We start from the raw sequence: 57,671 nt of genomic DNA on the forward strand, positions 1-57,671 counted from the left end.
CTGCCGAGCATGGCTCGGCACTACAGCTCCCTCCCTTTGCCGTAGGCAAGGGGAGGGCGGGGAGGGGTAAACGCCTGTGCTCAGAATCCAACGGTCACGTTGGGATTGCGCGTTGCTCATCCCACCCTACGGCTGCATCTCACGAAGAGATGCTTCGCCAGCGACGCTTCAACGCGCCGCCGGCTGCTCAGCCACATCCTCATCAACGTCGGCTTCCACTTCCGGATTGGCATCGGCCACTGGCGATGGCGGGGTCGAGGGCACTTCTGCCGGTGTGGCCAGTGCATCGACTTCGTGTTTCTCCAGCATCTTGGCCTTGCGCCAGTTACCCCAGCGGTAATAGGCCATCACCATCACCATCGAGCAGAACGCGCTGACCGGGAAACTCCACCAGATCGCGTCCACGCCCAGCACCGGTTGCAGCCATTTGGCGAACGGCACGCGGATGCCCCACATCGCGACCGCCAGGATCAGCAACGGCGGCACCACCGCGCCGGTCGAACGAACCACGCCGGACACCACAAAGGTCACGCCGAAGAACAGGAACGACCACACCGAAATGTGGTTGAGGTGGCGGCCGATTTCCAGCGCCGGGCTTTCGCCGGGCAGGAACAGCGCCAGCGTGCTTCGATCAAACAGAATGATCGGTGCGATCAACGCGCCGGTCAGCAGGAAGTTGAACAACACGCCGGTACGCGCGGTGGCATGCACGCGGTCCCAGCGGCCGGCACCGACGTTCTGTGCGGCCATCGACGAACACGCCGCGCCAATGGCCATTGCCGGCATCTGCACATAGGTCCACAACTGCAGCGCGGCGCCATAGGCCGATGAGGTCTCCACGCCGTATGCGTTGACCATGGAGATCATCATGATCATCGCCAGCGAGATCAGCACCATCTGCAGGCCCATCGGCACGCCCTTGATCACCAGTGCCTTGAGGATCACCGGGTCGATCTTCAGCAGCGCGGCATCCTTGCGGCCCAGCCACAGCATGTGACGCTTGTTGCGCAGGTACAGCAGCATCGCCGCCAGCGCCAAACCCTGTGCGAAGAACGTGGCCCACGCGGCACCGGCAATGCCCAGTTCCGGGAACGGGCCAAGGCCGAAGATCAGCAACGGGTTGATGCCGATATCCAACAGCACCGACAGCAGCAGGAAGCGAAACGGCGTGCGTGCATCGCCGGCGCCGCGCAACGCCGCAGTGAAAAACGCGAACGCGTAGATCAGCGGCATGCCGAGGAAGATCACCTTCAGGTACGCCTCGGCCATTGGCAGCGATTCGGCGGGGGTGCCCATCGCCAACAGCAAGCGATGTGACAGGAACCAACCGGCCACCGCGATCACCACCGACAGACCGATGAAGAAGGTCGCGCTGGTGCCCATCACCCGGCGCGCCTGCGGCAGGTCTTTGGCGCCGATGGACTGGCCGATCAGGATGGTGGCCGCCATGCCGATGCCGAACACCGAGCCGATCAGGAAAAACATGATGTTGTTGGCGTTGGCCGTGGCGGTGAGTGCTGCCTCGCCGAGGAACTTGCCCACCCAGATCGCATTGACCGACCCATTCAGCGACTGCGCCATGTTGCCGGCGAGAATAGGCAGCGAGAACAGCAGCAGACTGCGCCCGATCGGACCTTCGGTAAGGGAGCGGGCTTGGCTTGCTTTCGACATTGGACGCCGCTGTTTGAATCGAGGCAGGCACACTAGCATCTTGCCGGTGACGACGCCGACGACTGGTATGCATCCCCCTGCGCCTGCGCAACCGGCTCTTGAAACGGAGACAACAGGAACACGATGAACCCCGAAGTCGCACCGATCCCCAGCATCCGCCTCGATGTGTGGCTGTGGGCCGCACGTTTCTTCAAGACCCGCAGCCTGGCCAAACAGGCGGTGGACACCGGCAAGGTTGACGTGGAAGGGCAGCGTCCGAAATCCTCGCGCGCCCTGCGCATCGGCGATGCCTTGCGCGTACAGCGCGGCGAAGAAGTATTTGAGCTACACGTCCTCGGCTTGAGTGACACGCGCGGCGCAGCACCGGTCGCGCAGGCGTTGTATCTGGAAAGCGAAGCCTCGAAGAAAGCGCGAGAGGAAGTGAGATTGCGCCGTGCCGCCGAGCGCACAGGTTATCGCGCGCCGGAACACAAACCGGACAAGCGTGCCCGGCGATTGATCCGCGCACTGGGTGATCTGGACGCCCTCTGACACCCGTCGTGCCGAGCCATTCCCGGCAGAAGCATTACCGGGAAAGCCCGTCGCCGAGCATGGCTCGGCACTACGCAAATAAAAACGCCACCTTGCGGTGGCGTTTTCGATCAACCTGCGGCAACTCGGCTCAGCGCTTGCCGCTGCCCAGCAGGCCGCTGCCCAGTTTGATCAGGTCGCTGACGCCGAACTGACCGTCGCCGTCCTGGTCCATCACGCTGGCCAACAGGCCGCCGCCGATGCCGCCGGCCTGCGTTACCTGCTGCTTCTCCTGGCCGAGCAACTGGGCCAGTCCACCGGCATCGGCCTGACTACCGCCGCTGGTCATGCGCTGCGCCAGGAAGGCCATCACGATCGGGGCCAAAATCTTCAACAGCTGGCCGGAGCTGCTCGGGCTCAGGCCGGTCGCCTGGGCCAGGCCGGTTTCAGCGCGGGTTTCGTTGCCGCCAAAGATGTGGCCAAGAATGCCAGCGCCATTGGCCGCCGCGCCGCCACCGCCACCGCCCAGCACCGAGCCCAACACGCTGCCGATATCCAGCCCGCTGTGATTGGTCTGCAGCGCGCCGAGCAGCGCTTGCGCGCCCTGCGGCTGGGCCGCGTTGTTGCCCAGTGCACCCATCAGCAAGGGCAGGGCCGCGCTGATGGCGCCGGACGCCTGCTGCGGATCCAGGCCCAATTGCTGGGAAACCTGCTGCAGGGGCGCGCCTTGCAGCTGGGAGAGAAGGTCGTCGGTCAGGCTCATGTCGTAGATTCCTTGCAATGAGTAACAGAGCGGGATGTTAACCCCGGATAGGGTGCTTGCGTGGGGGGCTTACATCAACGCCCGGGATGCATCAGCTGCAGCCCGGGCGCGGTGGTAACCAGAACGCCCCGCCGTATGGGCGGGGCGGGTGAATCAAAGCTCGATATCCTCGGCGCCTGGGGTGGCGGTCGGGAAATCACTGCCCGGGTGCGGCGGCGGTGCGAACGGATCGGCCGGGGTGGCTGCGGCAGCCGTCAGCTTCTGCAGCGATGCGGCAATACCGGCGCCGTAAGCCGGGTCGGCCTTGTTGCAGTTGTCGATGTGGCGCTGCTTGATGAAGTCCGGCGCATCGCCAAGTGCACGCGCGGTGTTGTCGAACAACCGCTGCTTCTGCTCGGCGTTGTAACTGCGGAACAGCGCACCCGGCTGGCTGAAGTAATCGTTGTCGTCTTCGCGGAAATTCCAGAAGTCGGCATCGCCACGGATCTTCAACGCCGGTTCGCGGAATGCCGGCTGTTCCTGCCACTGGCCGTAACTGTTGGGCTCGTAATGCGGCAGGCCATCGTAGTTGCCATCCACCCGCATGGCGCCATCGCGGTGGTTGCTGTTGACCGGGCAGCGCGCCGCGTTGACCGGGATCTGGTGGTGATTGACGCCCAGGCGATAACGCTGCGCATCGCTGTAGGCGAACAAACGTGCCTGCAGCATCTTGTCCGGCGACGGACCAATGCCCGGCACCAGGTTGCTTGGCGCAAATGCCGACTGCTCGACATCCATGAACCAGTTGCCCGGGTTGCGGTTGAGCTGGAAATGGCCCACTTCGATCAGCGGATAGTCGCTCTTCGGCCACACCTTGGTCAGGTCGAACGGATGGACGCGATAGGTTTCCGCATCCAGCTCCGGCATCACCTGCACGAACAACTTCCACGACGGGAACTCGCCGCGTTCGATGGACTGGAACAGATCACGAGCGTGGCTTTCGCGGTCCTTGCCGACCAGCACTTCGGCCTGCGCATCGGTCAGTGCCTGTACGCCCTGCTGGGTGACGAAGTGGAACTTCACCCAGAAGCGTTCGCCGCCTTCATTGATGAAGCTGTAGGTATGCGAGCCAAAGCCGTTCATGTGGCGGAAGCTGCGCGGGATGCCGCGGTCGCTCATCACCACCGTCACCTGCATCAGCGCTTCAGGCAGCAGGGTCCAGAAATCCCAGTTGTTGCGCGCGCTGCGCAGGTTGGTGTGCGGGTCGCGCTTGACCGCCTTGTTGAGGTCGCCGAACTTGCGCGGGTCACGCAGGAAGAACACTGGCGTGTTGTTGCCGACCAGGTCCCAGTTGCCTTCTTCGGTATAGAACTTCAGCGCGAAGCCACGGATGTCGCGCTCGGCATCGGCCGCGCCGCGCTCGCCGGCCACGGTGGTGAAGCGGGCGAACATTTCAGTCTGCTTGCCCACGGCCGAAAACAACTTGGCGCGGGTGTACTTGCTGATGTCATGGGTGACGGTGAAGGTGCCGAACGCACCGGAACCCTTGGCATGCATGCGGCGCTCGGGAATGACCTCGCGATTGAAGTTGGCCAGCTTCTCCAGCAGCCACACGTCTTCCATCAGCAGCGGGCCACGCGGGCCGGCGGTCTTGCTGTTCTGGTTGTCCACCACCGGCGCACCAAAGGCGGTGGTCATCGGCGTCACCGGCGCATCGCCATGCTTCTGCGTGGGCGTGGTGCTGGTGTCGCGCTGTGCCTGCGCGGCCTGCTCGGGCGAGGGGGCGGCATGGTACGGACAGGTAGGTTTGGTGTCGCTACTGCTCATGGCTGGCTCCAGCTGGCTAAGGGTGAATCTTGAACCGACTGTAGGCATGAACAGGTGAAATGCCTAATCGAATGATCGATTCGCACCCATAGGATTTATCTATCGGAGTGGCTGGGATGAATATGCACCGTTTCTGGTCATGACAGGTCTGCTGTCATCAAGGCCAAATGGCAGCGGATGGAGCCGGCCCGCTATGCTGCGCGGTCTTCCCTTGCGGCAGTTGTCATGACCCAACGCGCCACCCGATTGCTGCACCTGCTCGATGAGCTGCGTCGGCGCCGCAAGCCGGTGCGTGGTGCTGAATTGGCGCAGCGGCTGGAAGTGAGCCTGCGGACGGTCTACCGGGATATCGACGCATTGCGCGGACAGGGGGCCGATATCGCTGGTGATCCCGGGGTCGGCTATCAGTTGCGGCCGGGTTTCATGCTGCCGCCGATGATGTTTTCGGCCGAAGAACTCGAAGCGGTTCTGCTCGGCGCGCGCTGGGTGGCGTCGCATGGCGATCCAGAACTGGCGGCAGCGGCCGACACCGCCCTGCAGCGGATCACCAGCGTGTTGCCGGAAACCCTGCGCCTGCAGGTGGAGACCAGCGGCCTGTTCGCACCGCACTGGCATGCGGTGCCGCCGGAACCGTGGTTGCCCGCGTTGCGACGTGCCATCCGCGACGGCAATGCCGTGCGTATCCAGTACCGCGATGTCGAAGGCAGGGTGAGTGAACGCATGATCTGGCCGTTCGCGATGGCCTTCATGGCCGATGTCCGCATGCTGGCGGCGTGGTGCGAGATGCGTGCTGATTTCCGGCACTTCCGTGCCGACCGCTTGTTGGCGCTGGAAGACACCGCGCAGCGCTATCCGGCGCAACGCCATCAACTCTTGAAGCGTTGGCGCGCGCAGTGCCTCACCGACAAGTGATGCATCACTGCTGACAGCGGCTGTCAGCAGCCCCTACGCACACTGTGGGCTCCTTACCACGCAGGTGCCTGACATGTCCGACACGCTCACGTTCCATACCCACCCACAATCGCGCGGCCGCATTACCCGTTGGATGCTGGAGGAAACCGGCCTGCGCTACGACGCGGTGATACTGGAGTACGGCGCCAGCATGAAGTCCGCGCAGTACCTGGCGATCAACCCCATGGGCAAGGTGCCGGCGCTGCTGCAGGGCAGTACGGTCATCACCGAGAACGCAGCGATCTGTCTGCACCTTGCGGATCTGGCGCCCTGGAAGGGATTGTTGCCGCCGGTGGGCAGCGCCGAACGCGGTGCGTGCTACCGCTGGGTGTTGTTCGCGGCCGGCCCGTTGGAGGCGTTCGTCACCGACCGTCGTCATGGCGCGCTGGCACCGCCGATGGAGGCCGGTTACGGCAGCGCCGCCGATCTGATGCACACATTGGAAACGGCGGTGGCCGGCAAGCGCTATCTGGTGGGCGATAGCTTCACCGTCGCCGATCTGTATATGGCGTCCTTCCTGAGCTACTACATGCGCATCGGTGAGCTTGAGGCCAAGCCAGCGTTCCAGCAGTACTGCGCGGTGCATCTGCAACGGCCAGCGTCCGTGCGTGCCGGTGAACTGGACGATGCGCTGGTGGCGGAGGGCGCAGCCGCTGCTTGAGCCGCCTTTGGGCAGGTCGTACTGAACAGCGCTGACGCAGGTGGCTCCCTTCTCCCCTTGCGGGACAGCAGCCGCCTTTTTGGGGGAAGGTGCCCGAAGGGCGGAAGAGGGGCGGCGTGCACCGCATGCCTGCGTGGTCACCCATTGGAGCCTTGAGTGAGTTGGCCGGCTACGAGGCGCCCTCTCCGCAACCCCTCTCCCATGAAGGGAGAGGGGCTTGAAGCAGTGGGCTCGCGCCTCGACTAGATCAACGACTTCACCCGGTACAGCGCTTCCAGCGCCTGCTTCGGCGTCAGTTCGTCCGGGTCAATCGCCTGCAGTGCGTCCAATGCAGCCGAGTTGGGCGCGGCGAACAATCCAAACTGCTGCGGTGCGTCCAATGCCTGCGGCGCCATTGATGCCGCCTGCGTTTCACCGCCGCGCTGCTCCAGTTCCGCCAGGCGGCGCCGTGCCTGCGCCACGGTGGAACGCGGCAGGCCGGCCAGTGCGGCCACCTGCAGGCCGAAGCTGCGATTGGCTGGGCCATCCTTCACCGCATGCATGAACACCAGGCGCTCACCGCCGTTCTTGTCGGTGTGTTCCACTGCATCCAGGTGCACGTTGGCGATGCCACTGGCGCCGCCTTCGTGGCTTTCATCGGCCAGTGCGGTGAGCTCGAAGTAATGCGTGGCAAACAGCGTGTAGCAACGGTTCTGATACGCCAGATGACGTGCCACTGCATCGGCCAATGCCAGGCCGTCATAGGTGGACGTGCCACGGCCGATTTCATCCATCAGCACCAGTGAGTGCGCGGTGGCGTGATGCAGGATGTAGCTGGTCTCGGCCATCTCCACCATGAAGGTGGATTGGCCCTTGGCCAGATCATCACCGGCGCCGATACGCGTCAGGATGCGGTCGATCGGGCCGATCACCGCGCGGCGGGCCGGGACGAAACTGCCGATATGCGCCAGCAGCACGATCAGCGCGTTCTGCCGCATGTAAGTGGACTTACCGCCCATGTTTGGGCCGGTGATGACCAGCATGCGGCGGTCCGGGTGCAGGTCGATGTCGTTCGGCTCGAACGGCGCATCGCGCACGGCTTCCACCACTGGATGACGGCCGCGTTCGATGCGCAGGCACGGTTCTTCCTGCAGTTCCGGTTGCGCCCAATCCAGCGCCTGCGCACGTTCGGCGAAGGCGGCCAGTACGTCCAGTTCGCTGAGGCCGGCAGCGCAGCGTTTGAGCGGCTCCAGATGCTCGGCAACGATGTCGAGCAGGCCTTCGTACAACAACTTCTCGCGGCTGAGCGAACGCTCGCGCGCGGACAACACTTTGTCCTCGAAGCTCTTCAGTTCCTCGGTGATGTAGCGCTCGGCATTGGTCAGCGTCTGCCGGCGGGTGTAATGCACCGGCGCCTTGTCGGCCTGACCCTTGCTGATTTCGATGTAGTAACCGTGCACGCGGTTGTAGCCGACTTTCAATGTGGCGATGCCGCTGGCTTCGCGTTCGCGTTGTTCCAGGTCGATCAGGAACTGGTCGGCATGCGTGGACAGTCGGCGCAGTTCGTCCAGCTCGGCGTCGTAGCCTTCCGCGATCACGCCACCGTCGGACAACTTCAGCGGCGGTTGTTCGGCAATCGCGCTGGCGAGCAGATGCGCGCTTTCGTCATGCGAACCCAGTTCGGCGCGCAGCTGCTGCAGGCGCGGCGAATCCAACCCGTCCAACAGTGCGTTGATGGCCGGTAGCATGCCCAGGCCATCACGTAGCGTGGAGAAATCACGCGGGCGTGCCGAGCGCAAGGCCATGCGGGTGAGGATGCGTTCGATATCGCCGAGCGCGCGGAAGCTTTCGCGCAGGTCGGCATCGGTGCCGCGATCAATCAGCGTGGCGACCGCATGATGACGCTGCTGCAGCACGTTGCGCAGGCGCAGCGGACGGTGCAGCCAGCGGCGCAGCAGGCGCCCGCCCATCGGCGAGACGGTGCTGTCGAGCACACCGAGCAGCGTGTTGCGGGTGTCGCCGTCCACGCGTGTGTCCAGTTCCAGATGACGACGCGTGGCGGCGTTCATCGCGATCGCTTCGCCGGCGTTTTCCATCGCGATGGATGTCAGATGCGGCAAGCGCTGCTTCTGGGTTTCCTCGACGTAGCCGAGCAGGGCGCCGGCAGCGGCGGTGGCGCGCGGTTTGTCGTCCAAACCGAAGCCGGTGAGGTCGTGCAGTTTGAAGAAGTTCAACAGTTGCCGACGGCCGCTGTCAGCGTCAAACAACCACGGCGCACGCCGACGCACGCCGTTGCGCTGGCGCAGGAACTCGGGCCAGTTTTCCTCATCGGGAACCAGCAGCTCGGCCGGCTCCAGACGGGCCAGCTCGGCTTCCAGTGCATCGTCGCTGTCGACTTCATTGACCAGGAAGCGGCCGCCGGCCAGATCGGCCCAGGCCAGGCCGTAGCCAACCTTGTTGCGTGACAACGCCATCAGCAATGTGTCGCGGCGCTCGTCCAGCAGCGCCTCGTCGGTGACGGTGCCGGGCGTGACGATGCGCACCACCTTGCGTTCGACCAGGCCCTTGGCCAGCGCCGGATCGCCGATCTGCTCGCAGATCGCCACCGATTCACCCAAGGCCACCAGACGCGCCAGATAGCCTTCATACGAATGCACCGGCACGCCAGCCATCGGAATCGGCGCACCACCGGAGCTGCCGCGCTGGGTCAGGGTGATGTCCAGCAAGCGCGCGGCCTTGCGCGCGTCGTCGTAGAACAATTCGTAGAAATCGCCCATCCGGAAGAGCAGCAGCAGGTCCGGATAATCGGCCTTGGCGGCGAAGAACTGCTTCATCAACGGGGTGTGTTCGGGCTTTTTCTCGGTCACGCGGAGTCCACTTCAATTGCCGGGCAGGGAGCTGCCATAAGGGCGCCATTGTAGGCGCTGGCCCCTGTAGGGCGAAGCGGCGGATGCGCAGTGTCCGGGGGACGGCTATCCGCCCTTGGCCACGTCCAGCATCCGCCGCCGGAAGAACGGGTACAGCGCCGCGCTGAACAGCATCGCCACGGTGGCGTAGGCCAGCAACTGGGCGTCGGCGCCGAGCAGGGCGTACAGGCAGTAAGCGACGGCGGCGGCTGCGGTGAGCAGGCAACCGGCGCGCAGCAGGCCGGTTTCGTTGCGTTCCAGCGTGGTGGCGGCCAGTGCGCCGGCTGAGAACAGGTAGGGAATGATGGTCAGCAGTACCGCGATGTTGGTCAGCTGGTCGAATTGCCGGGCCAGCGTGGGCGAGGAGGTCGCCAGCAGCAGGATGCTCATCAGCACCGCCACGATCATCAACCCGACGCCCGGCATGCCGTGGCGGTTGAGCCGGCAGAACACGCGCGGGAACAAGCCGTCCTCGGCCGCCGCCTTGGCCGATTGCCCGACCAGCAGCATCCAGCCGCCGAGCGCGCCCAGCGATTTGAAAATGGCGCACAGGGCGATCACCACCACGCCCCAGGGGCCAACCATCAACTGCGCGACATCGGCGAACGGCGCCGACGAATCACGCAGCTGCTCCATCGGCACAATGCCCATGATGACCAGCGAGCAGCTGATATAGATCACCGCCGCCAGCGCCAGACCCAGCAGGGTCGCCAGCGGAATGTTGCGCTTGGGGTTGTCGATGACATCGGCCGATACCGCCGCGCTCTCCACGCCCATGAAGGCCCACAGCGCGATGGATGCACTGCGCGAGATCGCCGCGCTGTCTTCCATGCCACTGACGTTCCAGCCAGCCTTGAACAAGGTCGCATCGAACCACCACCAACCGGCGATGGCGATGCTCAGGATCGGAATCAGCGCGAGCAGCAGGGTGCCGGTTTCCAGCGCGCCGATCCAGCGGGCGCCGCGTGCGTTGGCCAGGCTCAACAGCCAGATCACCGCCAGGGTGAAACCCAGTCGCGGATACAGCTCCTGCAGCAACGGCCACAGATGACTCAAGTAGCCGGTGACCACCAGCGCGATGGCGACGTTGCCGATCCAGTTGCCGAACCAATAGGCGTAGTTGCTGACAAAGCCGATGTAGTTGCCGAACGTGTCGCGTGCATAGGCGTAGGGGCCGCCGGGTTGCGGATTGAGTTGCGACAGGCGTGCGAACACCAGCCCCAGTGCGATGGCGCCGGCCGTGGCGATCAGCCAGCCAACCGACGAGATGCTGCCGACCGTGGCCAGATTGGCCGGCAGCAGGAACACGCCGGTGCCGATCATGTTGCCGGCGACCAGCATCGTCGCCATGGTCAGGCCCATCTTCTGCGGGGCAGGGCGGCTCATGTCCACGCCGGGTCGGAAGTGAAATCGATGGTGAGCCAGAACCGGCCCGAACGCGCGTCGAGACGGGTGGCGATGTCATCGCGCAGCCGGTCGACGTCGCCGATGCTGCCCAGTTGGGTTTCCGGCGTTGTGAGGATGTGGATCTCGATGAACTGCATGCGCCCGATCTTGGCGACATGGCTGGTGAAGCTTTCAAACTGATGCTCGCTGACGAACTGCTGCATCACCTGCTGCACATGCCGGTCCAGATCATCCGGCGCGACCTGCAGTACCTCGCGTGCCGCCTTCCACGCTGCGCGCAGCGGCACCGGCAGCGCGACCAGACTGATGCAGGCCAATACCAGCGGATCCATGTAGGGAATCCAATGCGCATACGCGCCACCGCGCAGCGCCAGTGCGATGACAAACGACAGCACCACGGCAAGGCTCATCAACCCGGTCAACAGCCACGCGCGCGCATCCAATGCCAGCAATCCGGATTGCAGGCGGCGCGCATGATGGCCGATCCACACCGCCATGGCCAGGTCTACCACGGCCAGCAGTGCAGCCCAGACCAGTCCCGGGCCCAGCCGTGTTTCGTGACCATCCCCGCTGAAGCCGATCACTGCATTGGCCAGCGCATAGACGCAGGCCAGACTGAGGATGGCGCCGCCCAGTGCTTCGACCATGGGTTCCAGATGCCAGAACCCGTACTGGAAACGCGGGCTCTGTTCGTTGGCCATCAAGCGCAGCACGGCCAACGCGACCAGCGTCAATGCCACATCCACCAGGCTGTAGATGCCATCGAACAGGATCGCCTGCGAGCGCGCCAACATGCCACCAACGAAGCCGATCGCAGCGACCAGTACGGTCCCTGCGATCGACAACTGCAATACCCGTTGTTCCTGGCGTGTGCTGGTCATTGGAGGGAGACGTGGCTCTCGGCTTGTAAGCCCCTCTCCCGTTCACGGGAGAGGGGTTGGGGTGAGGGCGCGTTTGATTGCGTTTTGCTGTTGCGAGAGCAAAGAGCGAAGTTCAAAGAGCAAGACGCCCCTCACCCGCCCTTCGGGCACCCTCTCCCGTGCACGGGAGAGGGGAGTGGCAGGCACTGCCGCAGCCACAGCCACCGCACACGCCTTAAAGCTTCAACACCTCCACCTTGTAACTGGGCTGCTCGCCGCTGTTGTCGATGATCAAGCCATGCACATCCGACTCAAAGCCGGGGAAGCGCGCGTTCTGCTCGCGGGCGATGCGCAGTGACTGGATGATCGGCTCATCCTGGGCGCCGAAGCGTTCGCCCGGCATGATCGTCGGGATGCCCGGCGGGTAGGGAACGAGCATGGTGCCGGCCACGCGACCGCTGATCTGGTCGATGTCCACGCGCTCGATCTCACCTCGAACCAGGTGGTTGTATGCCTCGGCCGGCGTCATGACCGGCTCGGGCAGGTCCACATACATCTCGCGCATCACCTCGGCCACACGGAATTCACGGTTGAAACCATGCAGTGCATCGCACAGGTCGCGCAGGCCCCAGCTGGCGTAAGCCTCTGGATAGTCCTGGGCCAGGATGGGCAGAGAGCGGCTGAGCGGTGTGTTGGCATCGTAAAGATCCTTGAACGCCATCAACTCGGTAACCAGCGTGCTCCACTTGCCCTTGGTGATGCCCATCGAGAACAGGAACAGCACCGAGTACAGATTGGTCTTCTCCACGGTGATGCCACGCGTCCACAGGAACTTGCTCAGCACGGCGGCGGGAATGCCCAGCGTGCCCATCTCGCCATCCATGGACAGACCGGGCGTGAGCAGGGTGACCTTCACCGGATCGATCAATACATAGTCGTCGGCGAGATTGTCGAAGCCATGCCAGCGGGCATCCGGGCGCAGATACCAGTCCGGGCGCGAAGTAACCATTGGTTTGGCGCTGTCACCCTTGGCGAGCGTGCGCTCCACGCCGTCGGGCTGCCACACCTTGAACCACCACTCATCGCGGCCAAGATCCTCACTGACGTGCAGCATCGCGCGACGGAAGGCAATGGCTTCATCGTGCATCTCCTGCACCAGCGATCTGCCGGCCTCACCTTCCATCATTTTCGAGGCCACATCACACGCAGCGATGATGCCGTAGTGCGGGCTGGTGGAGGTATGCATCATGAAGGATTCGTTGAAGCGCTCGGCATCCAACTCGCGCGTGGCAGCGTTGCGGACATGGATCATCGACGCCTGTGAGAACGCCGCCAGCAGTTTGTGCGTGGAGTGCGTGGTGAAGATGATGGCGTCCTGCTCGCGTGGCTTGCCCTTGGCCATGCCGTAATGGTTCTCGTAGAACGGATGGAAAGCGGCGTAGGCGTACCACGCCTCGTCGAAATGCAGGAAATCCACGGCCGAACCGAGGTTGTCGGCAATTTTCTCGGCGTTGTAGCAAAGCCCGTCATAGGTGGAGTTGGTCACCACGGCGATGCGTGGTTTGGCGCCGGGCTTGGCAGCCTTGCTGGCCAGCGGGTTGGCCTGGATCATCTTCTGCAGCGCCTCGCCGGAGAACTGGTCCAGGCTGATCGGGCCGATGATGCCGTGCGCATTGCGGCTGGGAGTGAAGTACACCGGGATGCCGCCGGTCATGATCAAGGAGTGCAGCAGCGACTTGTGACAGTTGCGGTCCACGAACACGATGTCGCCCCGCGCCACGGTGCCGTGCCAGACAATCTTGTTGGCCGTGGAGGTGCCGTTGGTGACAAAGAAGGTGTGGTCGGCGCCGAAGTTGCGGGCTGCCTCGGCTTCTGCGTCGCGGATCGGGCCAGTGTGATCCAGCAGCGAACCGAGCTCCGGCACCGAGATCGAGAGATCACTGCGCAGCGTGTTTTCGCCATAGAACTGATGCAGCGCACGACCCACCGGCGATTTGGTGAACGCCACGCCGCCGGCATGGCCCGGTGTATGCCAGGAGTAATTCGATTCGGCGGCGTGGTGGATCAGTGCCTTGAAGAACGGCGGCAGCAGCTGCGCCATGTAGTCGTCGGCCGCACGCATCACCTGGCGGGCGATGAAGCTCTTGGTGTCCTCGAACAGGAAGATGTAGCCGTGCACGTACTTGAGCAGCTTGCTCGGTATCTTCTCGATGGTGCGGCGCTCGCCGTACAGGAACACCGGCAGGTTGGCGCGACGCTGGCTCTGCTCACGCAGGAAGGCGAGCAGGCGCTGGAACTGGTCGCCGTCGTCCTCGGTGCCGTCGATGGAAATCAACACCGCTGACGCCGCCACATAGGTGCGCGCACCGGCGCGTGCGTCATCCAGGGTCAGGCCGCACAGCACGCGCTGGTCGTTCTTGCGCAGCTCATCGGCCAACGCGCGGATCAGGATGCCGTTGATGCGTGGCGACTCGTAATCGGCATCGATGATGACGATCGGGTAGTCCAGGGATTTGAAGTACATGGTGGTTTTCCTTTTGCTTCCGAGCGGGGGAATCAGTTCGTGGACGCACGCGTAGCACCGGCCGGCGTGAACCTGGCCAGGCGTTGCTTGCGGCGCTCATCGCTGAAGAACGGGTAGAAGACCGTGATGAACAGAACGAACAGGAAGGCGTACTGGACGATGCTGCCGGACGAGCCATAGATCGCCCACAGGCAGTACACGACCGTGATGCTGGTCAGCACCCAGAACGCGCCGGTGTGAACCAGCGTGTGCGAACGCTCCACCACGAAGTAGCAAGCCACGCAGGAGTAGATGTAAGGCAGCAGGGTCAACACCACCGCGGCGGAGGTGATGACATCGAACTGCGCCGATGCAGTCTCGGAAGTGGAGGTGATCAACACCGCCAGCGTCATCAGCACTGCGACAATCAGAACGCCTTTGACCGGCACTTCGTCTTTGTTGAGCTTGCTGAAGATGCTCGGGAACAGGCCGTCATCCGATGCGGCCTTGGCGCTCTGCGCGGTCAACAGAATCCAGCCACCCAGCGAGCCGGCTGCACCGACGAAGGCGCACAGGCTGACCAGCGCACCGCCCCAGCCGCCAACGGCATTGGCTGCTGCCAGTGCGAACGGTGCATCGGATACCTGCAGGTCCGCATTGGGCACCATGCCCATGATCACCGACGAGCTGGCGATGTAGGCGATGGCAGCCAGGAACACGCCGGCCAGCGTTGCGCGGGCGACGTTCTTTTCGGGGTTTTCGACCACGCCGGCCGTGACCGACGCCGATTCCACGCCGATGAAGGCCCACAGCGTCAGCGCCGCTGCGCTGGACACCGCGCCGAAGTTGGATTCGCCCGAGACGTTGTAGGCGCCCTTGAAGATGGTCGGGTCAAAGAAGAACCAGCCGAAGATCGCGATACCCAGGATGGGGACCAGCGCGAAGCTGGTGGTGACCGTCTGCACACGGCTGACGAACGACGGCCCGATCACATTGGCGAAGCTCAATGCCCAGACCAGCGCCAGGACCGCGATGCAACGCGGCAACGGTTCGGAAAGAATCGGGAAGAAGTAGCTGAAATAACCAACCGCCGCGATTGGAATGGCGACATTGCCGATCCAGTTGGCGAACCAGTAGATGGTGTTGGTCTGAAAGCCCATGTACGGGCCGAACCAGTCGCGTGCATACGCGTACGGGCCGCCCGCTTGCGGCGCGAGCTTGCCCAGTTTGGCGAACACGAAGGCCAGCAACAGTGCACCGGCGGTGGTGATCAGCCAGCCCCAGATCGAGGCGGTGCCAATCTTGGCCAAGCTTGAGGGCAGTAGAAACACCCCCGAGCCCATCATGTTGCCGGCAACCAGGAAGGTTGCTCCAACAACGCCTATTTTTTTCTGACCAGCCATGAGATGTCTCCTTTCGCCGGCACTGCCGGAGCGTTTTCAAGAGGGTGGACGGTGTGTGGATTACGGTGCTGGCTGCCGGTGCCGTAGCGGCCGGCTGGATGCTGGCATTGCTACTTGATGAAGCTGTATTGAAGGCTGCCTTGCACTCGCAAGGTGTCGGCGTTGCGGCCGTCCTGGAGCTGCTGTTGGCCGTAGAGCACTTCCATGCCCATCGTCCAGGACGGGGCAGGGCTCCACAGCAGGTTCAACGCGCCATAGCGGCTGCGGCGGAACGCGTCCAGCGCAAGCGCATTGCTGTCGTCCATGTGCAGTTGCCCGTAGATCAGGTTGGAGCGCCACATGTCCGACCAGTAATGCGTGTAGCCGAAGAAGCCGCCATACAGCGGCAATGCCTTGAGCTGGCCGTTGGCATCGATGGCCGCATCCAGGCCAGAGCCGGTGAGGTCGGCGGTGTAGCGCGCGATACCTTTGCCGCCGACCAACCCGAACAAGAGCAGGTCGCGCTCGGCGACCGCCAGTGAGCCGCTCAGTTGCAGGCCGCCACCGAAGGTGCGGTCGCGACGGCCATCACCGTCATAGCCGAGGCTGCGTGCCACTGCGCCCAGCTGCAGGTGACCCCAATCCCGTTCCATGCGGGCAACCAGGGTGACATCGGGCATCCGCTCGACCGAGGTGTCGGTCTCGTTGGTGTTGGCCAGCTGGGATTCGGGGTCCTCAGCCGCCAAGGTCAGGGTGTTGCCCTTGCCCAGCGAGAAGCTGTGGTGGATACCCGCCACCAGCAGATAGCCGGCGGCACCGGGGCCGGCGAAGTCCAGCGTGTCGGGCAGAGAGTCGGCATCCATGAAGGTGGAATAGCCGTAGCCGGCATAGGTATTGCCGAGCTGGCCGTAGGCATGCCGCAACCGGAACTGATAGCTGTCGCTGCTGCCGAAGAAGTCGTTTTCCAGGTAGAAACGCAGGTTGCCGCTGGTGGTTGGCCGCCGCGCCTCGAAGCTGAAACGCGTCTGCTTGGCATGCATGCCGAAATGGGAGACATCGCGGTGCGGGCCGCCCACCGGAATCGAAGCGGGGATGAATTGCTCGGTATCACCGGCAGCGCGGCTATCGGCAATCGCGTCAAGCTTGGCGTAGCCGCCCAGGCGGATCATGGTTTCGGTGCCGGGGATGGCGAAGAAACCTTTCAGTTCCGGGTCGGTTGGCGAGGGCGCGTTGTCCGGTCGCGAGGCGCCGGTGGATGGATCGGCCACCGAATCGCGTGGCGGAAGAATGGCGGCCGATGCGACGGCGGTGCGTTGCGGCGCGGCTGCTCTCTGCGTGGCTTGCGCGGCGTTGGCTGAAAGCGGGGTGTTTGGCTGTGCGGGTGGAGCAGTGGGCGGCGCGGAGGGCGGTGTTCTTCCATGTTCCCGCTCCAGCGCATCCAAGCGCTGGTTGAGCGACTGTAGATGCAGCTCAGCGCGGCTGATCTCTTCACGCAGGGCAGCGAAGGAGTCCTGTGCAACGGCCCATCCCGGGGCCAGTGCAAGGGGCAGCGCAATAGCCAGGGTTCGTGGTTTCATCGCCTATTCCAAGGAGAAAAAAGCACCACACGCAGCCCGCGTCAATGCCGGCCACGGCGTTTGCATTCATGTGACAAATCGCGCTCGATCGTTCCCGACAAGTGCGGCGAACCAACCTCTTCACGTTGTCCGAAAAGTGGTGATGGAGATGTGAATCAGGAGGGCTGAATCACAGAATCTGCGCGCTTTCTGATGATTCATGACAAGGGCGCGCGGAATGCGTTGCGATAAACGTTTCCGAGTGTGATTTTCGGAGATGTACAGGCGCCCTCGGGCCTGCGGCTGTCGCCTCGGTGTCGCAAATTGCAACGCTCGTGCAGGCCGCTCATTCAGTACGTATGGCAGGCACAGAGGTGCCTGCTCATGCCGCTGCGTCGTTCGTACGATGCGCTTCCCTACAAATGCGTCTTGGCGTTTTCCATCAGTGCGATCAGGCAGGTCAGGAACGAAACCGGCAGGTGCTTGGACAGCTCGACCATCTGCAGCTCCAGCGTCGAGCGGACCCCGGTCGTGATGATGGCGGTGGTTTCCGCCTGTGCGGAGGTCAGCCAGTCGACACCGATCTGCAAGGCCACGCTGATGGCGCGCAGGTGATCGACATTGGGATTGAAGCCGTCGTCGCGTTCCCAATGCGCGATGGTGGCGCGATTGACCCCGAGCAGCTTGGCAAGATCGGTCTGCGACAGCCCGCGATTGACGCGTGCGGTACGGATTCTGTCTGCGATCAATCGGTGCGGGTGACCGATCACGTCGCCGTGATGTGCATAGCTCATTGAATACTCGCTGCGTGCTGTCGGAAAACGTGTTGTCTATCGCCGGCAACGCAATGGCGTCAATTCAACTTGAACGTGACGAGTAGCGATGTGTGGAGAAAACCGCCTGCGCTGGCAGGTTTTCAATGAACTGCGATTTTCGCTGGATGCTCTGATTCTGGACACAGAAAAACGCGGCTCTCGGCGGCGATTCCTGGCCCGTGAGTGTGCGCTGACGGGTGGGCCGTCCCGCAGGCCGCACACCACGAACGCGTCGTGCAGCAGTCCACAGAACACCGGAGCGATACCAGCACAGCTCAATCGTCAGTCCCGATCACACCTTCAGCCAACGGCACGCGCGTGCCGTCCAGCAATCCCCGGCTGACCTTGCCGTTCTCGATGAACAGCAGTTCGCCGTTCTCGCCATTCTTGATGCTGCTGTCGATGGCGATGACGCGGCCGCCGTGAAAACTGCTGACGTGCGGCATCGAGGTGTGTCCGACGACGATGCGCTGCAGGCCCAGTTGATCCAGTACGGACTGCACGCCTGCCGTATCCAGGCGTCCATCGAAATAGCCGCGATACCAGATCGGGCTGGTCTTGCCGTCGTACAGTGGTGCGGTGCTCGGGTCGGCTTTTACTTCAGCTTTGGCGCGCCCCAGCGAGGCCTGATACGCCGCATTGGTTTGCTCCGGCTGCAGTGCCAGCTGCACGGCTTCTGGCGATATGCCGCCGTGCAGGAACAGTGTGTCGCCGATGCGCAGCAGCACCGGACGGGTGCGCAGCCACTGGCCGATCACCGAGTCGGCGCCGTACAACTGCGCGTAGCTGCGACCGAGCAATTGTGCGCTGCGCAGGTATTTCGGATTGACGTAGCGCAGGTCGTCGTACAGCACCATCGTCTCGTGATTGCCGAGCACGAAATGCACCGCACCGCCTGCGTCGGCCGCTTGTTGCTGCAGGCTGTACAGCAGCCAGAACGCCTCGGTCACCTGCGGGCCACGGTCGAAAACATCACCGGCAATCACCAGCGTGTCAGTGCCCAGGGCCCACTGGTCATTCGCGTCAATCACGTGGTTGGCGCGCAGCAGGTTCACCAGCAGCGCGTACTGCCCATGAATGTCGGACACCGCAACGATGCGCGGCACGGCAGGCAGCGTCGAAACCGATACCGGCGCAGACGGCTGCAGCGTGATCGGATGCGGATAGCCACACAGGGAAGTGAGCGTGGTGGGCGTATCAATCAACGTGCGCGCATACACCTGGTCATTGCAGATCCAGCGCGCCAGCAGCGCATCGCCGTTGCGGAATACATACGGGCCATCCGTATCGACGTGGTCGGCAGGTGCCGGCACTTCCTTGGCGGAAGCGGCCAGCGGCAACAAGGCGAGCAGGAGCAGGGTGCGGTGGAGGATGTGCATCAGGCGGGGCTTTCGGTAACCGATGCGGTGTGCATCGCCCCGCAGCCTACGCCGCCCTCAGCGGGGCGGCATGTGCTATCGGTTTGCTTTGACAGGCGATTGATCGCTTCAGTTGCGTTGCAGCGCCGCTCGGTCAGGCGGCGGTGGCAGGGCTTCATTGCCCAGTACAACGCGGTTGCGGCCTTGCTTCTTGGCTTGATACATGGCCGCATCGGCGCGCGCCATCACCCGCTCGTAGTCGGGATGTCCGTCGTACAGCGCCACGCCAATGCTGGTGGTGATATTCAAACGCAGGTCATCGCTGAGCGGCACCGGGGAATCGGAAATGCGCTTGCACAGGCCATCGGCGATCACCAGCGCCTGTTGCTCCTGGATCGCCACCAACACCACGACAAACTCTTCGCCACCGTAGCGGAACACGTAATCGCTGCCCCGGGTGAACTGGCTGAGGATGCTGGCGACGTGCTGCAGTGCGCGGTCTCCTGCTTCATGGCCGTGCGCATCGTTGATCGCCTTGAAGTGATCAAGGTCCAGCAGCAGCACTGCGAAACTGCCCTTGGATTTTTCGGCCAGTTCAATCTCGCGGCGCAGCACCGTCGGCAGGAAGCGACGGTTGAGTAGATTGGTCAGTGCATCGGAACCGGCATCCAGCTCGCCGATGCGCTCGAACAGCATGCCGAGCAGGGTGCGCATCTGGCCCACTTTCGCCCGCACATCCAGCAACTGCGCCGCGCGCTCCTGCGGTGTGCTGTCGCGTTGCAGCGTGTGCTGCAGCAACGCATCGATAGCAGCGATCAGGTCGTTGATCTGCTGCGTCTCACTGCTCTCGCCGAAACTCGGTATGCCCTTGTGGGTGAACCACAAACCAAACTCTGATTGCGCCAAGGATTGCGCGCCATCCACTTCGCCCTGGCTGGCCAACGCGTAGAGCAGCGTGTTCTCCCAATCCAGCAGCAACGCCCGTTGACGCTCACGCTCGGTGCTGACGTTCTGCACCAGCGAGAACAGGCGGTACGCAGCGTCGGTGCGCGAGGAGCGGTCGCGTGCGTTGGAATAGGCCAGCGTCATGCCTTCCAATGCGATATCGAATGACGCAGTGAGGCTGGCGATGGCCATGTGTGCAGCTTCGCCGTGCCCGGCGTGTTCGGCGATCAGCGCGAACATCCGTTGCTTCAATATGCGTGTGCCGCGGGTGACCAGATCCACCGGGATGCCGATGCGCGCATGCACGTCGCCTACCACACGCTGGGCAGCGATCAAGCTTTCCACGTTGTCAGGGTTTGCCTGCAAAAGGTTCGTTATCCAGCGCTGCATGGCCGGCTGCAGACGCTCCCGCACCTGGTCATGCGACAACGAACGCGACGCGCGCTTATCGTTCATCATCACCTTGTAGAAGTGCGCAGCCAGCTCCGCAGCGTCGCGGTCGCCCAGCTCGGCCAGTACCAGGCTGGCCTCCGGGCCCGTCGCGGCGAGGCTCTTCTTCCAGTCGCTGATCAGCGCTGCGCTTTCTGCGTCGGCGTTGTGGGAGGTTACGTTGTTCATGCGTAGGATTGTGCGGCTGCCAACGGGCAGAGGTGGGTTATCGGCAAGTATCGCTGTTGGTTGAGGAGAAACTGTGCAGAACTTGGTGTTGTCTGACCCTGCGGTTGCCTGCAGGGCCATTTGGGCGGGGGGCGGACGATGATCAGCGCCGGCCCGTTTCCGTTGATGGCATTGGTGGCGTTGCTCGCGCTGGGATTGGGCTGGGGCTTTGCCCGCGCACTTTCCCCGGCCGCTGACGGCCTGCGCAGCCGCGCCGGTGCGGTGGTGCTGGATGCCTTCCTGCTCGGCTTGCTCGGCGCCCGCCTGGCCCATGTGGCGCTGCATGCGCGGGATTATCTGGCGCAGCCGTTGTCGATCATCCGCCTGGGCGACGGCGGTTATTCGATCTGGGCGGGCCTGCTGGTCGCTGCCGGATACGCATTCTGGAAGACCCGCAAACAGGCGCCGCGCAAGCCGGTGCTGCTCGGCCTGGCCGCCGCAGCGGCGTTGTGGGCGATTGGCGGCATGACCTTGTTTGCGGTGCAGCGCTCGGCGATTCCATTACCTGATGCGGTGCTGGTGGACATGCAGGGCCAGCCGGCGCCGCTGACCGGTTTCCTGGGAAAACCGGTGGTGATCAACCTGTGGGCGACCTGGTGCGGCCCGTGTCGGCGCGAAATGCCGGTGCTTGCAGCGGCTCAGAAATCCCACCCGCATGTGCAGTTCGTGTTTGCCAATCAAGGCGAAACACGCGAAGAAGTCGTTGCCTATCTGGCATCCGAGCAGATGCTGCTGGATAACGTGTTGCTGGATGACACCTCCGCGGTGATGCACCAGACCGGCGCGCGAGCGCTGCCGACCACGTTGTTCTTCGGCGCCGATGGCCGTCTGCGCAACGTGCACATGGGCGAACTTTCACGCGCGACGCTGGAAACGCGTTTGCGCGAGCTGCAGTGATTCCCTTTTTTTGAAGAGGTAAACAATGATTCGATCGCATTCAATGCTGCTCCTGCTGGCCACCGTCGCACTGGCCCCCGTTGCCTGTGCCCGTGACGCTGAACCGGCCAAGCCCGCACCGGCTGCTGCGATGGCAACGGCAGCAGCCACTGCCAAGCCCGCCGACGCCAACGAGCCGGCCGTGGTGAAGACCCTGCGTTCGCAGGGCGTGGAATTCATGGGCACCTTTGAAACGCCGATCGGCCTGACCGGTTATGCCGGTGTGGCCGGGCAGCGTCCGCTGGCGGTGTATGTCTCCAAGGACGGCCAGTACGCCGTGGTCGGCACGCTGGTCAACGCCAAGGGCGAAGACGCCAGCGCCGACAAGCTCAAGGAACTGGTGTCCGGCCCGATGGGCGCGCAGGCGTGGACCAAGGTGGAAGCCAGTCATTGGGTGGCCGACGGCAAGGCCGATGCGCCGCGCATCATCTACGCCTTCAGCGATCCCAACTGCCCGTACTGCAACCATTTCTGGCAAGCAGCACAGCCGTGGGTGGAATCGGGCAAGGTGCAGATCCGCGAAATCCTGGTGGGCGTGATCCGCGAGGACAGCGCCAACAAGGCAGCCGCGATTCTGGGCGCGAAGTCGCCGGAAGCGGCGCTGCTGGAGAACGAGCGCAACTTCGCCAAGGGCGGCATCAAGCCGCTGGCGACGGTGCCGGTTGAAGTGCAGGCCCAATTGCGCGCCAACGAAGCGCTGATGCTGGAGCTGGGCTTCCAGGGCACGCCGGGCATCCTCTTCAAGGACGCCGATGGCACCGTGCAGATGCGCTCGGGCATGCCGCAGGGCAACGACCTGCAAACCGTGCTGGGGCCGCGCTGATTCCAGCGTGGGCGCGTGCGGCGATGTAATAGTCTCCGCCGCACGCGCCTGACTAAGCTGGCCCCGTTTTCCGGAGCCAGCCAGCCATGAGCCACGACCACAACCACCTGCCCAACGAAATCCGCCACGAGAAGCCCCTGTGGTGGGCCTTGGGGTTGACCACTTCCTACCTGGTGGTGGAAGTGATCGGCGCCTTCTGGACCAACAGCCTGGCGCTGTTGTCCGATGCCGCGCACATGGCCACCGACGCGCTCGGCCTGATGATCGCGCTGACCGCCGTGCGCTTGAGCCGGCGCCCACCCGATGCACGTCGCACCTACGGTTACGCGCGCCTGGAAGCCTTGGGCGCAGTGACCAACGGCCTGCTGTTGTTTGGTGTCGGCATCTACATTTTGTGGGAAGCGGCCGAGCGCTTCCGCGAGCCGCAGGCCATCGCCTCCACCGGCATGATGTGGGTGGCGGCCTTCGGCCTGGTGGTCAACCTGATCGCCATGCGCCTGCTCAGTGCCGGTAGCGGCGAGAGCCTGAACGTCAAAGGCGCCTACCTGGAAGTGTGGAGCGACATGCTCGGCTCGGTAGCGGTCATTGCCGGCGGCCTGATCATCCACTTCACCGGCTGGACGCTGGTCGATCCCATCCTCGCGGTACTGATCGGTTTGTGGGTACTGCCGCGCACCTGGGTACTGCTGCGCGAGGCGATCAATGTGCTGCTGGAAGGTGTGCCCAAGGGCGTGGTGCTGGGCGATATCGAACAGGCCCTGCGCGGCCATGCCGGTGTTTCAGGCATCCATGACCTGCATGTGTGGGCCTTGGCTTCCAGCACGCCCGCACTGACCGTGCATGTGGTGATGAACGATGGATACGCGCCGGACGCATTGCGTCGCGAACTGGCTGATCTGCTGCACGAGCGTTTTGAGATCGACCATGTGACGGTGCAGGTGGAAACCGACCACTGCGGTGATGACTGCGCGGAAGTGAAGCAGCATGCTGATCACGATCACGATCACGATCACGAAGGGCATTCGCATGGTTCGGATCGACAGGGGCATCACGGGCATGTGCATCGTTGAGTGACGCGCCCCCTCTCCCCAACCCCTCTCCCGCGAGGGGAGAGGGGCTTTAAAGCTGTAGTTGCCAGCATTGCTTCAACTCGCGGGAAACCAAAGCCCCTCTCCCCTCGCGGGAGAGGGGTTGGGGAGAGGGGGAAAGCGCGCAGCGCTCCCTCCAACTCCCAGCAAAAAAGCCAAACCCCCCAACGAAAAACGGAGCCAAAGGCTCCGTTTCTCATTCACTCACTCAATCATCCAAACCCACTCAAGCCACCGGCTCACGCAACTCCGGCATCTCCCAGCCCTGACGCGGTGCAAACCGATCACCATGACGCGCCTGCAAAACCTTCAGCTTCTCCACCAGCGAATCAGCGCCGGTAGCGCGAATATGCTGGATCGGGCCGCCACGGAACGGCGCAAACCCGGTGCCGAAGATCACGCCGGCATCCAATAGATCGGCGTCAGTCACCACGCCATCGTGCAGGCAGGCCACCGCCTCGTTGAGCAGCGGCAAAATCAAGCGATCCTCCAGGTCCGATGGCGCCTGGTACTCCTTGGCAACCTCCGGCTTCACCGCGCGGCCGTTCTCCCATTTGTAGATGCCCTGGCCGTCCTTCTTGCCGCGTTTGCCCTGCTCAACGCTGGCCAGCGCCGCCGGAATCTGCAGACCCAGGAACGGCGCCAGCTCCTTGCCCACGCCAGCGGCCACGTCCAAGCCGACGGTGTCGAGCAGTTCGATCGGGCCCATCGGCATGCCGAATTTCACCGCAGCCTTGTCGATCACCGGACCGGGGATGCCTTCGGCATACGCGGTGGCCGCTTCCAGCATGTACGGGAACAGCACGCGGTTGACGAGGAAACCCGGCGTGCCGGCCACCGGCACCGGGAACTTGCCCAGCGCCTTGCAGAACGCGGCCAGCCGCTTCTCGGTTTCCGGCGCCATGCCGTCGTGGTGGATGATTTCCACCAGCGGCATCTGCGCCACCGGGTTGAAGTAATGCAGGCCAGCGAACTGCGCCGGGTGCTGGATATGGTCACGCAGCTCGACCAGCGGGATCGACGAGGTGTTGGTGGTCAGCAGCGCATCGGCCTTCATCTTCGGCTCCAGCGTCTGGTACAGCTCACGCTTGGCTTCCGGGTTCTCGATGATGGCTTCGATCACCAGATCGGCCTGCGCCACGCCGTCACCGGCCAGATCGGCTTTCAGGCGCGCGGCCACGTCCGGGCGCTTGGCCGGGTCTTTGACCTTCTTCTCGAACAAGGCCTGCGCGCGGGTCATGGCCGGGTCGATGAAGCGCTGCTCGCGGTCCTGCAAGGTCACGTTGAAGCCCTTGTAGGCCGCCCACGCTGCGATATCACCGCCCATCACGCCGGCACCGACCACATGCACATGCTGGATGCCAGAATCCTTGCCGCCCAGGCCCTTGAGCCGTTCGGTCAGGAAGAAAATGCGGATCAGATTGCGCGCGGTCGGGCTGCTGGCCAGCTTGACCACAGCGCGGCGCTCGGCATCCAGGCGCTTCTGGATCGGGCTGCCGCCGGTGCGCTCCCAGGTGCTGATCAGCGCATACGGCGCCGGGTACTGATCCTTCTTGGCCTTGCGTGCGACCTGCTTGGCCATCTGCGGCGCCAGAATCTTGCGCGCCGGCCAGGTGTTGGTGGCCCATGCAGTAGCGCGCTGCTTGAACGGCCGGGTCACGCCCGACTGCAGTACCGACACCGCGGCATCCACCAGCACCGCCGGTGCCGCCACCTTGTCGACCAGTCCGATGCCGCGCGCGGCCGAGGCCGACAGGGTGCGGCCGGTCAACATCATGTCCATCGCCGCCGGGGCGCCGACCAGCTGCGGCAAGCGCGCGCTGCCGCCCCAGCCCGGGAAGATGCCCAATTGGGTCTCCGGCAGGCCGATCCGGGTCGAAGCGTCGTTGGACGCCACGCGATAACGGCAGGCCAGCGCCAACTCGGTGCCGCCGCCCAGGCAGTGGCCGTGAATGGCGGCAACGGTCGGGCAGGGCAGTTCAGCCAGCTTCTGGTAAACGTTCTGACCACGGCGGATGGCGTCATTGACGGTGCCGCGCCGGTCGAACTCCTGGAATTCCTTCAGGTCCGCGCCGGCAATGAAGCCAGCCGCCTTGGTCGAGCGCACCACCACACCCTTGGGCGGGTCGATGGCCAGGCGCTCGACGATGTCACCCAGTTCCAGCAGCACGTCCTGCGACATCGCATTGACGGGGCTGTCCTTGCGGTCGAGGCTGAGCACGGCGATGCCGTCCTCGCGCAGTTCGGTGTGCCAATGATTGAAGCGGAGCCCGTCGAAGCCTGAAAGCATGGGACGTTCCATCCGGTTGTGTATGGAGAAGATCGCTATGATCCAGAGGTTGTTTCCCCGGCGTCAAATCCCAATGCTTTGGAAGGTGATGCGTTCGCGCCGGCAGCAGCTTCCCGACAGCCTAGCCGAACGGGAGTTAAAAGCCGGTGCGCCCCCCTCCGGCGAGGGGACTGAACTTTTTCCGCGAGCAGCGGTCTCATTGCCCGACGTCGGTTGGGCTGACAGGAGTGCGGCCCGTTATGGCCGAGGTTGAAACACCACAGGAGTTGGACCTGGAACTGGTCCGGCGCGTGCAGCACGGCGAAAGCGCAGCGTTCGATGTCCTGGTTCGCAAGTACCAGCACCGTGTCGTTGCGCTGATCGGGCGCTACATCGCCGACTGGAGTGAATGTCAGGACGTGGCCCAGGACACTTTCATCCGCGCTTACCGCGCGATTGGAAATTTCCGTGGCGACGCCCAGTTCTATACCTGGTTGCATCGGATCGCAGTGAACACCGCAAAGAACTACCTGGCTGCACACAACCGGCGCCCGCCGACGGACGATGTCGACATCGGTGACGCCGAGCAGTTCGACAGCGGCATTCGTCTGCGCGACACCGACACGCCCGAGCGTGAATTGATGCGCCAGGAATTGGAACAAACCGTGATGAAGGCGGTCGAAGCGTTGCCTGAAGAGTTGCGTTCGGCTATCACGTTGCGAGAGGTGGAAGGCATGAGTTACGAGGAAATCGCACAAAAAATGGGTTGTCCGATTGGCACGGTACGTTCGCGGATATTCCGCGCACGCGAAGCCATCGACGTTCAACTGCGGCCCTTGTTGGATACCGCCAGTGCAACCCGTGAACGGAGCCGTACATGAACAGCACACGCCAGACCCCGGAGATCATGAACACCAACGCCGACAAGTTTGAGCTTCACTACCAGCAGCAGCTGTCTGCATTGGTGGACGGCGAGCTGGCTGCCGATGAGGCGCGTTTCATGCTGCGCCGCCTCGAGCACGACGCGGATCTGTCCGCGTGTCAGGAGCGTTGGCAGATGCTGGGCGATACGCTGCGTGGGCAGGCCTGCGCGCCGGCGCCGATGGATTTCAGCGCGAAAGTGCGTGCGGCCATTGCGGCCGACATCAAACAACATGGCCCGGTGCAGATGACGCCTCAGCGCCCGGCGCGTAGCGGTTGGATGCGCTGGAGCGGTGGTGCGGCATTGGCGGCTTCGGTCGCCGCGGTGGCTCTGTTCATGGCCCGCGAACAATTGCCGGGCGAGGCCTTGCCTGATCCGGTGATCGCCACAACCGCGCAGGTTTCGAGCATGCCGGTGCAACCAGCGCCGGACGCCGGTCAGGTCGTCGGCGATGCCGCTGCCCTGGTCGCTGCCGCACCGGCTGTTGCGGTGGCAGTGGCACGCCGTCAGGACGCTACGCAGCGCCGGGGCAGTGCCACCCGCACCCAGCAAGCCGCACGCGCCTCGTCGATTGCCCGCGTCACCGAGCCGCAGCGCGCGCTGGCAGCCGCACCGGCCTTGCCGGTGCCAGCGGTTGCGTCAGGCTTGCAGCGTGATCCGTTTGCCGCTGCTGGCAATCTGCAGGCCCGGCCGTGGCCGCGTTCGGCGCTTTCTCAAAGTGGTGCATTGAATGCCAGCTTCCCGGTGCGGGAGCAGGGCGGGGCGACGTTCTACCCGTTCGAGCCGCGCTTGCCGGCCCATGAAGCCGACGCCGCCGAGCTGCCTCGGCTGACGCCGCGTCACTGAGTTTGCGGTGCCGGTCGGCGTCTGCTCACCGGCACTTCCCCCTGATCCTGCCAACATGCCGTTGCCCGGCGTGGTCGCGCAGGTCTTTCTTTCCGTATCCCGATGAACCGGAGGCTCGCTGCCGATGACGCACCGTATCCATTCCAAGATTTTTGGCCTGCTGGCGATGACTTTGCCGCTGGCGGCCTGTGCCCAGACCACTGCGCCCGCCGCGCCGGCTGAGCAGGCCGCCGCCGCGCGCCCGGTGGCGCCCGCGCCGCAGTTGGTCAGTGGCTTGCCGGATTTCACCCAGCTCGTCGATCAGGTCGGCCCGGGCGTGGTGAATGTGGAAACCATCATCGGCGCTCGCCGTGATCCGCGCATGGCCAGCAACCCGGACATGGACCAGATGCCGGAATTCTTCCGCCGCTTCTTCGGCCCGGATTTTCCCGGCCCGGGGCAGCAGGGTCCGGGCCCGCGTGGGCAGGACAATGGGCCGCGCGGTCGCGGCATGGGTTCGGGTTTCATCATTTCCAATGACGGTTATGTGCTGACCAACCATCACGTTGTCGATGGCGCAGAGTCGGTCAAGGTCAAGCTCAGTGATCGCCGTGAGTTCACCGCCAAGGTGATCGGCAGCGATGCCCAGTACGACGTGGCGCTGCTGAAGATCGACGCCAAGAACCTGCCGACCGTGCGGGTGGGCGATTCCAATACGCTCAAGCCGGGTCAGTGGGTATTGGCCATCGGTTCGCCGTTCGGTCTGGACCATTCGGTCACCGCCGGCATCGTCAGCGCTACGGGCCGCAGCAATCCGTATGCCGACCAGCGCTATGTGCCGTTCATCCAGACCGACGTGGCGATCAACCAGGGCAACTCCGGTGGCCCGCTGTTGAACACGCGCGGTGAAGTGGTCGGCATCAATTCGCAGATCTTCTCCGCCTCGGGCGGCTACATGGGCATCAGCTTTGCCATTCCGATCGATCTGGCGATGAATGCCGTCGATCAGATCAAGAAGACCGGCAAGGTCAGCCGTGGTCAGCTGGGCGTGATGGTCGGTGCGATCACCGCCGATGCCGCCGAAGGGCTGAAACTGCCGGACGGCCGTGGTGCGCTGGTCAACCAGATGGTGCCGGACAGTTCGGCCGCCAAAGCCGGCATCGAAGTGGGTGACGTGATCCGCTCGGTCAATGGCACCGAGATCAACTCCTCCAGCGAGCTGCCGCCGTTGATTGGCGCCATGCCGCCGGGCAGCAAGGTGCGTTTGGGCATCGTGCGTGACGGCAGGCCGCGTGACATCACGGTGACCCTGACCGAACTGGCCGAGGACGCGCAGCGTGGCGGTGGTTCCGCTGAAGGTGCCGACGAGGGCAAGCCGCAGACCGGCGCCAATGCCTTGTTGGGTCTGGAATTGGCCGACCTGACCGCCGCCGAGCGTCGTCAGCTGGGGCTGGGTGCGGGCGAGGGTGTGCGCATCATCGGTGTGAACAGCCAGGCTGCCCGTGAAGCGCGGTTGTCCCCGGGCGTGGTGGTGATGCAGGTCGGCCGCACCCCGGTCGGCAGCGTTGCCGCGCTGAACCGCGAGCTGGCCGGCGTCAAGAAGGGCGATGTGGTGATGTTGCTGGTCCGCAGTGGCGCCAACAGTGCCTTCGTGGCGCTGCGGGCGGGCGACTGATTCGCTCCAAACCCTGCTGTAGCAACGGGAGCCGCCTTCGGGCGGCTCCTTTCGTTCAGCTCCGCGCAGCGCGTGTGCGGGGCCGTGTCCGGGCGTGCGATAATGCCCCGTTATCCTGCCGACGCCGCGCCGACGCCGCTACCTATGCCCCACGATTCAATGCGGATGATCCGCAACTTCTCCATCATCGCCCACGTTGACCACGGCAAGTCCACACTTGCTGACCGCATCATCCAGTTATGCGGCGGTTTGAGTGCGCGCGAAATGGAAGCGCAGGTGCTCGACAACAATCCCATCGAGCGCGAGCGTGGCATCACGATCAAGTCGCAGTCGGTGTCGGTGCCGTATACGGCCCGCAACGGCGAGACCTATTTCCTGAACTTCATCGACACCCCCGGGCATGTCGACTTCTCCTATGAAGTCAGCCGCTCGCTGGCCGCCTGCGAAGGCGCGCTGCTGGTGGTCGATGCCGCGCAGGGCGTGGAAGCGCAGTCGGTCGCCAACTGCTACACGGCCATTGAACAGGGCCTGGAAGTGGTGCCGGTGCTGAACAAGATCGACCTGCCGACCGCTGATATCGACCGTGCCAAGGCCGAGATTGAAGCGGTGATCGGCATCGATGCCACCGACGCAGTCGCAGTCAGTGCCAAGACCGGCCTGAACATGGAAGAGGTGCTGGAAGCCATCGTGCACCGCATCCCGGCGCCGGTTGACCGCGGCAGCGACAAGCTGCAGGCGCTGATCATCGACTCGTGGTTCGACAACTATCTGGGCGTGGTCTCGCTGGTGCGCGTGATGCAGGGCCAGATCAAGCCCGGTGACAAGATCCAGGTCATGTCCACCGGCCGTTGGCATCTGGTCGACAAGGTTGGCGTGTTCACCCCCAAGCGCAAGGAAATGCCTGCGCTGCGTGCCGGTGAAGTGGGCTGGATCAACGCCAGCATCAAGGACGTGCACGGTGCACCGGTCGGCGACACCCTGACCCTGCAGTCGGACCCGGCGTCCGAGCCGCTGCCCGGTTTCCAGGAAATGCAGCCGCGCGTGTTCGCCGGCCTGTTCCCGGTGGATGCCGAGGACTACCCGGACCTGCGCGAAGCGCTGGACAAGCTGCGCCTGAACGATGCCGCGCTGCGCTTCGAGCCGGAAAGCTCCGAGGCGATGGGCTTCGGCTTCCGCTGCGGCTTCCTCGGCATGCTGCACATGGAAATCGTGCAGGAGCGTCTGGAGCGCGAGTACAACCTCGATCTGATCAGCACCGCACCGACGGTGATCTACGAGGTGCTCAAGAGCGACGGCACCATCGTGATGATGGACAACCCGGCCAAGCTGCCGGCGATCAACACCATCGAAGAAATCCGCGAACCGATCATCCGCGCCAACATCCTCACGCCCGAGGAGTACATCGGCAGCATCATCAAGCTGTGCGAAGAGAAGCGCGGCAGCCAGATCGGCATCAATTACATGGGCAGCCAGGTGCAGATCAGCTATGAGCTGCCGATGGCTGAAGTGGTGTTGGATTTCTTCGACAAGCTCAAGTCGGTCAGCCGTGGCTATGCCTCGCTGGAATACCACTTCGTGCGTTTCGACGCCGGCCCGTTTGCGCGTCTGGACGTGCTGATCAACGGCGACAAGGTCGATGCGCTGTCCTTGATCGTCCACCGCAGCCATGCCGACCGGCGCGGTCGCGAGCTGTGCGAAAAGATGAAGGATCTGATCCCACGGCAGATGTTCGACGTGGCCATCCAGGCCGCTGTGGGTGCGCAGATCATTGCCCGTACCACGGTCAAAGCCATGCGCAAGAACGTGTTGGCCAAGTGCTATGGTGGCGACATTTCGCGCAAGAAGAAGCTGTTGGAAAAGCAGAAAGAAGGCAAGAAGCGCATGAAGCAGGTTGGCCGCGTGGAAATCCCGCAGGAAGCCTTCCTCGCTGTGCTGCAGATGGACAAGTAACAGTGAATCGGGATGCGGAATGGGGAGTGTGATGTGCCTGTTTGGGCACTCGTTTTCCCCGTCCGTTTCCCCATTCCCATTCCAAAGGAACACGAATGAAATGGTTTGAAATCGCCCTGGTAGTACTGACGCTGGGTTCGGGTCTGGTGCTGCTGTTGGACAAGCTGTTCCTGGCCAAGCGCCGCGCCGCCAAAGCCAGCCTGTTGGACAGCGAAGAACCGGTGGTCGTGGATTACTCGCGCGCCTTCTTCCCGGTGCTGCTGGTGGTGTTGGTGCTGCGCAGCTTCATCGCCGAGCCGTACAAGATTCCGTCCAGCTCGATGATGCCCAACCTGCTGATCGGCGATTTCATCCTGGTCAACAAGTTCTCTTACGGCTTCCGTCTGCCGATCACCAACACCAAGGTGATTCCGGTGTCCGAGCCGGCGCGTGGTGACGTGGTGGTGTTCCAGTTCCCGGGCCATCCGGGACAGCCGGACGATCCGCAGATTGGTGAGAACTTCATCAAGCGCGTGATCGGCCTGCCGGGTGACCACATCAGCTTCCATGGCGACTCGGTGTCGATCAATGGCCAGCCGGTGTCCTATGACGTGAAGGGCGAATATCTCTTCAACGGCAAGCCGACCAGTCAGACCTTGCTGACCGAACATCTGCCGGGCCGCTCGCACACCGTGCTGGAGCAGCTGGGCGTTGCTGATCCGCGCAGCCAGGGCGAGTGGAACGTGCCGCAGGGCCACTATCTGGTCATGGGCGACAACCGCGACAACAGTGATGACGGCCGTTTCTGGGGCGTGCTTCCCGAGCAGAACCTGCGCGGCAAGGCATTCCTGATCTGGCTCAATTGCAGCGGCTGGTTCTGCAAGAACAGCTTTGAGCCGTCCCGGATCGGGACGCGCATTCAGTAATCGGCATGCAGCCTGTCCAGCGCCGGCGTGCCAGCGGAGGGATGCGACGTAGTCGTGCTCACGTCGTCCCCTGCGTGCCCGGGCAGGTTCGAGCCAGGCGCGTAATTGGTCTGTCGGCTGGCCGGATGGGTTTTCGCGGCGCTGCCCTGACCTTCTGCGACGCGCCCGTGCAACGTGGCCATTACCGCTTGGCGGCCCACTATCCGGGCGCCGACCAGTTGACCGAATGGCTGTCGGGGCGTACCCATACGCTGGCGGAAATGTCCGGTTTGCCCAACTCCGATAGTCAGCCGGATTGGGCGGCAACGCTGGGCCAGTCCTGTGTGATGGGGGACAATCGCGCCAAGGCTGGCGGCCCGCATTTGTGGTCGGCGGACAGTTCGCCGTGCCGTGAACGCCCGAAGAGCCGGGTCTTCGGGGTCGGAGAGCGGTTCCAAGCAGTGTTGCACCACCCATTCCGAGCCGACCCTGTTGGGGGAACGCATTCAATGATCAACAACGTGTATCTGGGGAGATCGCAATGAAGTACAAGCAAAATGGCATGACCTTGACCTCGTTCCTGGCCGTGCTGGCCGTGGTGGGGTTTGCGCTCTATATCGGCATGAAGCTGTTCCCGATGTACCAGGAGTTCTATGCGGTCAAGTCGTCGATGAAGGCGCTGGCCAAGGAGAGCGGCAGTGCTGACATGGCCCCGGCCAAGGCGCAGGAGCTGTTCTTCAAGCGCATGGACATGAATTATTCCGAAAGCGTCAAGCGCGACAACATCAAGTTCGAGCGCATTGATGGTGGTTGGCGCATGAACGTCAATTACGAAGTGCGCCGTCCGTTGGTTGGCAATCTCGATATCGTCGGCCGTTTTGAAAACTCCCAGGATCTGACTTCGCGCAGTGTTGAATAAGACGTTCCAACGGGGTGACCTGATCGGTCATCCATTCAAGAATCAGGATCTGCTCAAGCAGGCCCTGACTCATCGCAGTGCCGGCGCTCCGCACAACGAGCGTCTGGAGTTTCTGGGCGACAGCATCGTCAACATGCTGATCGCCGAGGCGCTGTTCAGCCGCTGGCCGAAGGCCGACGAGGGCGCGTTGACCCGCGCCCGCGCCATGCTGGTCTGCGAAGGAGCGCTGGCGGTCATCGCGCGTACCTTGCAGCTGGGCGAGCGCCTGACGCTGGGCCCGGGTGAGATGAAATCCGGCGGCCATCGGCGGGATTCGATCCTTGCCGACACCGTGGAAGCGGTGGTTGCCGCCATCTACCTGGACGTTGGCTTTGATGCCTGCCGCGTGGTGGTGCTGCCCTGGTTCGAGGAATCACTGGCCGCGGTGCCGGTGGGCAAGCCTGAAAAAGACCCCAAAACACGCCTGCAGGAATGGTTGCAGGCCCGGCAGAAGGGGCTGCCGGTGTACGAGCTGGTTTCGGAAACCGGTGACGACCACGCCAAACACTTTCAAGTGTGTTGTCGCGTGGCAGACCCTGCCGTGGCTACCGAGGGCGAAGGCACTTCGCGCCGGTTGGCTGAACAACAAGCGGCTGCTGCCGCAATAGCGCAATTGGAATCCAAGTGAACGACACCTCCCCCCATCGCTGTGGCAGCGTCGCTGTCATCGGCCGTCCCAATGTCGGCAAATCGACCCTGACCAATGCATTGGTTGGCGCCAAGGTCAGCATTGTCTCCAACCGTCCGCAGACCACGCGCCACCGTCTGCTGGGCATTGCTACTTACCCGGAAGGCCAGCTGGTGCTGGTCGACACGCCCGGGCTGCATCGCCAGCAGAAACGGGCAATGAACCGGGTGATGAACCGCGCCGCGCGCGGCTCGCTGGAAGGTGTCGACGCCGGCCTGCTGGTGATCGAAGCCGGCCGCTGGGATGAAGAAGATACGCTGGCCTTCAACGTGCTCAGTGATGCCGGTGTCCCGGTCGTGTTGGTCGTCAACAAGGTTGACCGGCTCAAGGACAAGGGCGCGCTGCTGCCGTTCCTGCAGGAAATCACCGTCGGCCGCGAATTCGCCGCCGTGCATCCGATCTCCGCACTCAAGCGCAACGGTCTGGACGCGCTGGTGCGTGACCTGATCGGGCTGGTGCCGGAAGCACCGCCGATGTTTGGCGAAGACGAAATCACCGACCGCAGCCAGCGCTTCCTCGCCGGCGAACTGGTGCGCGAGCAGTTGATGCGCCAGCTCGGCGAAGAGCTGCCGTATGCCACCACGGTGGAGATTGAACGCTTCGCTGAAGACGGCGAGCTGCTGCGCATCGGCGCGGTGATCTGGGTCGAGCGCGAAGGCCAGAAGGCCATCGTCATCGGCAAGGGCGGCGTCCGCCTGAAGGACATCGGCGCCAAGGCGCGCATGCAGATGGAGCGTTTGTTCGGGGCCAAGGTGTTCCTGGAAACCTGGGTTCGCGTACGCGAAGGCTGGTCGGACGACGAAGCCGCACTGAAGGCCTTCGGTTACGGCGAGTAAGGGTTGAAGGCAGCGAGCGGGAAAGAGGGAACAAGGAAGCCGGGATTTGCCGGCGAAGCGTTTCCCTCCCGCTCGGGCCTGAGTGTTTTTCCTTGGCATCGGCGACCCGCAACACGTTCCGCGCCGTTTAGCCGCATTCCCAGTTCCCCGCCCCTCGTTCCCCGCCCTCGATGCGCATCACAGACCAGCCCGCCTACGTCCTGCACGCGCGCCCCTGGCGTGAGACCAGTTTGCTGGTGGAAGTGCTGACGCTGGAGCACGGCCGTGTGGGTTTGTTGGCGCGCGGTGTGCAGGGGCCGAAAAAGCAGGCATTACGCGCGGCTCTGCAGCCGCTGCAGTCCATCAGCTTCGATGCGGTGATGGGTGGCGAATTGGCGCAGCTGCGGCGCGCCGAGAGTCAGGATGTCGCGCCGCGCCTGCACGGCAATGCGATGCTGGCCGGCTTCTATGTGAGCGAGCTGGCGATGCGGCTGGCGCCGCGCAACGATCCGTCCCCCGAGCTGTACGTCGCCTACGGCGTGTTGCGTAGCCGACTGGAGGCGATGGAAAACTTGGCGTGGTCGCTGCGTTGCTTCGAGCGCGATCTGCTTGAAGCCTTGGGCGTCGGTTTCGATTGGACCTGCGCGGCCGATGGTGAAGCCATCGATCCCGCCGCGCGTTATCAGCTGGATCCGACACAAGGACCGCTGCGGCAACTCAGCGAGCGCAGCAGTGCGGAGCGTCGCGGTCTGGCGACCGGCAGTGCCTTGTTGGCGCTGGCCGAAGACAAACTTCCCGCCGCGCCCGACTTGGCCAGCCTGCGCCTGCAGATGCGCGCCGTGTTGCTGCACCACCTGGGCGGTCGCGGGTTGAAATCCTGGGAGATGCTGGGCGACCTGAGTCGCCCGGCGGAGTGAAGCGCCGCTCAGCCGAGCAGCGCGCTTACCGCACTGTCGAACTGCTGCCGGGCGGCAGGTGCGCCGGGCGTGTTGTGCAGCTGGCGTACCGCCCGTGCCAGTTTCAGTGCACCGACAAAACCGCAGCTGGCCTGCAAACGGTGCAGTTGGTTACGCAGTTCAGCGTCATCGTGCCGATCAAACGCGCGACCCACCGCGTCGCGGGCGCTGGGTAATTCGGCCAAAAACAACTCGCGTAGTGCACGCAGATGCGCCTGTTGTCCGTTCAGTGCGGCAAGCGCAACGGCTTCGTCCCAATGCGGGATTTCCGTCGCTTCGCAGCTGTCGCTGCCTGCGGTCGACTTGGCCAACGTGCGGCGGATTGCTTTGAGCAGGGTGTCGCGGGTCATCGGCTTGATCAGCGTTTCGCTGAAGCCGGCCTGTTGCAGCGCTTGTTGGACCTCGGTGCTGGCATCGGCGGTGTGCGCCAGTGCCGACACGCGTGGATGCTTGGCGCGCAGCCGTTGCAGCAGGCTGGGACCGTCTCCGTCGGGCAGGTTGACGTCGATCAGCCAGAGATCGTAATGCGCGGATTCGGCGCGCTGCAGCGCGCTTGCGAACGAGTCGGCGATATCCACCGTCGCGGGCAGTGATTCCAGTGCGAACTGGAAAAATCCCTGACTGGTCATGTCGTCCTCGACCAGTAGCAGGTGCGGAACGGATCCCTGTGTCTGCGTATTCATCTGCTGCCTCCATGCCAGCGCGTTTTGTGCATATTAGCGAGGGGGCCAGTATCTGCAAGCGGCGGGAGAGGTTCGGCCACGCTTCTGCGACAATACGCCCCCTTTTGCCCGCAGCCTGTTGCCACGTGGCCCGATCCAGAACCCCCCGCATAGACAAGACCCCGTTCCAGACCGACATCCTCGACCTGAGCCACGATGGCCGTGGCGTTGCACGCCGTGAAGGCGAGGGCGGGAAGGTCACCTTCATCAGCGGCGCATTGCCGCAGGAAACGGTGATGGTCGAGCAGACCGGCAAAAGCCGTCACTTTGATGAAGGCCGCACCCTGGAGGTGCTGAAGGCATCGCCGCATCGCGTGGAAGCGCGTTGCCCGCATTTCGGCGTGTGCGCCGGCTGTGTGCTGCAGCACCTGGACGAGTCGCAGCAGATCATCGCCAAGCAGCGCGTGTTGATGGACAACCTGGAGCGTATCGGCCATGTGAAGCCGGGCGCCGTGTTGCCGCCGCTGGCTGGCGACAGCTGGGGCTACCGCCGCAAGGGGCGTTTCTCGGTGCGTCGCGTCGAGAAGAAGGACAAGACGCTGGTCGGTTTCCGCGAGTTGGATCCGCGTTTTGTTGCGGATCTGTCGCAGTGCCTGACGGTGATCCCGGAAATCGGCAGCAAGGTGTCGGCGCTGTCGGAGTTCATCGAATCGCTGGATGGCAAACGCGATATTCCGCAGATTGAATTCATTGCCGGTGACGCCGCCATCGCGCTGACCGTGCGTCACATGCAGCCGCTTTCCGCTGCCGACACGGAAGCGTGGAAGGCATTCGGCGAGGAACATGGTTTCGCCATCTATCTGCAGTCTGGTGGCCTGGAAACCGTGCAGCCGTTGTGGCCGGCCGAAGGCGTGCCATTGTCGTTCGCATTGCCACAGTGGGACGTGGAACTGGCGTTCCGACCGCTGGATTTCATCCAGGTCAACGCAAAGCTCAACCAACAGATGATCGCGCACGCGCTGACCTTGCTGGACGCACAGCCGGATGAGCGCGTGCTTGATCTGTTCTGTGGCCTGGGCAACTTCACCTTGCCGTTGGCGCGCACGGTGCGCGAAGTGGTGGGCGTGGAAGGTGAAGCGGGTCTGGTCACGCGTGCCAAGGAAAACGCCGCGCGCAATGGTTTGGACAACGCGCAGTTCTTTGCCGCTGATCTCACCCAGGACCAGCGCAACACGCCGTGGATGAAGCAGGGCTTCGACAAGCTGCTGCTGGATCCGCCGCGCTCTGGCGCGATCGACGTGCTGCAGCAGCTGCCGTTGAAGCAGTTCAAGCGCATCGTCTACGTCAGCTGCCATCCGGGTTCGCTGGCACGTGATGCCGGTTACTTGGTCAACGAGCAGGGCTTCACGCTTGTGTCGGCCGGTGCGATGGACATGTTCCCGCACACCGCGCACGTCGAAAGCATTGCCGTGTTCGAGAAGAAGTAAGTCATGGGCATCGAGATCGAACGTAAATTCCTGGTCACCAGCGATGCCTGGCGCGCTGCCGCGCATGCCGTCATCCCGATGGCGCAGGGCTACATCAACGACATGGCGGCGATGGACAACGGCACGCAGAAGGCCTCGGTGCGCGTGCGCATCCAGGGCCAGGACGCGTACTTGAACATCAAGTCGCGCGAGCTGGGCCACACCCGCCAGGAGTTCGACTACCCGGTGCCGGTGAGCCAGGCGCGCGAGTTGCTGGCGCTGTGCGTGGGCGGCCTGATCGACAAACGTCGGCACATGGTCAGCTTCGGCGGCCTGCTGTGGGAAGTGGACGAATTCCTCGGCGACAACGCGGGTCTGGTGGTGGCCGAAGTCGAACTGGAAAGTGCCGATCAGCGCTTCGACAGACCCGATTGGGCCGGTGCCGAAGTCACCGACGAACTGCGTTACTACAACCTGGCCTTGGCCTCGCGCCCGTACAGCGCGTGGAGCGACGAAGAGCGCAGTCAGGGCAACGCTTGAGTTGAATGCTGCCTAGGCTGGGATGTGAATCCCAGCACCTGGACGCCGAGGTCTTCGCTGGGATCCGCATCCCAGCCTACGGCGCTGGGATGTCGCTTTTGCCTCCCTTGCGCCGCAGGCGGAGGGGAGGGTTGGGAAGGGGTTGAGCTTCCGCCTGTCTGCGGCAACACAGACAAACACGCCGTCGTGCAACGGAAGGTTCCATGTATCGGCACGGGCTCTCCGTTACGCTGCGACTCCCTGCACGACAACGGAATCGCCCCATCATGCGCATTGATATCTGGTCCGACGTGGTCTGCCCTTGGTGCTGGATCGGCAAGCACCGTTTCCAGCGTGCGCTGGCGCTGATGGGCGACAAGGCACCGGACTTGGACGTGCATTGGCATCCGTTCCTGCTGGCGCCCGACGCCGATGCCAACCCGGTGCCGCTGCGTGAGGCCTACGCGGCCAAATTTGGCGGTATCGAGCGTACCAACCAGATGCTGGCGCAGACCCAATCCACCGCTCAGGCCGAAGGCCTGCCGATGGATTTCGACCGGGGCCAGGTCAAGGTCACCACGCTGCCGGCACATCGGCTGATGTGGCTGGCCGGCACGCTGGATGTGCAGGAGCCGGTGGGCGAAGCCTTGTTCCGCGCGCACTTCGAGCACGGCCGCAATCTGGCTGATCCGTTGGTGCTGATCGAAGCGGCTGCGGCCGGCGGTATCCCGGCTGAGCGCGTCACCGCGATGCTGGGCTCCGACGAGGGGTTGGCGGAGGTCCGCGCCGGCTTGGGTCAGGCGCAGGCGTTGGGTATCCAGTCGGTGCCGACTTTCGTCATCAACGGCAAGTACGCGGTGCAGGGTGCGCAGCCGCCGGAAGTGATCGCCGAGGTGCTGGCGAAAGTGGCCGCCGAGTTGGCCCCCGCCGCACCCGCAAACGATGAACAGGGCTGCGGCCCGGATGGCTGCAGCGTCTGACGGCAAAGGCGCCATCTGCGACAATGCCGGGCTACACCGCAGCCTGCGGTGACCTGGAGTCCTTGCATGCTTTTGATCGGCGTTGCCGGCACCGAATTGACGGCCCAGGAGCGAGACTGGCTGCAGCACGATGCGGTGGCCGGCGTGGTGCTGTTCAAACGTAACTTTGCCTCCCGCGAGCAGGTGGTCGAGTTGACCTCGGCCATCCGCGCGGCCACCGCGCGGCCGCTGCTGCTGGCCGTGGATCAGGAAGGCGGGCGCGTGCAGCGCTTCCGGGAGGGTTACACCGAACTGCCGCCGCTGGATGGCCTCGGCAAGCTGTACGGCACCGATCCGGATGCCGCATTGGCGCTGGCCGAACAGCACGCCTGGTTGATGGCCAGTGAAATCCGCGCCAGTGGCTTGGACCTGAGCTTCGCCCCGGTGGTGGATGTTGGCCACGGCAACCTGGCCATCGGCAACCGCGCTTTCGGTGAAGACCCGCAAGCCGTGGCCGCACTCACCGCCGCCTATGTGCGCGGCATGCATTCGGTGGGCATGGCTGCCACGCTGAAGCATTTCCCCGGGCACGGCACGGTGCGTGAAGACACACATGTGGACATCGCGATTGACCCGCGCTCCCTGCAGGAAATGGAAACCCTTGATCTGGTACCGTTTCGCGCAGGCATCGCCGCTGGCGCCGATGCGGTGATGATGGCCCACGTCATCTACCCGCAGGTTGCGCCGGAACCGGCCGGTTACTCGTCGCGCTGGATCAACCAGATCCTGCGTCAGGACATGGGGTTCCGCGGCGTGGTGTTCTCCGACGACATCGGCATGGCGGCGTCATTCGCTGCCGGTGGCGTCAAAGCCCGGGTCGATGCCCACCTGGATGCCGGCTGCGATGTGGTGTTGGTCTGCCACCCGGAGCTGGTCGAAGAATCGCTGCAGGCCGTTGCTGGCCGCAGCCTCAATACCGCTGCGCTGCTGGGCTTGATCACCCGTGGCGCGATGGCCTGGGGCGGCCTGTTGGCCGACGGCCGTCATGGCGATACCCGTAACCGTTTGCTTGAAAACCTTGGAAGAACCGTCTGATGCCCAACCTCACTATCGAACAGGCCCTGGCCCAGGCCGACCTGCTGGTCGACCGTCCCACCATCGACAAGGCCATTGCCGGCATCGCCGACGCGATTGCGCGCGATTACAAGGGTGAAGTCCCGGTCTATCTGTCGATCATGCACGGCGCGCTGCCGTTCGCCGGCCAGCTTGCGCTGGAACTGGGCGCGCGCGGGCAAGACCTGCAGTTCGACTACCTGCATGCCACCCGCTACCACGGCGAAACCGGCGGCGATCTGGTGTGGAAGCACCGTCCAGCCACCGCGCTGTTCGGGCGCCGCGTACTGCTGGTCGACGACATCCTGGACGAAGGCTTCACCCTGCAGGGCGTGCGCCAGTGGTGCATGGAGCAGGGCGCCACCGACGTGCGCATCGCCGCGATGACGGTGAAGAAGCACGACCGCGCGCTGCCGGACGTCAAGGCCGATTACGTCGGCGTCGAGCTGCCGGACCGCTTCGTGTTCGGCTTCGGCATGGACGTCAACGAATCGCTGCGCACCCTGCCAGCCATCTACGCGATGAAGGAATAAGCCGCGCCGCACCGGGGCGCCTTGTGCACTCCGGGCTGCCGCTGGCAACGATACGGCCCGGGTGCGCCGACGCGCCGCCCGGGCCGCTGGGCAACACCGCATCAGGAATCAGACATGGAACCTATCGCCCTGGCCGTGATCGGCGGCACCGGCGTCTACAAGCTGGCCGCGCTGGACGATGTCCAGACCCATGAGGTCGAAACCGTTTATGGCGCGCCATCCGGCCCGGTCCGTATTGGCCTGTTGAACGGCCAGCGCGTGGCCTTTCTGGCCCGCCACGGCGAGGGTCATTCGATCCCGCCGCACAAGATCAACTACCGCGCCAATCTGGCTGCGCTCAAGCAATTAGGCGCCACCCGCGTGCTGGCGCTGAATACCGTTGGCGGCATCGGCGACAACTTCGGCCCGCGCGTGCTGGCCTGCCCGGATCAATTGATCGATTACACCTGGGGCCGGATATCCACGCTCAGCGAGGAAGCCGGCAGCGAGGTGCTGCACGTCGATTTTGGCCATCCCTACACGCCGTCTTTCCGCGACAAGGTGCTGGCTGCGGCCAAGGCCAAGGGCGTGGCGATGCAGGACGGCGGCTGCTATGGCGCCACCCAGGGTCCACGGCTGGAAACCAATGCCGAAATCGCGCGCATGCGTCGTGACGGCTGCGACCTGGTCGGCATGACCGGTATGCCTGAAGCGGGTTTGGCCCGTGAGCTGGGCTTGGAGTACGCCTGCTTGGCCATCGTCGCCAACTGGGCGGCCGGCTGTGGCGAAGCGGGGGAAATCACGATGGCAGAGGTGCTGGCAAATGTGGAAGCCGCCTCGGCGGGTTTGCCGACTTTGGTGGGTGAACTGGCGAGGGGGTGATTGTCATCCCGGCTTAAGGTTTGCATACTCCGCCAGTACGCTTCATTCAGCGTGCATCAATCCATTCATCGAACAAGGTCTCGCATCACCATGCCGAACGGTACCGTCAAGTGGTTCAACGACGCCAAGGGATTTGGCTTCATCTCACCGGAGGACGGCAGCGCCGATGTCTTCGCGCACTTCTCTGCGATCAACTCCAAGGGCTTCCGCAGCCTGCAGGAAGGCCAGCGCGTCAGCTATGACGTGACCGATGGCCCGAAGGGTGCCCAGGCTTCAAATATCACGCCGGCCGAGTGATTCACCCGGTTGTGCCGAAAAACCCCGCTTCGGCGGGGTTTTTTTTTGGTTGAGTGGTGTCAGCTAAGAGCTTCCCCTCACCCCACCCCCCGCTCCGCGCCCCTGACCTTGCGCTGGCGCAAGGGCGTTCGAGGAGCAGCGAACCAGTGGTTCGCAGCCTGCTCCTCTCACCCCGCTTGCGGGAGAGGGGCTCAGTGCTGCTCGCGCTGGCGGCTTAAAGCCTCTGCTGCTTGCGGCTTAAAGCCCCTCTCCCGCATGCGTGAGAGGGGTTGGGGTGAGGGGGCAGTTGAAGCTGGAAGTACGAAGGAACGCAATGAACAAACCATTGGATATCGCCATCGTTGGTTACGGCACCGCCGGGCAGGCCTTGGCGGTGCTGCTGTCGCGCGACGGCCATCGGGTGCAGGTGTTTGAGCAGGCGGCCACGCCGGGGCCGGTGGGTGCGGGCTTCCTGCTGCAGCCCAGCGGCCTGCAGGCGCTGTGGCAGATGCAGTTGCTGCCGCAGGTGCTGGAACACGGCGCGGTGGTGCGCCGGCTGTACGGGGAAACCCCGTGCGGGCGCGCGGTGATGGACATGCACTACGCCGGGCTGGATGCGCGCTTGTTCGGCGTGGGCATGCAACGCGGCGCCTTGTTCTCGTTGCTGGACGCGGCCTGGCAGGGCGCGGGCACGCTGCATGTGGACAGCCGCATCACCGCCATCGACGACAGCCTGCAGCGCGTGCAGGACAGCCACGGCCACTGGCATGGGCCGTTCGACCTGGTGATTGCCACCGACGGCTCGGCCTCAGGCCTGCGCGCGCAGGTGCAGGGCACGCGGCTGGATCGCATCTATCCGTGGGGCGCGCTGTGGTGCCTGCTGCCGCGCGGCGATTGGGCGTTCGGCGACGAGCTGCGTCAGCGCTATGTGGCCGCGCGCAAGATGATCGGCCTGCTGCCGGTGGGCACCCGGCCCGGCGACGACGAACCCCGCCTGAGCTTTTTCTGGAGCCTGCCGCGCGATGGCTTTGAGCGTTGGGAACAGAATGGTTTGGCACCCTGGCTGGATGAGATCGAAACCTTGTGGCCAGACGCGCGGCAGCGGCTGCAGGGTGTCACCGTGCAGACGCAGTTGGCACGCGCCAGTTACCGCGACGCGGTGATGGACCGCTGGTATCGCGGCCGGTTGGTGTTGGCGGGGGACTCAGCGCATTCCATGAGCCCGCAGCTGGGGCAGGGCGTGAACATGGCGCTGATGGATGCGCTGGCGTTGCGCGATGCCTTGCGTGCCGAAGCGGGAATCGACGCGGCGCTGGCGCGTTATCAGACGCAGCGCAAGGCACATGTCGGCATGTACCAGTTCTGGAGCCGCTGGCTGACGCCGGTGTTCCAGTCCGACCGCGATTGGGTGGCCAACGCCCGCGACCTGCTGTTCAAGCCGATGGGACGCATGCCTGGCGGCCGCGGGCACATGCTGCGCGTGCTCAGCGGCACCCAGCACGGGTTGTTCGGCAAGCTGGCGCTGGAAGACGCATTCATCGCCGCGCTGCAGGAGCTACCAGCCGGGCGATGACACGCGCACAACGGGGGCATGCGGCAGAATCAGCGGTGCCATCGAGGAGCCGCTGCCATGACGCTGCAACTGCCCGCGTTTGAAACACACGTCGTCGACAACCAGCCGCCGCCGTTTGGCGGTCGCAACCTGTGGCGCGATGACCGCGCGCTGCAGGAGGCGATGACGCGCGAGGGCGGCAAGGCGTTCGTGATGGCGCTGTCGCATTACGGTGAACTGGCCGGTGGCGATCTGTACCGCGCTGGCTTCGAGGCCAACCGCCAGCGGCCGCTGCTGCGCACGCACGATGCGCAGGGCCATCGCATCGATACGGTGGATTTCCATCCGGCGTATCACCAGCTGATGTCCACGGCCAAGACGCACGGGGTGGCTGGGCTGTCCTGGCATGCCCCGCAAGCCGGTGCGCATGTGGCGCGTGCGGCGCTGAGCTATCTGCATCACCAAGCCGAAGCCGGCACCAGCTGCCCGTTGACCATGACGCACGCCGCGGTGCCGGTGTTGCGGCAGGAGCCGGCGCTGGCCGAATGGGCCAGCAAGGCCGCCATGCCGTTCTACGATCCGCGCGATCTACCCATCGGTGACAAGGCCGGCATCACCCTCGGCATGGGCATGACCGAGAAGCAGGGTGGTTCGGATGTCCGCGCCAACACCACCACCGCAACGCCGTTGGTCACGCCCGGCGAATACAGCTTGGTAGGCCACAAATGGTTTTTCTCCGCGCCCATGTCCGATGGCTGGCTGGTGCTGGCGCAGGCGCCCGGCGGGCTGACGTGTTTGTTGATGCCGCGTCGTTTGCCCTGCGGGCGGCGCAATGCGTTTCATCTGATGCGGCTGAAAGACAAGCTGGGCGACTGGGCCAATGCCTCCAGCGAAGTCGAGTTCTGCGGCGCGTGGGCACGGCGCATTGGTGAGGAAGGTCGCGGTGTCGCCACCATCATCGAAATGGTGATGCTGACGCGGCTGGACTGCATGCTGGGCGCGGCAGCGGAAATGCGCATGGCGTTGGCGCAGGCGCTGCATCATGCTCGGCACCGGCGGAGCTTCGGCAAGCGCTTGGTCGAACACGCGTTGATGGCGAACGTGCTGGCGGATCTGTCGCTGGAATCAGAAGCGGCCACGGCGTTGTCGATGCGGGTGGCGCGCGCGGTGGACGTCGCGCCGCAAGATCCACGCGAGGCCGCGTTCGCTCGCATTGCCACGGCCATCGGCAAGTTCTGGGTCTGCAAGCGGGCACCGGCCTTCGTCAACGAAGCGCAGGAATGCCTGGGCGGTGCGGGCTATGTCGAGGAGTCGATGTTGCCGCGCCTGTATCGGCAAGCGCCGCTCAATTCGATCTGGGAAGGCAGCGGCAATGTGCAGTGTCTGGATGTGCTGCGCGCCTTGGCGCGTGAGCCACAGGCGCGTGCGGCGTTGCTGGACGAGCTGCAGCAGGCGAGTGGTCAGGCAGATGCATACGATCGCGCGCTGGTCGCTGTGTCGCCGGCATTGTCCGGTGCTGTGATTGCCGAGGCCGATGCGCGCCGTCTGGTCGCGCAGTTGGCGGTGTTGCTGCAGGCCGCAACGTTGTTGCGCGCGGGCAGCCCGCTGGCCGCATTGTTCGTGCAATCGCGGCTGGGCGGCACCGGCCATGTCTACGGCGTATTGGATGCCGCGACGCCGTTTACCGACATCCTGGCGCGCGCGCTGCCGGCCGATTGATCAGCCGGCGCCGTCGAGGTTGGCGTCGAACGGCAACACGCGGTTACGCCCGCTGCGTTTGGCGCGGTACAGCGCGGCATCGGCTTTGCGCAGCAAGGTGATGCCAGCCACGCCATCGACCGGGTAAGTTGCTACACCCAGCGATACCGTGATCGGCGGCAGCGTCTTGCCGGAGAACGGCACGCTCATCTGCGACAGCGCGATGCGTATTTCCTCGGCATAACGCAGTGCCGAGGCGCGATCGGATTCCGGCAGGATCACCGTGAATTCTTCGCCGCCGTAACGGCAGGCAATGTCTTCGCCACGCAAGCGTGATGTCAGCAACTGGCCGACCGCCGCCAGCAGCGCGTCACCGCCGCCGTGGCCGTGGGTATCGTTGAATTGCTTGAAGTGGTCCACGTCCAGCATCAACACCGACAGCGGGAAATCACGGCGTCCACAGCGGGCGATTTCGCGCGCCAGCGACTCTTCCAGATAGCGCCGGTTGTACAGGCCGGTCAGTGGATCGCGGATGGATTGCAGGCGCAGCGATTCGCGCAGGCGCAGGTTGCTCAAGGCCAGCGACAGCTGTTCGACGGCGGACTCGGCCACCGGCAGTCGCGGCAGTGGCCCGGGCCCGGCGCCACAGAGGAACAGGAAACCCAATTGCGCACCTTGTGCCGACATCGGAATGCAGGCCGTTGCCACGCTGTTGCCGGGTTCAGGGCGGGCGATATGCGGGCAGCCCGCATCGCGATGCAGGTCATCGATGAAATGTGGTTGGCCGCGACGGATCGCCCAGCAGTCGCTGGGCACCAGGAACGCACTGGTTTCCACCAGTGGCGTGCCCCAGTGAACGATGTTCTCCGCGCGGTCATTGGAGGCACGCAGCAGGTACACCGAACCGGCGACCTCCGGCAGCAGCGCTTCCAGCGTGCGCGCGGTGATCTCCAGGGCTTCCTCCGGATTGGCACAGCTCTGCAGCAGGCCGGTGTAGCGACCGAGCGTCTGCAGGTCGGCGCTGGAGCGCTCGAGGTGTTCGAGGTTGATGGCCAGCTGTTGGCCGGCACTGGCCGCACGCTTTTCCGCACGCGAACGGCGGCGCAATTCCGATAGCAGAATGCCGTATACCGAGGCCACCACCGCCAGACCAAACGGGATGCCGGCGAAGGCCAGGCCCAGCAGCAGATCAGCGCTGCGGCGCGAGCTGGCGGCGCGCTCCACCAGCAGCGCCTGTTCGGCCTGCACCATCAGCCGCACCTGTTCGCGGATGGCGCTGGTGGTGCGGAAGGCGTTCTGGTTGATGGCCGCACGCGCCGGTTCCAGCCCCTGGCTGTCGTAGATGCCGACCACATGCTGGATCTGCGCCAGGCGGCGACCGACCAGCTCTTCGAGCTTGCGTGCGTTGGCGGTCTGCTCGGGGTTGTCGGCGATGGAGCGGGAAAGCGTTGTCAGTACCAGTGGCAGGCGCTCAACGCTCATCTGGTAGTCGAGCAGATAGGCCTGACTGCCGGTGAGCAGGTAGCCGCGTTCGGCCGATTCGGCATCCAGCACCATCGACTGGATTTCGTCGATGCGGCCGATGACTTCATGGGTATGCGCGACCAGGCGTGCGTCAGCGATAAACCAGCGGGCACCGACAAACACGCCAATGCCAATGGCAATGAAGACGAGCGCGGAGAATGCCAGTGCGAACTTACTGCGGGTGCGTTGTTGCATCGCCACCTTGATTGCGTATTGGGTGAAGCCGGTGCATCCCCGCGCCAGCCTGTCTGACCAATCTAACTGATTCCCGGGATTCCATTTCCCCGATGGCAACGCATAGGCGCTGCACGCTACGCAGCCACCGAACGAACGGTGGCTGCGCGGCAAAGTCTATCAATGCTTGGCTTGGTCCGCCTTGTCGCGCGCGTCCTTGGCGACGTCATGTGCATGGTCAGCGACCTTCTGCGCGGCATTGGCGGTAGCGGCACTGGCATCGGCGGCAGCCTGCTTGGCGGAGACCGATGCGTCCTTGGCAGCCTCGCTGGTAGCGTCAGCGGCTTTGTCCAATGCCTGCTGTGATTCGGCAGCGGCATTGCGGGTGGCCTCTGCGGCCTGGCTGGCAGCATCGCGGGTGGCGTCGGCAGCGGAATGAGCGGCATCCCGGGCGGCTTCGCCGGCAGCGGCGGCGTCACGCTTGGCCTGTTCGGCGGTGTGGTCGTTGCAGCCAGCCAATGCCAGAACCAGGCTGGATGCGAGCAGGGGTACAAACAGCTTCATTGCGTTTCTCCTGTGGGGACCGACAACCGCAGCCTAGAGGCTGGCGTATTCAGAACGCGTCAACGCGCTCCGCACGTTGGGCAGGCGTGTTAGACCAAGCTTGATGCAACTGCATTGCGTAAGTCTGTGTGGCAGAACACAGCGGGAAACAGGAATAAAAAAAGCCGCTGGCGAACCAGCGGCTTTTCAGACTTGCGTCGAAGAAGAAGTTATTACTTCTTGGCTTCTTCAGCAGCGTCCTTGGCTTCGGTTGCGACGTCCTTAGCGGCTTCGGCAACGTCAGCAGCGGCGCCAGCAGCGGCGTCGGTAGCAGCGCCGGCGGTAGCAGCAGCGGCTTCGCCAGCAGCGTCAGCAGCGGTGGCGGCGGTGTCAGCAGCAGCCTGTGCAGCGTCAGCGGTAGCAGCGCCGGCGGTGGCAGCAGCGTCAGCAGCGCCCTGTGCTTCGGTGGCGGCAGCGTCGGCGGTAGCGGCGGCGTCAGCAGCCTGCTCCTGCTTGGAGCAGGCGGTCAGGGCCAGGCCCAGGGCCATCGCGATCAGCAGCTTGTTGATGCTCATTGTGTGAATCCTCGTCGTGAAATTAGGCAACGCGCCATTGCGCGCCGGGAACATGATGACAAGCCCATTTCGACTGTCAAGCGCTCCCGCATTCATATTTCTAAAATTCTCAAATTTCCAAATTAAATCAATTCGATGGCAATGGCAGTTGCTTCGCCGCCACCGATGCAGAGTGATGCAACACCTCGCTTGAGGCCGCGTGTGCGCAATGCGTTTACCAGCGTAACCACCAGTCGGGCACCCGATGCGCCGATCGGATGACCCAGTGCGCAGGCACCACCGTTGACGTTGATCTTTTCATGCGGAATACCCAGCTCGCGGATCGGCGCCATGGCCACCACCGCGAAGGCTTCGTTGATCTCAAACAGGTCGACGTCCTCGATTTTCCAGCCGGCCTTGTCCAGCACTTTCTTCATCGCGCCGATCGGGGCGGTGGTGAACCATTCCGGTTCCTGCGAGAACGTGGCGTGCCCGGCAATGCGAGCCAGTGGCGTGACGCCGCGGCGGGCAGCTTCGTCGGCCGACAGCAGCACCACGGCAGCAGCGCCGTCGGAAATGCTGGAAGAACTGGCGGCGGTGACGCTGCCGTCTTTCTTGAAGGCCGGACGCAGGGTCGGGATCTTGGCGATGTCGGACTTGCCCGGCTGTTCGTCCTGGCTGACCTCCACGTCGCCCTTGCGGGTGGACACCGTGACCGCAACGATTTCATCGTTGAACGCACCGTTGGCTACCGCTGCCTGCGCGCGGGTGACCGACTCGATGGCGTAGGCGTCCTGCTCTTCGCGGGTGAAGCCGAACTTGGCGACGGTGCCTTCGGCGAACACGCCCATGGCCTGGCCGTCATACGGATTGGTCAGGCCGTCCCACGCCATGTGGTCCACCGCCTGGAAGTTGCCGTAGCGGTTGCCGGTGCGGGAGTTGGGCAACATGTGCGGGGCGTTGGACATGGACTCCATGCCGCCGGCCACCACGATGCTGGCCGAGCCGGCCTTGATCAGGTCATGGCCCAGCATGATGGCCTTCATGCCCGAACCGCAGACCTTGTTGAGCGTGGTGGCGCCGGTGCTGGTCGGCAGGCCGGCAGCCAACGAAGCCTGACGGGCCGGGGCCTGGCCCAGGTTGGCAGGCAGGACGCAGCCCATGATCACTTCGGAGACGTCGGCGGCGGGTACACCGGACTGCTCCATGGCTGCGCGGATGGCCGCTGCGCCGAGGGTCGGCGTGGGAACGCCATTGAACTGACCAAGGAATGAGCCAATGGCGGTGCGTTTGGCGGCGGCGATGACGATGTCGGACATGAGCAATCTCGGTTATACCTTGCGGCAATTATCGAACGTCGCCGGCGCGGGGCCCATTGGACCAACGGCACATTCGGCGGACAGTGGATTGTCGTTGCAGTATAGAAGGTCGGTACCACGGAGCTGGTCACCGGTAATACCTGAATTGGCAGCAGCACCAACTAAGGAAAGGGGCGGTATGAACACGAAGGTATGCGTGCGTGGTGTGCTCGCCAGTTCGCTGGCGCTGGTATTGAGTGCGTGCGGCGGTGGCGGTGGCGGCACCAAGTCGAGTCCGCCGGTATCGCCACCACCGACGACTCCGCCGCCTCCAACCACCCCGCCGCCTACGATTCCACAGCCAGCATTTGATGCCCATCTGGCGCTGACAAATGCCAAGGCCGCGCAGGCCATGGGCCTGACCGGTGCCGGTTACCGCATCGGCGTGGTCGACTCGGGCGTGATGCGCAATCACCCGGCGCTGGCCGGGCGCGTGGTGGCCAACTATTTCTATCTGGACCCGACCAAAAACAACGCCAACATCGATGACGTGGTGGGTCATGGCACCGCTGTGGCTGAGCTGGCAGCGGGTGCGGCAGTGGGTTCGTGGCCGGGTGGCGTTGCGCCGGGGGCGGAGATCGTGTCGGCGCGCATCATTTCCGATACGCGGCCAACTGACGATGGCTCGGGGCAGGGCAACGAGGTCGATGGTGCACTGGGCTTCGCGCCGATCCATAACGACCTGATCCGCGCTGGCGTGCGCATCATGAACAACTCCTGGGGCGGGCTGTACTGGAGCAAGCCGACTGCTACCGCGCCCATCGCCGCCGAGTACCGGCCTTTCATCATGGGCAACGACGGCTTGGTGGTGTTTGCCACCGGCAATGAATCGGGCGTCGATCCCTCGAACATGGCGGCACTGCCAAGCCAGCCTGGCCCCAACGGCACAACACCAGCGGCGGACCTGGAGCGCGGCTGGCTGGCGGTGGCTGCATTGGATACCGCCAATCCCACGCAGCTGGCCTATTACTCCAATGCGTGTGGCATAGCGAAAAACTATTGCCTGGTTGCGCCGGGCACAGCGGCTTATGTCAGTGCTGGCAGCACTGCGGGGAACCTGAGCTACCAGTACAACAGCGGCACCTCGTTCGCTGCGCCGTTGGTGTCCGGTGCTGCGGCGCTGGTCTGGCAGGCGTTCCCGTACTTCAACAACGATCTGGTGCGGCAGACGCTGTTAGGCACTGCAACCGATCTGGGTGCGCCCGGGCCGGATGCGCAGTTTGGTTATGGCCTGCTCAATATCGGTAAGGCCGTGAAGGGGCCGGGGAAGTTCGATTGGGGCGATGCGGTGGTCACCGTCAATCAGTTCGGGCTGGAGTCGGTGTGGAGCAATGACATCAGCGGCAGTGGCGGGCTGGTGAAGCGCGGCGATGCGGCGCTGAGTTTGTCGGGGAACAATTCCTATAGCGGTGCAACCCGCATTGAGCGCGGCACTTTGGCGTTGCGTGACGGCGGGTCGATCCGCTCCAACGTCACCATCGCACCGCAGTCCAGCCCGTCAGCTGCCGGGTTGCAGTTCCTCAATGGCGACACGCGCGTGGTTGGCAACATCGACAATGGCGGCAGCGTGCTGCTGCTCGGTGACAACAGCAGCGGCACCATCGACGGCAACTACGTGCAGCGCGCAGGCGCGCAGTTGATGATCGCGCTGGGCGCCAAGGCATTGCAGGTGAGTGGGACGGCGACGCTGGACGGCGGCGTGTTGATCAATGGCATGGTCAGTGGCTACGTCGCGCAGGATGGCAAGCGCCAGGATCTTGTGCATGCCGATGGTGGTGTCAGTGGGGTGTTCGCCACACCCGCCACCGTGACCCAGAACACGGGCCTCAGTTTGTTGAGCAGCCATTACGGCTACGACCCCAACAATGCATGGCTGATGCTCGACCAGGTAAGTGTGACCAGTGCGGCGCGTTCGGCGGGGCTGGGCATACAGGCCATGTCGGTGGCGCAGCGGGTGGAGGAGGCGTTCGAGCTGTTGAACGGCGATATCGCCTTGCAGGGCAGTACGTTCGGCGCTGCGGCGGCGGCCGTGCAGCAGGTCGGTGGTGGCTTCAATGGACTGGGCAGCAGCTTGGAAAGTCTGTCCGGCAAAGCACATGCCGCTGCAACTGCGATGACCTTCGACAGTGTCGACATGAATCGCCGTGCGCTGTCGGCGCAGTTTTCCGATGCGTCGTTTGCGCCGATGCAGGCGCGCAGTTGGACGCGTTCGCTGGGTGGCGGCGGACAGGGGGGCTATCTCGGCAGTGACTACAGCGTGAGCGGTTGGATGATGGGCGGTGAGACGGCCATTGCTGGCAATGGTGTGCTCGGTTTTGCATTCGGTGAGACCCGCGCCAACACCACGGCCGGGGTGGCGCAGGACCGCAGTCGTGACCGGCAAGCGCAGTCGCAGTTGTATGCAGGTTGGCGAATGGGCGATGCCTATGTATTGGGCCAGGCGGGCTTTGGTCAGTACCAGCGTGCGTTGGATCGCGGCCTGCTGCTCGGCAGTGAGCGTGCTGGCGTGCATTCGCGTTACAGCGGCAACTTCCTGTCCGGCAGCGTGGAAGGTGGTTATCGCGTTGGACATGGCAGCGCCACGCTCACGCCTTATCTGGGGGCGGAATTCACCCGCATCGACAATGACGCGTTCCGCGAACAGGGCGGCTACGGTTTTGGTCTGCGTGCGGATGATTGGAGCAGCAGCCGCAGTCAGGCGTTGGCCGGCCTGCGCGGACAGCTTCTGTGGAAGCGGGTTGCGTTCAATGGCTATGCCGAATGGCAGCAGATGCTGGATGGCACTGGGTTGACGCTGGACGCCAGCTTTGTCGGTGTGGATGCTTGGGCGCCGATGGCGGGACTGCAGCCGTCGCGGTCGGGCGGTCTGCTCGGGCTGTCGGTGGATTCGTGGCTGTCACGCAACACGCGATTGTCGTTGGGTTACGACCAGCGCTTCGGCCCACGCGGTGATAACCGGCAGGTGTCGTTGCGGTTGCAACGGGAGCTTTAAAGCGGGCGATCGAGCTGGGCGGTGAGCAGGGAGTGCAAGGCGTGGCCTTGGCTCCCGGTTCTTGGATGCGGCCCATCTGCATTGCGATGTGCATAACGAAAATGAGGAGTGAAAGAACGCAAACACGCGCTTCTCTCACTCCTCATTGTGGTTCGTCAGTGTGGGCTTATTCGCCTCGCAGGCGATTCATGCGCGGGGTGGCGCGGCCCATTGGCAGCTTCAACTTGCCGATGGCTTCCAGGCGGCTTTCGGCGATGCGGTCGGCTGCGCGTTGCGGGGAGATGTCCTCGCGCTCGGATTGATCGAAGACCTTGCCGAGGTTGTGATAAATGCTGCGGATCAGGCGCATCGCACGTTCGCGGTTGTAGCCGTCGATTTCCAGCGACACGTTCATCACGCCACCGGCATTGACCGCGTAATCCGGTGCCCACAGCACGCCGCGCTTGTACAGCTCATCACCGACGGCATGGCTGGCCAGCTGGTTGTTGGCGGTGCCGCAGATCACTTTGACCTTGAGCCGATCCAGCGTCGCCATGTCGATGGCGCCTTCCATCGCGCAGGGAGCGAACACGTCCGCTGCCACGTCGTAGATCGCGTCCGGCTTGACCGCTTCGCAGCCGTACTCGGTAACCGCGCGCTGCACCAATACTGGATCCAGATCGGTCACGTAGAGCTTGGCGCCGCGTTCGCGCAGCAGCTTTACCAGCTCCATGCCGATGTGGCCCAGACCTTGTACGGCGATGCTGACCTTGCCGACTTCTTCATGGCCGAACTTGCGCTTGATGGACGCCATCAGGGCCTGCAGCGCGCCGTACGCGGTGAACGGTGCCGGGTCGCCCGAGCCGCCATGCACCTGGTGTACGCCGGTGACATAACCGGTTTCCAGGTAGATGTTTTCCATGTCGTTGACGTCGGTGCCCACGTCTTCGGCGGTGAAGTAGCGGCCGCTCAGGGCCTCGACCTGGCGGCCGAAGGCGCGGAACAGCACTTCGCTCTTCTCGGTCCGCGGGTCGCCGATGATGACCGCTTTGCCGCCGCCGACGTTCAGTCCGGCAAGCGCGTTCTTGTAGGTCATCGTCCGGCTGAGGCGCAGGACATCGCGCAGGGCGTCATCGGTATTGGCATAAGGGCGCATGCGCACGCCGCCCAGTGCGGGGCCCAGCGTGGTGTTGTGGATGGCGATGATCGCCTTCAGGCCCGCTTCGCGGTTCTGGCAGAACACGACCTGTTCGTGGCCGGAAGTCTCGAGGGTTTCGAAAAGCATGGAAGCTCCGATGGCGGTTATTGCCACAACGTCAGTGATCGTGCAGCCAAAATGGCGGCCCTTAAAACAAAAATGCGACTTCGTCGTTGGGGTGACGGGTCGCGAGGCCGCCATTCTAATCCATTCCCGGTACGGGAATGTTCAGGCTGCCATACCTGACCCGGCCCCTTACTTTGCCCCCTACTGGCCTTCACGGGTGTTACCGATAGCGCAAACCCCGAAAAGGTCACGCTGCGCTGCAACCTGACCTCCCGCGCGCGCGGTTCTATGATCGGTTGCAACAGAAACCGGATGTTGCACGGCCCATGAGTACCCCCGCCTCACAGCTCCCGCAGGCGCAGCCTGAAACCACCCCGCTGCGTTTTGTCACCGCCGCCAGTTTGTTCGACGGCCACGATGCGGCCATCAACATCATGCGCCGGCTGATCCAGGCGCAGGGCGCGGAGGTGATCCACCTGGGCCACAACCGCAGCGTCGAGGACGTGGTGCGTGCCGCGCTGCAGGAAGACGCCGACGCGATTGCCTTGTCGTCGTATCAAGGCGGGCATGTCGAGTACTTCAAATACATGGTCGACATGCTGAAAGAGCGCGGCGCTGGGCATATCAAAGTGTTCGGCGGCGGTGGCGGCACCATCACGCCGGAAGAGATCCGCGAGCTGCAGGCCTACGGCGTGGAGCGCATCTATCACCCCAACGACGGCATGAAGATGGGGCTGGTGGAGATGATCGAGGATGTGGTGGCGCGTGCCGGTGGCGCGCGGGAGCAGGGCGCGGGGAAGCTGGAGGACGATGCGCCTGATATCAATGACGAAATCGGCATCGGCCGCGTGTTGAGTGCGCTCGAAGACGGTGGCTACACCGATGCCGAGCTGGAGAAGCTGCGCAAACAATGGGCGAAAGCGGACGGTCATTCCCCGTTCCCCATTCCCAATTCCCCGCAGGCATCAGTCATCGGCATCACCGGCACCGGCGGCGCCGGCAAGTCGTCGGTGACCGACGAATTGTTGAACCGTTTTCTAGCCAACTTCCCGCAGATGCGCATTGCGGTGATTTCGGTGGACCCGACCCGTCGCCGTACCGGCGGTGCGTTGTTGGGCGACCGCATCCGCATGAATTCGCTGCGCTCCAAGCGCGTGTACATGCGTTCGATGGCCACTCGCCGCCAGCATGCGGCGATCAATACGGTGCTGCGTGATTGCATCGGCTTCTTGAAGTCGCTGCATTTTGATCTGGTGATCGTGGAGACCGCCGGTATCGGCCAGAGCGATTCGGAGATTGTCGATCTGGTCGACTTCCCGATGTATGTGATGACCAGTGACTTCGGTGCGCCGAGCCAGCTGGAAAAGATCGACATGCTCGATTACGCCGAGCTGGTAGTGTTGAACAAGTTCGACAAGCGCGGCGCCGAAGATGCGCTGCGTGACGTGCGTAAACAGTGGAAGCGCAACCGTGTCGCTTTCACCATGAAGGATGAAGATGTGCCGGTGTATCCGACCATCGCCAGCCAGTTCAACGACCCCGGCATCAGCTGGATGTTCGCCAACCTGTGCCGTTTGTTGAATGAGAAGAAAAACCGGGGTCAGAGTGCAGTTTCGACAAAACCCGACGCTGACCCCGGTTTCGTCCCCAACATCGACACGAGCTTGAAGGAGCCGCGCGCCACGGTGTTGATCCCCGGCAGCCGCGTGCGCTACCTGGCCGAGATCGCCGAGCAGGGCCGCGGCATCAATGCGCGTATTGAATCGCAGGCCGAAGTGGCCGAGCGTGCGCAGAGTCTGTGGCAGGCGCTGAAGGAGTTGGGCGATGCGGCGCTGCCGGTTGCGTTGGATCTGTATGCGGGTGACGCGCTGACCGATGTGGGTGTCGACAACAGCGTTCGCACCCTGCGCCAGCGCTACAACGATGCAGTGCAATCGCTGGATTCCGATGCGCTGCGCCTGCTGCGCGAATGGCCGGCGCGTTTGAAGTCGATCACCGACCCGGTCAACGAATATCAGGTGCGCGGCAAGACCATCCGCGTGGAGAACTATCGCGAGTCGCTCAGCCATCAGCAGATTCCCAAGATCGCCGCGCCCACCTATCGCAGTTGGGGCGAGTTGCTGGTGTTCCTGCAGAAGGAAAACCTGCCCGGTTCCTATCCGTATACCGGAGGCGTGTATCCGTACCGCCGCAGCGGCGAAGATCCGATCCGCATGTTTGCCGGTGAAGGTACGCCGGAACGCACCAATCGCCGCTTCCATTACCTGAGTGTTGGCCAGCCGGCGGCGCGTCTTTCGACCGCGTTCGACAGCGTCACGCTGTATGGCGAAGACCCGGCGCCGCGCCCGGACATCTACGGCAAGATCGGCAACTCCGGCGTCAACATTCCCACGCTGGATGACATGAAGAAGCTGTACTCCGGCTTCGACCTGTGCGCGCCGACCACCTCGGTGTCGATGACCATCAATGGCCCGGCGCCGATGATCCTGGCGATGTTCATGAACACCGCCATTGATCAGCAGATCGAAAAATATCTGAAGGAAGATCCGGCACGTTGGGCCGAGGCGGAAAAGAAGATCGCCAAGCTCTTCGACGGCCGCAGCCAGCCGCAATACCACGGCGAAATGCCGCCGACCAACAATGGTTTGGGTTTGGCATTGCTGGGCGTCACTGGCGACCAACTGGTGGATGCGGAGACTTACGCGCGTATCAAGGCCGAAACCTTGTCCACGGTGCGCGGTACGGTACAGGCCGACATCCTCAAGGAAGACCAGGCGCAGAACACCTGCATCTTCTCCACGGAGTTCGCGCTGCGGATGATGGGCGACATCCAGCAGTATTTTGTCGACCACAAGGTGCGTAATTTCTACTCGGTGTCGATCTCCGGGTATCACATCGCCGAAGCCGGCGCGAACCCGATCAGCCAGTTGGCTTTCACCCTGTCCAACGGCTTCACCATCGTCGAGTACTACCTGGCGCGTGGCATGAAGATCGACGACTTCGCCGCGAATCTGTCGTTCTTCTTCTCCAACGGCATGGATCCGGAATACACCGTCATTGGCCGCGTTGCGCGGCGCATCTGGGCGCGTGCGATGCGTGAGCGTTACGGCGCCAACGAGCGCTCGCAGATGATGAAGTACCACATCCAGACGTCGGGCCGTTCGCTGCACGCGCAGGAAATCCAGTTCAACGATATCCGTACCACGCTGCAGGCGCTGTATGCGTTGTTCGACAACTGCAACAGTCTGCATACCAATGCCTACGACGAAGCGATCACCACGCCGACCGAAGAGAGTGTGCGGCGCGCAGTCGCGATCCAGATGATCATCAACAAGGAGCTGGGGCTGAACTTCTGCGAGAACCCGTGGCAGGGCAGCTTCATCGTCGACAAGCTCACCGACATTGTTGAAGAAGCGGTGTACAAGGAATTCGAGGCGATCAGTGAGCGCGGTGGTGTGCTCGGTGCGATGGATACGATGTATCAGCGCGGCAAGATCCAGGAAGAGTCGCTGTATTACGAGCACAAGAAGCACGACGGTAGCCTGCCGTTGGTAGGCGTCAACATGTTCCTGCCGAAGGAGCATGCGGGCGAGATCGCGACCGAGATCGAGTTGATTCGTTCGACCGAGCAGGAGAAGGGCCAGCAGATCGAGAACGTGCACAACTGGCAGCGCAGCCGCAACGTATTGGCGCCGGCCGGTGAGACATCGCATGCACATGAAGTCGTGCAAGGCGGTGGCAACGACGACGAAACACATGACGGTCACGGCCTTGCGTACCTGCAGAAGACCGCGCGTGATCGCCGCAACGTGTTTGAAGCGCTGATCGAAGCGGTGAAGACGCATAGCCTCGGCCAGATCAGTCACGCGCTGTACGACGTGGGTGGTGAGTACCGCCGCAACATGTAAGTCATCACGCTGGATTGTCCGGTCAGGGGAGCGGTTGCTACTCTGGGCCGGACATTTCAGCGGCGGGCGGCAACATGGACAGACGGCGTTTCATCGGCGGTACGGCATTGGCAGCGGCGCTGCCATTGATCGGCATGCAGGGCGCGGCGGCCGCGTCGCGCGGGCGCTTGCTGCCGCCGGGGTTGAACAAGGGCGACACGGTGGGGCTGGTGAGCCC

The 57,671-nt window shown here is 63.8% G+C and carries 46 protein-coding genes (1 of these 46 running past the window's edge); 27 read left to right on the forward strand and 19 right to left on the reverse strand.

What is annotated here, in order from left to right; genetic code table 11:
• Positions 1-168 precede the first annotated feature (168 nt).
• Positions 169-1,671, reverse strand: a complete 1,503-nt coding sequence (locus ACREP4_RS08545) for an MATE family efflux transporter (protein ID WP_431595765.1) — start codon at positions 1,669-1,671, stop codon at positions 169-171.
• Between the two features lie 123 nt (positions 1,672-1,794).
• Here ACREP4_RS08545 and ACREP4_RS08550 point away from each other — a divergent pair, with 123 nt between their 5' ends.
• The gene (locus tag ACREP4_RS08550; protein WP_431595766.1) at positions 1,795-2,202 is read left to right on the forward strand and encodes an RNA-binding S4 domain-containing protein; all 408 of its coding nucleotides are present in this window, start codon (positions 1,795-1,797) and stop codon (positions 2,200-2,202) included.
• Between the two features lie 130 nt (positions 2,203-2,332).
• On the opposite strand, the gene ACREP4_RS08555 is transcribed toward ACREP4_RS08550, so the two are convergent.
• Positions 2,333-2,944, reverse strand: a complete 612-nt coding sequence (locus ACREP4_RS08555; RefSeq protein WP_431595767.1) for a DUF937 domain-containing protein — start codon at positions 2,942-2,944, stop codon at positions 2,333-2,335.
• Positions 2,945-3,097: 153 nt separating this feature from the next.
• Positions 3,098-4,750, reverse strand: a complete 1,653-nt coding sequence (locus ACREP4_RS08560) for a catalase (RefSeq protein WP_431595768.1) — start codon at positions 4,748-4,750, stop codon at positions 3,098-3,100.
• A 225-nt stretch (positions 4,751-4,975) separates the two neighbouring features.
• Here ACREP4_RS08560 and ACREP4_RS08565 point away from each other — a divergent pair, with 225 nt between their 5' ends.
• Positions 4,976-5,662: a helix-turn-helix transcriptional regulator gene (locus ACREP4_RS08565; protein ID WP_431595769.1), complete on the forward strand. Its 687-nt coding sequence runs from the start codon at positions 4,976-4,978 to the stop codon at positions 5,660-5,662.
• Between the two features lie 73 nt (positions 5,663-5,735).
• Positions 5,736-6,362, forward strand: a complete 627-nt coding sequence (locus tag ACREP4_RS08570; RefSeq protein ID WP_431595770.1) for a glutathione S-transferase family protein — start codon at positions 5,736-5,738, stop codon at positions 6,360-6,362.
• Between the two features lie 242 nt (positions 6,363-6,604).
• Here the strand turns inward: ACREP4_RS08570 and mutS are convergent, their stop codons facing one another.
• The 9 genes from mutS to ACREP4_RS08615 all read right to left on the reverse strand — a co-directional run bounded on the left by mutS (position 6,605) and on the right by ACREP4_RS08615 (position 20,691).
• Positions 6,605-9,175 (reverse strand): DNA mismatch repair protein MutS, encoded by a 2,571-nt coding sequence (mutS, locus tag ACREP4_RS08575; protein WP_431596147.1) that lies wholly within the window; start codon positions 9,173-9,175, stop codon positions 6,605-6,607.
• Positions 9,176-9,313: 138 nt separating this feature from the next.
• On the reverse strand, positions 9,314-10,633 hold the full coding sequence (locus ACREP4_RS08580) for an amino acid permease (protein WP_431595771.1): 1,320 nt from the start codon (positions 10,631-10,633) through the stop codon (positions 9,314-9,316).
• Entirely contained in the window at positions 10,630-11,535 is a 906-nt protein-coding gene (locus ACREP4_RS08585; RefSeq protein ID WP_431595772.1) for a cation diffusion facilitator family transporter, read from the reverse strand. Before ACREP4_RS08585 ends, ACREP4_RS08580 begins: the two co-directional genes overlap by 4 nt.
• 214 nt (positions 11,536-11,749) lie before the next feature.
• The gene (locus ACREP4_RS08590; RefSeq protein WP_431595773.1) at positions 11,750-14,038 is read right to left on the reverse strand and encodes an Orn/Lys/Arg decarboxylase N-terminal domain-containing protein; all 2,289 of its coding nucleotides are present in this window, start codon (positions 14,036-14,038) and stop codon (positions 11,750-11,752) included.
• Positions 14,039-14,070: 32 nt separating this feature from the next.
• Complete coding sequence (gene adiC, locus ACREP4_RS08595) at positions 14,071-15,420, reverse strand: arginine/agmatine antiporter (protein ID WP_431595774.1); 1,350 nt, start codon at positions 15,418-15,420, stop codon at positions 14,071-14,073.
• Positions 15,421-15,530: 110 nt separating this feature from the next.
• Positions 15,531-16,976, reverse strand: coding sequence for a DcaP family trimeric outer membrane transporter (locus ACREP4_RS08600; protein WP_431595775.1), 1,446 nt, complete (start codon positions 16,974-16,976; stop codon positions 15,531-15,533).
• A 395-nt stretch (positions 16,977-17,371) separates the two neighbouring features.
• A complete protein-coding gene (locus ACREP4_RS08605; RefSeq protein WP_431595776.1) occupies positions 17,372-17,749 on the reverse strand; it encodes a helix-turn-helix domain-containing protein in 378 nt (125 codons plus the stop codon).
• 296 nt (positions 17,750-18,045) lie between these two features.
• Positions 18,046-19,149 carry a metallophosphoesterase gene (locus ACREP4_RS08610; RefSeq protein ID WP_431595777.1) on the reverse strand — a complete coding sequence of 368 codons (1,104 nt, stop codon included), beginning with the start codon at positions 19,147-19,149 and terminating at the stop codon, positions 18,046-18,048.
• A gap of 108 nt (positions 19,150-19,257) precedes the next feature.
• Positions 19,258-20,691, reverse strand: coding sequence for a diguanylate cyclase (locus ACREP4_RS08615; RefSeq protein WP_431595778.1), 1,434 nt, complete (start codon positions 20,689-20,691; stop codon positions 19,258-19,260).
• A 138-nt stretch (positions 20,692-20,829) separates the two neighbouring features.
• Between ACREP4_RS08615 and ACREP4_RS08620 the strand changes: the two genes are divergently transcribed.
• From ACREP4_RS08620 to ACREP4_RS08630, 3 genes are all read left to right on the forward strand, one after another.
• Positions 20,830-21,627, forward strand: coding sequence for a TlpA family protein disulfide reductase (locus ACREP4_RS08620; protein ID WP_431595779.1), 798 nt, complete (start codon positions 20,830-20,832; stop codon positions 21,625-21,627).
• A 43-nt stretch (positions 21,628-21,670) separates the two neighbouring features.
• Entirely contained in the window at positions 21,671-22,489 is an 819-nt protein-coding gene (dsbG, locus tag ACREP4_RS08625; protein WP_431595780.1) for a thiol:disulfide interchange protein DsbG, read from the forward strand.
• Between the two features lie 86 nt (positions 22,490-22,575).
• A complete protein-coding gene (locus ACREP4_RS08630; RefSeq protein ID WP_431595781.1) occupies positions 22,576-23,559 on the forward strand; it encodes a cation diffusion facilitator family transporter in 984 nt (327 codons plus the stop codon).
• Between the two features lie 244 nt (positions 23,560-23,803).
• Here the strand turns inward: ACREP4_RS08630 and ACREP4_RS08635 are convergent, their stop codons facing one another.
• Positions 23,804-25,867: a 3-hydroxyacyl-CoA dehydrogenase NAD-binding domain-containing protein gene (locus ACREP4_RS08635; RefSeq protein ID WP_431595782.1), complete on the reverse strand. Its 2,064-nt coding sequence runs from the start codon at positions 25,865-25,867 to the stop codon at positions 23,804-23,806.
• Between the two features lie 239 nt (positions 25,868-26,106).
• Here ACREP4_RS08635 and rpoE point away from each other — a divergent pair, with 239 nt between their 5' ends.
• From rpoE to recO, 9 genes are all read left to right on the forward strand, one after another.
• Positions 26,107-26,727: an RNA polymerase sigma factor RpoE gene (rpoE, locus tag ACREP4_RS08640; protein WP_431595783.1), complete on the forward strand. Its 621-nt coding sequence runs from the start codon at positions 26,107-26,109 to the stop codon at positions 26,725-26,727.
• The gene (locus ACREP4_RS08645; protein ID WP_431595784.1) at positions 26,724-27,614 is read left to right on the forward strand and encodes a sigma-E factor negative regulatory protein; all 891 of its coding nucleotides are present in this window, start codon (positions 26,724-26,726) and stop codon (positions 27,612-27,614) included. The genes rpoE and ACREP4_RS08645 overlap by 4 nt, the downstream gene beginning before the upstream one ends.
• Positions 27,615-27,738: 124 nt before the next feature.
• On the forward strand, positions 27,739-29,268 hold the full coding sequence (locus ACREP4_RS08650; RefSeq protein ID WP_431595785.1) for a DegQ family serine endoprotease: 1,530 nt from the start codon (positions 27,739-27,741) through the stop codon (positions 29,266-29,268).
• Positions 29,269-29,427: 159 nt separating this feature from the next.
• Entirely contained in the window at positions 29,428-31,218 is a 1,791-nt protein-coding gene (gene lepA / locus ACREP4_RS08655; protein WP_431596148.1) for a translation elongation factor 4, read from the forward strand.
• 95 nt (positions 31,219-31,313) lie between these two features.
• Complete coding sequence (gene lepB / locus ACREP4_RS08660; RefSeq protein ID WP_431595786.1) at positions 31,314-32,123, forward strand: signal peptidase I; 810 nt, start codon at positions 31,314-31,316, stop codon at positions 32,121-32,123.
• A 520-nt stretch (positions 32,124-32,643) separates the two neighbouring features.
• Positions 32,644-33,021: a DUF4845 domain-containing protein gene (locus tag ACREP4_RS08665; protein WP_431595787.1), complete on the forward strand. Its 378-nt coding sequence runs from the start codon at positions 32,644-32,646 to the stop codon at positions 33,019-33,021.
• Entirely contained in the window at positions 33,011-33,688 is a 678-nt protein-coding gene (gene rnc, locus ACREP4_RS08670) for a ribonuclease III (protein ID WP_431595788.1), read from the forward strand. The genes ACREP4_RS08665 and rnc overlap by 11 nt, the downstream gene beginning before the upstream one ends.
• The gene (gene era, locus ACREP4_RS08675; protein WP_431595789.1) at positions 33,685-34,584 is read left to right on the forward strand and encodes a GTPase Era; all 900 of its coding nucleotides are present in this window, start codon (positions 33,685-33,687) and stop codon (positions 34,582-34,584) included. The genes rnc and era overlap by 4 nt, the downstream gene beginning before the upstream one ends.
• 170 nt (positions 34,585-34,754) lie before the next feature.
• On the forward strand, positions 34,755-35,480 hold the full coding sequence (gene recO / locus ACREP4_RS08680) for a DNA repair protein RecO (protein WP_431595790.1): 726 nt from the start codon (positions 34,755-34,757) through the stop codon (positions 35,478-35,480).
• Positions 35,481-35,488: 8 nt separating this feature from the next.
• Here recO and ACREP4_RS08685 read toward each other — a convergent pair whose 3' ends face one another.
• Entirely contained in the window at positions 35,489-36,202 is a 714-nt protein-coding gene (locus tag ACREP4_RS08685) for an Hpt domain-containing response regulator (RefSeq protein WP_431595791.1), read from the reverse strand.
• A gap of 125 nt (positions 36,203-36,327) precedes the next feature.
• On the opposite strand from ACREP4_RS08685, the gene rlmD reads away from it, so the two are divergent.
• The 9 genes from rlmD to ACREP4_RS08730 all read left to right on the forward strand — a co-directional run bounded on the left by rlmD (position 36,328) and on the right by ACREP4_RS08730 (position 45,179).
• Positions 36,328-37,668 carry a 23S rRNA (uracil(1939)-C(5))-methyltransferase RlmD gene (gene rlmD / locus ACREP4_RS08690; RefSeq protein WP_431595792.1) on the forward strand — a complete coding sequence of 447 codons (1,341 nt, stop codon included), beginning with the start codon at positions 36,328-36,330 and terminating at the stop codon, positions 37,666-37,668.
• 3 nt (positions 37,669-37,671) lie between these two features.
• Complete coding sequence (locus tag ACREP4_RS08695; protein ID WP_431595793.1) at positions 37,672-38,187, forward strand: CYTH domain-containing protein; 516 nt, start codon at positions 37,672-37,674, stop codon at positions 38,185-38,187.
• Between the two features lie 266 nt (positions 38,188-38,453).
• Positions 38,454-39,146 (forward strand): DsbA family oxidoreductase, encoded by a 693-nt coding sequence (locus ACREP4_RS08700; RefSeq protein WP_431595794.1) that lies wholly within the window; start codon positions 38,454-38,456, stop codon positions 39,144-39,146.
• Between the two features lie 66 nt (positions 39,147-39,212).
• A complete protein-coding gene (nagZ, locus tag ACREP4_RS08705) occupies positions 39,213-40,220 on the forward strand; it encodes a beta-N-acetylhexosaminidase (protein WP_431595795.1) in 1,008 nt (335 codons plus the stop codon).
• Entirely contained in the window at positions 40,220-40,771 is a 552-nt protein-coding gene (locus ACREP4_RS08710) for a hypoxanthine-guanine phosphoribosyltransferase (RefSeq protein ID WP_431595796.1), read from the forward strand. Before nagZ ends, ACREP4_RS08710 begins: the two co-directional genes overlap by 1 nt.
• A gap of 114 nt (positions 40,772-40,885) precedes the next feature.
• Positions 40,886-41,632: an S-methyl-5'-thioinosine phosphorylase gene (locus ACREP4_RS08715; protein ID WP_431595797.1), complete on the forward strand. Its 747-nt coding sequence runs from the start codon at positions 40,886-40,888 to the stop codon at positions 41,630-41,632.
• A gap of 90 nt (positions 41,633-41,722) precedes the next feature.
• The gene (locus tag ACREP4_RS08720; protein ID WP_057636079.1) at positions 41,723-41,929 is read left to right on the forward strand and encodes a cold-shock protein; all 207 of its coding nucleotides are present in this window, start codon (positions 41,723-41,725) and stop codon (positions 41,927-41,929) included.
• Positions 41,930-42,242: 313 nt separating this feature from the next.
• Positions 42,243-43,481 carry an FAD-dependent oxidoreductase gene (locus ACREP4_RS08725; RefSeq protein WP_431595798.1) on the forward strand — a complete coding sequence of 413 codons (1,239 nt, stop codon included), beginning with the start codon at positions 42,243-42,245 and terminating at the stop codon, positions 43,479-43,481.
• 57 nt (positions 43,482-43,538) lie between these two features.
• Positions 43,539-45,179 carry an acyl-CoA dehydrogenase family protein gene (locus ACREP4_RS08730; protein WP_431595799.1) on the forward strand — a complete coding sequence of 547 codons (1,641 nt, stop codon included), beginning with the start codon at positions 43,539-43,541 and terminating at the stop codon, positions 45,177-45,179.
• Here the strand turns inward: ACREP4_RS08730 and ACREP4_RS08735 are convergent, their stop codons facing one another.
• The 4 genes from ACREP4_RS08735 to ACREP4_RS08750 form a co-directional block, all read right to left on the reverse strand.
• Complete coding sequence (locus tag ACREP4_RS08735) at positions 45,180-46,889, reverse strand: diguanylate cyclase (RefSeq protein WP_431596149.1); 1,710 nt, start codon at positions 46,887-46,889, stop codon at positions 45,180-45,182.
• Between the two features lie 147 nt (positions 46,890-47,036).
• Complete coding sequence (locus tag ACREP4_RS08740; RefSeq protein ID WP_431595800.1) at positions 47,037-47,420, reverse strand: hypothetical protein; 384 nt, start codon at positions 47,418-47,420, stop codon at positions 47,037-47,039.
• Positions 47,421-47,632: 212 nt separating this feature from the next.
• Positions 47,633-47,974: a hypothetical protein gene (locus tag ACREP4_RS08745; protein ID WP_057636100.1), complete on the reverse strand. Its 342-nt coding sequence runs from the start codon at positions 47,972-47,974 to the stop codon at positions 47,633-47,635.
• Between the two features lie 122 nt (positions 47,975-48,096).
• Positions 48,097-49,272 carry a thiolase family protein gene (locus ACREP4_RS08750; RefSeq protein ID WP_431595801.1) on the reverse strand — a complete coding sequence of 392 codons (1,176 nt, stop codon included), beginning with the start codon at positions 49,270-49,272 and terminating at the stop codon, positions 48,097-48,099.
• A 178-nt stretch (positions 49,273-49,450) separates the two neighbouring features.
• On the opposite strand from ACREP4_RS08750, the gene ACREP4_RS08755 reads away from it, so the two are divergent.
• Positions 49,451-52,303: a S8 family serine peptidase gene (locus ACREP4_RS08755; RefSeq protein ID WP_431595802.1), complete on the forward strand. Its 2,853-nt coding sequence runs from the start codon at positions 49,451-49,453 to the stop codon at positions 52,301-52,303.
• Positions 52,304-52,469: 166 nt separating this feature from the next.
• On the opposite strand, the gene ACREP4_RS08760 is transcribed toward ACREP4_RS08755, so the two are convergent.
• On the reverse strand, positions 52,470-53,567 hold the full coding sequence (locus tag ACREP4_RS08760; RefSeq protein WP_431595803.1) for a Glu/Leu/Phe/Val family dehydrogenase: 1,098 nt from the start codon (positions 53,565-53,567) through the stop codon (positions 52,470-52,472).
• 305 nt (positions 53,568-53,872) lie between these two features.
• On the opposite strand from ACREP4_RS08760, the gene ACREP4_RS08765 reads away from it, so the two are divergent.
• Both ACREP4_RS08765 and ACREP4_RS08770 read left to right on the forward strand, forming a co-directional pair.
• Positions 53,873-57,454, forward strand: coding sequence for a methylmalonyl-CoA mutase family protein (locus ACREP4_RS08765; protein ID WP_431595804.1), 3,582 nt, complete (start codon positions 53,873-53,875; stop codon positions 57,452-57,454).
• Between the two features lie 74 nt (positions 57,455-57,528).
• A protein-coding gene (locus ACREP4_RS08770; protein WP_431595805.1) for a S66 peptidase family protein crosses the window boundary here: on the forward strand, positions 57,529-57,671 show its 5' end (the start). 895 nt of this gene lie beyond the right edge of the window; only the first 143 of its 1,038 coding nucleotides appear in the window; it begins with the start codon at positions 57,529-57,531; the stop codon falls past the right edge of the window.

It is taken from the genome of Stenotrophomonas sp., from assembly GCF_050737575.1.
Classification (GTDB): domain Bacteria; phylum Pseudomonadota; class Gammaproteobacteria; order Xanthomonadales; family Xanthomonadaceae; genus Stenotrophomonas.

What these genes read in the sequence shown, in the direction of transcription:
- ACREP4_RS08605 (WP_431595776.1), bottom strand. Translation starts at nt 17,749, where the DNA reads ATGAGCTATGCACATCACGGCGACGTGATCGGTCACCCGCACCGATTG.
- ACREP4_RS08550 (WP_431595766.1), top strand. Translation starts at nt 1,795, where the DNA reads ATGAACCCCGAAGTCGCACCGATCCCCAGCATCCGCCTCGATGTGTGG.
- ACREP4_RS08630 (WP_431595781.1), top strand. Translation starts at nt 22,576, where the DNA reads ATGAGCCACGACCACAACCACCTGCCCAACGAAATCCGCCACGAGAAG.
- ACREP4_RS08580 (WP_431595771.1), bottom strand. Translation starts at nt 10,633, where the DNA reads ATGAGCCGCCCTGCCCCGCAGAAGATGGGCCTGACCATGGCGACGATG.
- ACREP4_RS08720 (WP_057636079.1), top strand. Translation starts at nt 41,723, where the DNA reads ATGCCGAACGGTACCGTCAAGTGGTTCAACGACGCCAAGGGATTTGGC.
- ACREP4_RS08555 (WP_431595767.1), bottom strand. Translation starts at nt 2,944, where the DNA reads ATGAGCCTGACCGACGACCTTCTCTCCCAGCTGCAAGGCGCGCCCCTG.
- mutS (WP_431596147.1), bottom strand. Translation starts at nt 9,175, where the DNA reads ATGAAGCAGTTCTTCGCCGCCAAGGCCGATTATCCGGACCTGCTGCTG.
- ACREP4_RS08585 (WP_431595772.1), bottom strand. Translation starts at nt 11,535, where the DNA reads ATGACCAGCACACGCCAGGAACAACGGGTATTGCAGTTGTCGATCGCA.
- dsbG (WP_431595780.1), top strand. Translation starts at nt 21,671, where the DNA reads ATGCTGCTCCTGCTGGCCACCGTCGCACTGGCCCCCGTTGCCTGTGCC.
- ACREP4_RS08560 (WP_431595768.1), bottom strand. Translation starts at nt 4,750, where the DNA reads ATGAGCAGTAGCGACACCAAACCTACCTGTCCGTACCATGCCGCCCCC.
- ACREP4_RS08635 (WP_431595782.1), bottom strand. Translation starts at nt 25,867, where the DNA reads ATGCTTTCAGGCTTCGACGGGCTCCGCTTCAATCATTGGCACACCGAA.
- ACREP4_RS08730 (WP_431595799.1), top strand. Translation starts at nt 43,539, where the DNA reads ATGACGCTGCAACTGCCCGCGTTTGAAACACACGTCGTCGACAACCAG.
- ACREP4_RS08725 (WP_431595798.1), top strand. Translation starts at nt 42,243, where the DNA reads ATGAACAAACCATTGGATATCGCCATCGTTGGTTACGGCACCGCCGGG.
- lepB (WP_431595786.1), top strand. Translation starts at nt 31,314, where the DNA reads ATGAAATGGTTTGAAATCGCCCTGGTAGTACTGACGCTGGGTTCGGGT.
- rpoE (WP_431595783.1), top strand. Translation starts at nt 26,107, where the DNA reads ATGGCCGAGGTTGAAACACCACAGGAGTTGGACCTGGAACTGGTCCGG.
- ACREP4_RS08765 (WP_431595804.1), top strand. Translation starts at nt 53,873, where the DNA reads ATGAGTACCCCCGCCTCACAGCTCCCGCAGGCGCAGCCTGAAACCACC.
- recO (WP_431595790.1), top strand. Translation starts at nt 34,755, where the DNA reads ATGCGCATCACAGACCAGCCCGCCTACGTCCTGCACGCGCGCCCCTGG.
- ACREP4_RS08615 (WP_431595778.1), bottom strand. Translation starts at nt 20,691, where the DNA reads ATGAACAACGTAACCTCCCACAACGCCGACGCAGAAAGCGCAGCGCTG.
- ACREP4_RS08740 (WP_431595800.1), bottom strand. Translation starts at nt 47,420, where the DNA reads ATGAAGCTGTTTGTACCCCTGCTCGCATCCAGCCTGGTTCTGGCATTG.
- adiC (WP_431595774.1), bottom strand. Translation starts at nt 15,420, where the DNA reads ATGGCTGGTCAGAAAAAAATAGGCGTTGTTGGAGCAACCTTCCTGGTT.
- ACREP4_RS08565 (WP_431595769.1), top strand. Translation starts at nt 4,976, where the DNA reads ATGACCCAACGCGCCACCCGATTGCTGCACCTGCTCGATGAGCTGCGT.
- ACREP4_RS08710 (WP_431595796.1), top strand. Translation starts at nt 40,220, where the DNA reads ATGCCCAACCTCACTATCGAACAGGCCCTGGCCCAGGCCGACCTGCTG.
- ACREP4_RS08545 (WP_431595765.1), bottom strand. Translation starts at nt 1,671, where the DNA reads ATGTCGAAAGCAAGCCAAGCCCGCTCCCTTACCGAAGGTCCGATCGGG.
- ACREP4_RS08685 (WP_431595791.1), bottom strand. Translation starts at nt 36,202, where the DNA reads ATGAATACGCAGACACAGGGATCCGTTCCGCACCTGCTACTGGTCGAG.
- ACREP4_RS08610 (WP_431595777.1), bottom strand. Translation starts at nt 19,149, where the DNA reads ATGCACATCCTCCACCGCACCCTGCTCCTGCTCGCCTTGTTGCCGCTG.
- ACREP4_RS08600 (WP_431595775.1), bottom strand. Translation starts at nt 16,976, where the DNA reads ATGAAACCACGAACCCTGGCTATTGCGCTGCCCCTTGCACTGGCCCCG.
- ACREP4_RS08695 (WP_431595793.1), top strand. Translation starts at nt 37,672, where the DNA reads ATGGGCATCGAGATCGAACGTAAATTCCTGGTCACCAGCGATGCCTGG.
- ACREP4_RS08715 (WP_431595797.1), top strand. Translation starts at nt 40,886, where the DNA reads ATGGAACCTATCGCCCTGGCCGTGATCGGCGGCACCGGCGTCTACAAG.
- lepA (WP_431596148.1), top strand. Translation starts at nt 29,428, where the DNA reads ATGCGGATGATCCGCAACTTCTCCATCATCGCCCACGTTGACCACGGC.
- ACREP4_RS08750 (WP_431595801.1), bottom strand. Translation starts at nt 49,272, where the DNA reads ATGTCCGACATCGTCATCGCCGCCGCCAAACGCACCGCCATTGGCTCA.
- ACREP4_RS08650 (WP_431595785.1), top strand. Translation starts at nt 27,739, where the DNA reads ATGACGCACCGTATCCATTCCAAGATTTTTGGCCTGCTGGCGATGACT.
- ACREP4_RS08570 (WP_431595770.1), top strand. Translation starts at nt 5,736, where the DNA reads ATGTCCGACACGCTCACGTTCCATACCCACCCACAATCGCGCGGCCGC.
- ACREP4_RS08755 (WP_431595802.1), top strand. Translation starts at nt 49,451, where the DNA reads ATGAACACGAAGGTATGCGTGCGTGGTGTGCTCGCCAGTTCGCTGGCG.
- ACREP4_RS08620 (WP_431595779.1), top strand. Translation starts at nt 20,830, where the DNA reads ATGATCAGCGCCGGCCCGTTTCCGTTGATGGCATTGGTGGCGTTGCTC.
- ACREP4_RS08745 (WP_057636100.1), bottom strand. Translation starts at nt 47,974, where the DNA reads ATGAGCATCAACAAGCTGCTGATCGCGATGGCCCTGGGCCTGGCCCTG.
- ACREP4_RS08665 (WP_431595787.1), top strand. Translation starts at nt 32,644, where the DNA reads ATGAAGTACAAGCAAAATGGCATGACCTTGACCTCGTTCCTGGCCGTG.
- ACREP4_RS08645 (WP_431595784.1), top strand. Translation starts at nt 26,724, where the DNA reads ATGAACAGCACACGCCAGACCCCGGAGATCATGAACACCAACGCCGAC.
- ACREP4_RS08700 (WP_431595794.1), top strand. Translation starts at nt 38,454, where the DNA reads ATGCGCATTGATATCTGGTCCGACGTGGTCTGCCCTTGGTGCTGGATC.
- ACREP4_RS08760 (WP_431595803.1), bottom strand. Translation starts at nt 53,567, where the DNA reads ATGCTTTTCGAAACCCTCGAGACTTCCGGCCACGAACAGGTCGTGTTC.
- nagZ (WP_431595795.1), top strand. Translation starts at nt 39,213, where the DNA reads ATGCTTTTGATCGGCGTTGCCGGCACCGAATTGACGGCCCAGGAGCGA.
- ACREP4_RS08590 (WP_431595773.1), bottom strand. Translation starts at nt 14,038, where the DNA reads ATGTACTTCAAATCCCTGGACTACCCGATCGTCATCATCGATGCCGAT.